The 57,671-nt window shown below is 59.7% G+C and carries 47 protein-coding genes and 4 pseudogenes (1 of these 51 running past the window's edge); 32 read left to right on the forward strand and 19 right to left on the reverse strand.

Features of this window, described 5'->3' with window-relative positions:
• Both BKP54_RS29365 and BKP54_RS29370 read right to left on the reverse strand, forming a co-directional pair.
• Window positions 1-240: hypothetical protein (locus tag BKP54_RS29365; protein WP_198956884.1), on the reverse strand; the 240-nt coding region annotated here is incomplete at its 3' end.
• Between the two features lie 724 nt (window positions 241-964).
• Window positions 965-1,618 (reverse strand): hydrolase, encoded by a 654-nt coding sequence (locus BKP54_RS29370; protein ID WP_025430698.1) that lies wholly within the window; start codon window positions 1,616-1,618, stop codon window positions 965-967.
• Window positions 1,619-1,773: 155 nt separating this feature from the next.
• Here BKP54_RS29370 and BKP54_RS29375 point away from each other — a divergent pair, with 155 nt between their 5' ends.
• From BKP54_RS29375 to BKP54_RS29390, 4 genes are all read left to right on the forward strand, one after another.
• Window positions 1,774-2,667: a LysR family transcriptional regulator gene (locus tag BKP54_RS29375; protein WP_025430697.1), complete on the forward strand. Its 894-nt coding sequence runs from the start codon at window positions 1,774-1,776 to the stop codon at window positions 2,665-2,667.
• Between the two features lie 398 nt (window positions 2,668-3,065).
• Complete coding sequence (locus BKP54_RS29380) at window positions 3,066-4,151, forward strand: substrate-binding domain-containing protein (protein ID WP_084815297.1); 1,086 nt, start codon at window positions 3,066-3,068, stop codon at window positions 4,149-4,151.
• 87 nt (window positions 4,152-4,238) lie between these two features.
• The gene (locus BKP54_RS29385) at window positions 4,239-6,497 is read left to right on the forward strand and encodes a sugar ABC transporter permease (protein WP_084815298.1); all 2,259 of its coding nucleotides are present in this window, start codon (window positions 4,239-4,241) and stop codon (window positions 6,495-6,497) included.
• Window positions 6,487-7,275, forward strand: a complete 789-nt coding sequence (locus BKP54_RS29390) for an ATP-binding cassette domain-containing protein (protein WP_084815299.1) — start codon at window positions 6,487-6,489, stop codon at window positions 7,273-7,275. Before BKP54_RS29385 ends, BKP54_RS29390 begins: the two co-directional genes overlap by 11 nt.
• Here BKP54_RS29390 and BKP54_RS29395 read toward each other — a convergent pair.
• Both BKP54_RS29395 and BKP54_RS29400 read right to left on the reverse strand, forming a co-directional pair.
• A pseudogene (locus tag BKP54_RS29395) lies at window positions 7,263-7,927 on the reverse strand (cbb3-type cytochrome c oxidase subunit I); the annotation flags it as partial. The gene BKP54_RS29390 and the pseudogene BKP54_RS29395 sit on opposite strands and share 13 nt — an antisense overlap.
• A 665-nt stretch (window positions 7,928-8,592) precedes the next feature.
• Window positions 8,593-9,342 carry a glucose 1-dehydrogenase gene (locus BKP54_RS29400; RefSeq protein ID WP_084815300.1) on the reverse strand — a complete coding sequence of 250 codons (750 nt, stop codon included), beginning with the start codon at window positions 9,340-9,342 and terminating at the stop codon, window positions 8,593-8,595.
• A gap of 58 nt (window positions 9,343-9,400) precedes the next feature.
• On the opposite strand from BKP54_RS29400, the gene BKP54_RS29405 reads away from it, so the two are divergent.
• Window positions 9,401-10,333, forward strand: coding sequence for a LysR family transcriptional regulator (locus BKP54_RS29405; protein WP_198956885.1), 933 nt, complete (start codon window positions 9,401-9,403; stop codon window positions 10,331-10,333).
• Window positions 10,334-10,353: 20 nt separating this feature from the next.
• Here BKP54_RS29405 and BKP54_RS29410 read toward each other — a convergent pair whose 3' ends face one another.
• The 4 genes and pseudogenes from BKP54_RS29410 to BKP54_RS29425 all read right to left on the reverse strand — a co-directional run bounded on the left by BKP54_RS29410 (window position 10,354) and on the right by BKP54_RS29425 (window position 15,762).
• A complete protein-coding gene (locus BKP54_RS29410; RefSeq protein WP_084815302.1) occupies window positions 10,354-11,055 on the reverse strand; it encodes a response regulator transcription factor in 702 nt (233 codons plus the stop codon).
• A gap of 1 nt (window position 11,056) precedes the next feature.
• Window positions 11,057-11,434, reverse strand: a complete 378-nt coding sequence (locus BKP54_RS29415; RefSeq protein ID WP_084815303.1) for a response regulator — start codon at window positions 11,432-11,434, stop codon at window positions 11,057-11,059.
• A 2-nt stretch (window positions 11,435-11,436) separates the two neighbouring features.
• The gene (locus BKP54_RS29420; RefSeq protein ID WP_084815304.1) at window positions 11,437-12,078 is read right to left on the reverse strand and encodes a response regulator; all 642 of its coding nucleotides are present in this window, start codon (window positions 12,076-12,078) and stop codon (window positions 11,437-11,439) included.
• Window positions 12,075-15,762: pseudogene (locus BKP54_RS29425) on the reverse strand (MASE1 domain-containing protein). The gene BKP54_RS29420 and the pseudogene BKP54_RS29425 overlap by 4 nt, the downstream one beginning before the upstream one ends.
• A 418-nt stretch (window positions 15,763-16,180) precedes the next feature.
• Between BKP54_RS29425 and BKP54_RS29430 the strand changes: the two are divergent.
• From BKP54_RS29430 to BKP54_RS29445, 4 genes are all read left to right on the forward strand, one after another.
• Entirely contained in the window at window positions 16,181-17,134 is a 954-nt protein-coding gene (locus tag BKP54_RS29430; RefSeq protein ID WP_084815305.1) for an MBL fold metallo-hydrolase, read from the forward strand.
• A gap of 148 nt (window positions 17,135-17,282) precedes the next feature.
• Window positions 17,283-18,035, forward strand: coding sequence for an SDR family oxidoreductase (locus BKP54_RS29435; RefSeq protein ID WP_084815306.1), 753 nt, complete (start codon window positions 17,283-17,285; stop codon window positions 18,033-18,035).
• Between the two features lie 62 nt (window positions 18,036-18,097).
• Window positions 18,098-18,523 (forward strand): cupin domain-containing protein, encoded by a 426-nt coding sequence (locus tag BKP54_RS29440; protein ID WP_084815307.1) that lies wholly within the window; start codon window positions 18,098-18,100, stop codon window positions 18,521-18,523.
• A gap of 70 nt (window positions 18,524-18,593) precedes the next feature.
• Window positions 18,594-19,622: a mechanosensitive ion channel family protein gene (locus BKP54_RS29445; protein WP_084815308.1), complete on the forward strand. Its 1,029-nt coding sequence runs from the start codon at window positions 18,594-18,596 to the stop codon at window positions 19,620-19,622.
• A gap of 729 nt (window positions 19,623-20,351) precedes the next feature.
• Here the strand turns inward: BKP54_RS29445 and BKP54_RS29455 are convergent.
• From BKP54_RS29455 to BKP54_RS29465, 3 genes are all read right to left on the reverse strand, one after another.
• Window positions 20,352-21,557, reverse strand: a complete 1,206-nt coding sequence (locus tag BKP54_RS29455) for an NAD(P)/FAD-dependent oxidoreductase (protein ID WP_084815310.1) — start codon at window positions 21,555-21,557, stop codon at window positions 20,352-20,354.
• Window positions 21,558-21,671: 114 nt separating this feature from the next.
• Window positions 21,672-22,502 (reverse strand): alpha/beta hydrolase, encoded by an 831-nt coding sequence (locus BKP54_RS29460; RefSeq protein ID WP_084815311.1) that lies wholly within the window; start codon window positions 22,500-22,502, stop codon window positions 21,672-21,674.
• A 436-nt stretch (window positions 22,503-22,938) separates the two neighbouring features.
• Window positions 22,939-23,889 (reverse strand): AraC family transcriptional regulator, encoded by a 951-nt coding sequence (locus BKP54_RS29465; RefSeq protein ID WP_084815312.1) that lies wholly within the window; start codon window positions 23,887-23,889, stop codon window positions 22,939-22,941.
• Window positions 23,890-24,352: 463 nt separating this feature from the next.
• Between BKP54_RS29465 and BKP54_RS29470 the strand changes: the two genes are divergently transcribed.
• Both BKP54_RS29470 and BKP54_RS29475 read left to right on the forward strand, forming a co-directional pair.
• On the forward strand, window positions 24,353-24,607 hold the full coding sequence (locus BKP54_RS29470) for a type II toxin-antitoxin system Phd/YefM family antitoxin (protein WP_084815313.1): 255 nt from the start codon (window positions 24,353-24,355) through the stop codon (window positions 24,605-24,607).
• Entirely contained in the window at window positions 24,604-25,026 is a 423-nt protein-coding gene (locus tag BKP54_RS29475) for a type II toxin-antitoxin system VapC family toxin (protein WP_025430669.1), read from the forward strand. Before BKP54_RS29470 ends, BKP54_RS29475 begins: the two co-directional genes overlap by 4 nt.
• 414 nt (window positions 25,027-25,440) lie before the next feature.
• Here BKP54_RS29475 and BKP54_RS29480 read toward each other — a convergent pair whose 3' ends face one another.
• On the reverse strand, window positions 25,441-26,337 hold the full coding sequence (locus BKP54_RS29480; RefSeq protein WP_084815314.1) for an SMP-30/gluconolactonase/LRE family protein: 897 nt from the start codon (window positions 26,335-26,337) through the stop codon (window positions 25,441-25,443).
• Between the two features lie 113 nt (window positions 26,338-26,450).
• Here BKP54_RS29480 and BKP54_RS29485 point away from each other — a divergent pair, with 113 nt between their 5' ends.
• The 8 genes from BKP54_RS29485 (at window position 26,451) to BKP54_RS29520 (ending at window position 34,071) form a co-directional block, all read left to right on the forward strand.
• Window positions 26,451-27,173: a FadR/GntR family transcriptional regulator gene (locus BKP54_RS29485; RefSeq protein ID WP_025430665.1), complete on the forward strand. Its 723-nt coding sequence runs from the start codon at window positions 26,451-26,453 to the stop codon at window positions 27,171-27,173.
• An 11-nt stretch (window positions 27,174-27,184) separates the two neighbouring features.
• A complete protein-coding gene (locus tag BKP54_RS29490) occupies window positions 27,185-28,387 on the forward strand; it encodes a mandelate racemase/muconate lactonizing enzyme family protein (protein WP_084815315.1) in 1,203 nt (400 codons plus the stop codon).
• A 46-nt stretch (window positions 28,388-28,433) separates the two neighbouring features.
• Entirely contained in the window at window positions 28,434-29,414 is a 981-nt protein-coding gene (locus tag BKP54_RS29495) for a sugar ABC transporter substrate-binding protein (RefSeq protein ID WP_084815316.1), read from the forward strand.
• 164 nt (window positions 29,415-29,578) lie between these two features.
• A complete protein-coding gene (locus BKP54_RS29500) occupies window positions 29,579-30,556 on the forward strand; it encodes an ABC transporter permease (protein WP_084815317.1) in 978 nt (325 codons plus the stop codon).
• Between the two features lie 3 nt (window positions 30,557-30,559).
• Entirely contained in the window at window positions 30,560-31,291 is a 732-nt protein-coding gene (locus tag BKP54_RS29505) for an ATP-binding cassette domain-containing protein (RefSeq protein WP_025430661.1), read from the forward strand.
• An 11-nt stretch (window positions 31,292-31,302) separates the two neighbouring features.
• Window positions 31,303-32,046 (forward strand): SDR family oxidoreductase, encoded by a 744-nt coding sequence (locus BKP54_RS29510; RefSeq protein WP_025430660.1) that lies wholly within the window; start codon window positions 31,303-31,305, stop codon window positions 32,044-32,046.
• A gap of 2 nt (window positions 32,047-32,048) precedes the next feature.
• Entirely contained in the window at window positions 32,049-32,948 is a 900-nt protein-coding gene (locus tag BKP54_RS29515; protein ID WP_084815318.1) for an aldose 1-epimerase, read from the forward strand.
• On the forward strand, window positions 32,935-34,071 hold the full coding sequence (locus tag BKP54_RS29520; protein WP_128090527.1) for a fumarylacetoacetate hydrolase family protein: 1,137 nt from the start codon (window positions 32,935-32,937) through the stop codon (window positions 34,069-34,071). The genes BKP54_RS29515 and BKP54_RS29520 overlap by 14 nt, the downstream gene beginning before the upstream one ends.
• Before the next feature lie 391 nt (window positions 34,072-34,462).
• Here BKP54_RS29520 and BKP54_RS29530 read toward each other — a convergent pair whose 3' ends face one another.
• Entirely contained in the window at window positions 34,463-36,364 is a 1,902-nt protein-coding gene (locus BKP54_RS29530) for a potassium transporter Kup (protein WP_084815320.1), read from the reverse strand.
• Between the two features lie 284 nt (window positions 36,365-36,648).
• Window positions 36,649-37,380, reverse strand: a complete 732-nt coding sequence (locus tag BKP54_RS29535; protein ID WP_084815321.1) for a GntR family transcriptional regulator — start codon at window positions 37,378-37,380, stop codon at window positions 36,649-36,651.
• Window positions 37,381-37,597: 217 nt separating this feature from the next.
• Between BKP54_RS29535 and BKP54_RS29540 the strand changes: the two genes are divergently transcribed.
• Both BKP54_RS29540 and BKP54_RS29545 read left to right on the forward strand, forming a co-directional pair.
• Entirely contained in the window at window positions 37,598-38,611 is a 1,014-nt protein-coding gene (locus tag BKP54_RS29540) for an SIS domain-containing protein (protein WP_025430654.1), read from the forward strand.
• Between the two features lie 83 nt (window positions 38,612-38,694).
• Window positions 38,695-39,506: pseudogene (locus BKP54_RS29545) on the forward strand (PfkB family carbohydrate kinase).
• A 129-nt stretch (window positions 39,507-39,635) separates the two neighbouring features.
• On the opposite strand, the gene BKP54_RS29550 reads toward BKP54_RS29545, so the two are convergent.
• The 3 genes and pseudogenes from BKP54_RS29550 to BKP54_RS29560 form a co-directional block, all read right to left on the reverse strand.
• The gene (locus BKP54_RS29550; protein WP_025430652.1) at window positions 39,636-40,607 is read right to left on the reverse strand and encodes an amino acid ABC transporter permease; all 972 of its coding nucleotides are present in this window, start codon (window positions 40,605-40,607) and stop codon (window positions 39,636-39,638) included.
• 21 nt (window positions 40,608-40,628) lie between these two features.
• Entirely contained in the window at window positions 40,629-41,909 is a 1,281-nt protein-coding gene (locus tag BKP54_RS29555) for an FAD-binding oxidoreductase (RefSeq protein ID WP_084815322.1), read from the reverse strand.
• Window positions 41,910-41,973: 64 nt separating this feature from the next.
• Window positions 41,974-42,800: pseudogene (locus BKP54_RS29560) on the reverse strand (transporter substrate-binding domain-containing protein).
• A 622-nt stretch (window positions 42,801-43,422) separates the two neighbouring features.
• Here BKP54_RS29560 and BKP54_RS29565 point away from each other — a divergent pair.
• The 3 genes from BKP54_RS29565 (at window position 43,423) to BKP54_RS29575 (ending at window position 45,523) form a co-directional block, all read left to right on the forward strand.
• The gene (locus BKP54_RS29565) at window positions 43,423-43,941 is read left to right on the forward strand and encodes a VOC family protein (RefSeq protein ID WP_084815323.1); all 519 of its coding nucleotides are present in this window, start codon (window positions 43,423-43,425) and stop codon (window positions 43,939-43,941) included.
• A 119-nt stretch (window positions 43,942-44,060) separates the two neighbouring features.
• Window positions 44,061-45,068, forward strand: coding sequence for a zinc-binding dehydrogenase (locus BKP54_RS29570; protein ID WP_025430648.1), 1,008 nt, complete (start codon window positions 44,061-44,063; stop codon window positions 45,066-45,068).
• On the forward strand, window positions 45,068-45,523 hold the full coding sequence (locus BKP54_RS29575; RefSeq protein ID WP_025430647.1) for a heme-binding protein: 456 nt from the start codon (window positions 45,068-45,070) through the stop codon (window positions 45,521-45,523). Before BKP54_RS29570 ends, BKP54_RS29575 begins: the two co-directional genes overlap by 1 nt.
• A gap of 5 nt (window positions 45,524-45,528) precedes the next feature.
• Here BKP54_RS29575 and BKP54_RS29580 read toward each other — a convergent pair whose 3' ends face one another.
• Window positions 45,529-46,182 carry a TetR family transcriptional regulator gene (locus BKP54_RS29580; protein ID WP_025430646.1) on the reverse strand — a complete coding sequence of 218 codons (654 nt, stop codon included), beginning with the start codon at window positions 46,180-46,182 and terminating at the stop codon, window positions 45,529-45,531.
• 279 nt (window positions 46,183-46,461) lie between these two features.
• Between BKP54_RS29580 and BKP54_RS29585 the strand changes: the two genes are divergently transcribed.
• From BKP54_RS29585 to BKP54_RS29615, 7 genes are all read left to right on the forward strand, one after another.
• Complete coding sequence (locus BKP54_RS29585; RefSeq protein ID WP_084815324.1) at window positions 46,462-47,571, forward strand: sugar ABC transporter substrate-binding protein; 1,110 nt, start codon at window positions 46,462-46,464, stop codon at window positions 47,569-47,571.
• A gap of 74 nt (window positions 47,572-47,645) precedes the next feature.
• The gene (locus tag BKP54_RS29590) at window positions 47,646-48,620 is read left to right on the forward strand and encodes an ABC transporter permease (protein WP_084815325.1); all 975 of its coding nucleotides are present in this window, start codon (window positions 47,646-47,648) and stop codon (window positions 48,618-48,620) included.
• 9 nt (window positions 48,621-48,629) lie between these two features.
• On the forward strand, window positions 48,630-50,135 hold the full coding sequence (locus BKP54_RS29595) for a sugar ABC transporter ATP-binding protein (protein ID WP_025430643.1): 1,506 nt from the start codon (window positions 48,630-48,632) through the stop codon (window positions 50,133-50,135).
• A 7-nt stretch (window positions 50,136-50,142) separates the two neighbouring features.
• Window positions 50,143-51,084: an ABC transporter permease gene (locus BKP54_RS29600; protein ID WP_025430642.1), complete on the forward strand. Its 942-nt coding sequence runs from the start codon at window positions 50,143-50,145 to the stop codon at window positions 51,082-51,084.
• Window positions 51,085-51,093: 9 nt separating this feature from the next.
• Window positions 51,094-52,125, forward strand: coding sequence for an alcohol dehydrogenase catalytic domain-containing protein (locus tag BKP54_RS29605; protein WP_084815326.1), 1,032 nt, complete (start codon window positions 51,094-51,096; stop codon window positions 52,123-52,125).
• A gap of 87 nt (window positions 52,126-52,212) precedes the next feature.
• A complete protein-coding gene (locus BKP54_RS29610) occupies window positions 52,213-53,709 on the forward strand; it encodes an aldehyde dehydrogenase family protein (RefSeq protein ID WP_084815327.1) in 1,497 nt (498 codons plus the stop codon).
• Window positions 53,709-55,304 carry a GMC family oxidoreductase N-terminal domain-containing protein gene (locus BKP54_RS29615; protein WP_084815338.1) on the forward strand — a complete coding sequence of 532 codons (1,596 nt, stop codon included), beginning with the start codon at window positions 53,709-53,711 and terminating at the stop codon, window positions 55,302-55,304. Before BKP54_RS29610 ends, BKP54_RS29615 begins: the two co-directional genes overlap by 1 nt.
• Before the next feature lie 49 nt (window positions 55,305-55,353).
• Here BKP54_RS29615 and BKP54_RS29620 read toward each other — a convergent pair whose 3' ends face one another.
• Entirely contained in the window at window positions 55,354-56,172 is an 819-nt protein-coding gene (locus tag BKP54_RS29620; protein ID WP_084815328.1) for an aldo/keto reductase, read from the reverse strand.
• A 133-nt stretch (window positions 56,173-56,305) separates the two neighbouring features.
• On the opposite strand from BKP54_RS29620, the gene BKP54_RS29625 reads away from it, so the two are divergent.
• A protein-coding gene (locus BKP54_RS29625) for an acyl CoA:acetate/3-ketoacid CoA transferase (RefSeq protein WP_084815329.1) crosses the window boundary here: on the forward strand, window positions 56,306-57,671 show its 5' portion. Its footprint extends 206 nt past the window's final position; only the first 1,366 of its 1,572 coding nucleotides appear in the window; the start codon lies at window positions 56,306-56,308; its stop codon lies off the right edge, out of view.

Below are 57,671 nucleotides of genomic sequence, written 5' to 3' on the forward strand. Positions count from 1 at the left end.
ACCTTCACTGCCGCCGCTGCCGCCGTCTCCGCCGCCGCTGCTGCCGCTGTCTCCACCGCCGCCGCTACCGCTGTCTCCACCACCGCCGCTGCCGCTATCAGCGCCCGTCCCGTTCGCACCGTCGCTCTTGCCGCCAATTTCGCCGGCGCCGCCGATTTTACCGCCGTCAGCGAATGCTGGCGCCGTGTAACCCGCCGCAACGATTGCGCAGATAGCAACGGTTTGAAGATACTTTTTCATGTTGGTCTCCCAATGTTGATTCAAGTATTTGCCCAGCCGCCGAGCAATAACTCACTCCTCAACAACAAGGCTAGGCATGTCCTTCCGTGACCTCTACTAAGCAGAGGTTGCGTGCGCCGCATCCAGAGCCGGAGTTTTGCTGAGGCCGTAGCAGAACAAATACCCTGGGGACGAAGATAACCCCCTTCGGTGCCACGTTTTTTTCGGGGTTGTCGGAGCCGTCAATTTATCGCTTCGGAAAGCCAATGTTTTTTTCACATTTACTAATAAAAGTGCAGGCGACTATGACCGTAGCTGCACATTTGAAGCCGATTTCGAACCATAGCGTGTGCAAACAACGCGACCGACGCGGCTGATCCCTGCCAGGCGGATGCCGGCGACCAAAGTCCGAAAATGCATGGGCCTCGCGTCGCAAGGACTGCCCATTCTAACGACCAACAGCAGGCCCGGAACCGAGCCGTCGAACGTCATCGCTTGCCAGCGTCCATGGCATGGCGCCGTTCTAGGCAGCGCGCCAGCGCTTACAGAAATTGTATTCCGTAGGTGACCGACGCATCCCTTCGGCCGGGGCGACAGTACGAATCCGTTCAAGAGCAAAGATTTGGTGGTCGGCTTCGGGCCCAAACGAGACATCCTTCGCCTCCAAGCAATTGGGATGACGAGCCAGCAAAAGCGATGACTTTTTCGCATCGCCTCGTTCAAGGTTTCGTCATCCCCGCTCCAATCAGCCTGCGTTGCTCGGTATCGGCGTGTTGAGCAGTTGTTGCTCCCACAGGAACGCGATGCCGCTACCAGCGGCATGATGCTTGAGCACGTCCGTCAGCTCGGCGGCATGCTGGGTGCGGGCCCAATCGCGCTGCCATTCGGACGCCAGCGCCAGCCAGGTCATCATGTTCGCGCCGGCCGCGATCATCCGTTGGATAGCGACCTCGTGGGCCTCGACCGAAGTACCTCCCGAAGCGTCGGTGATGACCGTCACATCCCAGCCTTCGCCGAGGGCCTGGATCACCGGCATCGCGACGCAGATCTCGGTCCACAGACCGGCGATGATCAACTGCTTGCGGCCCGTCGCCTTGACCGCGTCCACCACCTTCCGGTCCTCCCAGGTGTTGATGAAAGTCCGGTCGATCACCTCCTGGCCCGGGAACACATCGGTGATTTGCGGGAAGATGAGACCGCCACGCTCAGCGATCACGCTGGTCAGGATGGTCGGTACGCCGAAAGCCTTGGCGGCCTTCGCCAGAGCCGTCGAATTGTTGACCACCATCTGCGGATCGTGGCTGTTCAGGTTTGCGAGCTGGTAGGGCTGGTGGTCAATCAGAACGAGTACGGAATCTTCCGGGCGGAGAAGCGAAGCAAGGCCGTTACGAAAGGTCATGAATACATCCTCTGCTGTCGTTTTGTGTGAGGTCGGTTTACCGGCAAACATGCGCTGACAGCGGCGCTGCCTACGAAACGGACACTGTCATTCCCATTTATGATACGGTAGCCTTCCTTTGCGCCAAGCTGTGTCGCGAAATGGGGAACGCCAAGGTGGATATCGAAGATCTGCGGACATTCGTGGAAGTGGCTGATGCAGGGGGCGTTTCGCCCGCCGCGCGGCGGCTCGGCGTCTCCAAGTCAATGGTCAGTCGGCGGCTTGTCCGACTTGAAGCGGAACTTGGCGTGCAGCTTCTTGCACGAACAACCCGCGGCGCGGCTCTCACAGAAGCGGGGATCACGTTTCGGGAGCATGCAGCCAGGGTCTGTACCGAGATCGACGTGGCCAGGGAAACGATCCTACCTTCCGGCGACCTTTGCGGCCGCTTGCGAGTTGCCGTGCCGTTTTCTTTCGGTCCGACCCACTTCGCTCCTGTGCTCGCGCAAATGGCACAACGCCACCCGCAGCTCCACATCCATACGTCCTACAGCGATCGCTTTGTTGATCTCATCGCAGAGGGCTTTGATTGCGCGATCCGGGTTGGCTATCTGCAGGACTCCAACCTGATCGCAAGACGCGTCGGTCCGCTCTACGGGAAGCTGGTCGCAAGCCCGGACTATATTAGAACGCATGGTTCCCCCGAGACACCGGCGGAGCTCGTCGCCCATCAGGCCCTCATGCAAGGAACGGAGGCCTGGCAATTCATGGATGGCGAAGAGATCATTACGGTCCATCCGCGGGGACGCTTCAAGGCCGACAACGCCCTGGCTCTCGCCGCCGCCGCATTGGCAGGGGTTGGCATAGCTTGGATCCCCGATGGCGTAACCCATGAATATGTAGCTTCCGGCGCGCTGGTTCCCGTCATGACACGCTATCCGCCACCTCCGGCAGGCATATATATCATCCGCCCGTCGGGGCAGCATCCCGCAAGAAAGGTACGTGTCCTCACAGAAATGCTGATCGAGTGTTTCGAGGAGGCTCCGGCCCCTGTGAGCGGCGGTCTCTAAGGCACTAACGTCGCGATGTCAGGGCGTGGGGCTACCGTTTCTGGCGCAATGCGGATTTCTACTGCGCGTAATGTATCGTGAGGAACGGTCAGCTTCGATTGTTCGACGGTCCATCGCTGGGTCGTCCACTTGCGCCCGTGCTGGCGGAACGGCTCAATCGGCGCAAGCGCGCCGTTACCGAATGCGCGCCGAGTCTGCCTTTTGCACCTTCGCATTCCAGGTTCATCTTCGGTGGACAACAACTTAACGCCGCCGCCAAACAAATTCGCCAGCACCACGCGTTCACCATTTACTTACGATGGAATTACGCGGAAAATTAGCGTCGTGGGAGGAAGGCATTCGGCCCTCACGACTAGCGCGCCCGAACGGCTTCTGCCCCTTTCAAGGGAGGACCAGTTATGAGGCGTATTTTGTTGCACGCGGCAGCATCGGTCGCGGCGCTCTCGCTTGGCGTCTCGTATGCATCCGCGCAATCAGGCAGTGTCGAGAAGGCGGTCGGCGGCTACAGTTTCGAGGACGCCGCAAAAGAAGCGCCCGGTACCAAGGACTTCCATTCGGCCGACGGCCACCTCACCTTTGGTATCGTGACGCACACCGCCGGGAACGGCTTTTTCGATCCCGTCTATGTTGGCGCCACGGTGGCCGGCAACATGATCGGCGCCAAGATCCTGCTGCTTGGCTCGGAGTCGCCGGTGGATGATCCGGCCCGCGAGATCGAAATCCTTAATCAGATCGTTCAGGATCCGACGATCGACGGCATCATCATGACGACGCCGCAGGTCGGCGCCTACAACGACATCGTAAAGGCCGCCGAGGCAAAGGGCATTCCCGTCGCCACGACGAACTCATTTGACGGAACGCTGCTCAACCGCAGCAGCATCAGTCATACCGGACAGGACGCATCCGCGGCCGCGATCGGCGGCGAAGCACTTGCCAAATGCGTACTCGACGGTGGCAAGACCAGCGGCTCGATCCTGCTGCCGTCCTCGACCGCTATGGGCAACATCGAAGTGAACAATCGGGTGACCTCTGCCTTTAATGCGATCGTCAAGACACTGAAAGACGCCGGAAAGCTTGAAAACTTCAAGGTGGACGCCGGGCCGGAGAATGTCGGCATCGACACGAACCCGAACGATCCCGTGAACGCGCTCGTGTCGCTCTTCGAGTCGCGTGGTGACGTCGTCGGGGCCTTCACCGCAAACAACGTCTTCACACCGCCCCTCGTCAAGGCAGTCGCGCAAATGGGATGGACCGGTAAGTTCTGTGCCTTCGGCTTCGATCTGGGGCCGGCGCAGCAAGAGGGCATCGCCGCGGGCAACCTTACGGGCTCGCTGGGACAACAGCCGTTCCTGCAAGGCTTCTGGCCGGTCATGCAGCTCTACCTGCAGATCGACCGCGGCATCTCGGCCGCCAATCTCGACACGCGGGCCCAACTGGTGACGAAGCCGACCGTCGCCAATGTCGGCAAGCGCTTCGAGAACTGATTTCGCTCGAGCCGCCTGACATATACGGGCGGGAGGGCTGAACGTTCCTGCCGCCCGCGCAAGTGCAAAGATCGACCGGACAAATCCATGGCGCCTATGGAGACGACATCGCTCGGCCGCGCGCCTCCGCAGCTCGCCGGCGGCTGGGAGGCCGGTCTCCTACTGTTCCTTGTCCTGCTCTATGTCGGCGGCGTGTTCGCCAATCCGACCTTCTTCGCCTCGACGGGCGCGCTTCACGCCCTGCTTCGTGACACCTCCCGCGTGGGGATCATCGCCGTGGGGATGACCTTCGTTATCGTCAACAAGGACCTCGATCTGTCGGTAGGTTCCACCTACGGTCTCGTCGCCGTGGTGTTCGCCCGGCTTTTTTCACCGAGCTTTCTCGATCTCGACATCACGGCCTCGGCCATTCTTTGCCTGCTGCTGGGGACGGCGATCGGGTTGCTCAACGGCGTGCTCGTGACCATCTTGAGGGCGCCGGCATTCATCGCGACGCTGACGATCCTCTTCATCGGCCGCGGTTTCGTGCTGGCGCTGACACACGGCCAGGCGATCTATTATTCTGGCAAGGCGGATGAATTTCCGCTCTTCTTCCATCTGGGCGAAACCAATGTCCTCGGCTTCAACAACCAGATCCTCGTCTTTGCCTCCGTTGTCGTGCTCGGAGCCTTTGTGCTTGCCAAGACCCGCTGGGGCTACGAGACACTCGCCACTGGTGGCAACGAACAGGCGGCAGTCTATGCCGGTATTCCCGCGCGCTGGGTGCGCATCCGCGCCTACCTGATTTCGTCACTCTGCGCGACCCTTGCAGCTCTCCTGTCGGCCGCACAGGATAAGGGTGTAACCCCCCTTTATGGCGTCAGCTGGGAACTCACCGTCATCGCATCCGTGGTCATCGGCGGCGCGTCGATCCTCGGCGGTCGCGGTCGCGTGTTAGGCTCTTGCCTGGGGGCCGCGGTCGTCGTGCTCGTCGACAAGGTCTTGCGCGAAGGGTGGCCGATCACGCGCATCGTCGTCATCGACGGCGAGAACATTGCGGTCAACGCCAGGTTCACCTTGCCCGCGGGCGCGGTGCTGGTTTTCCTCGGCCTCCTTCTCGTCACTGCGGTGCTGATAGAGCCCCACCTCATCCGCCGCCAGGTCGCGGGCCGCTTCTGGGCGTGGCTGCGCGGCCGCCCGCCGCCACCCGCCTATGAGATGGGCGGCGTGGCTCTCGAGGGCGTCCAGACCAAGGGAGCGATGGCGAGCGACCTGGCGCTGACGGCTACCGGGTTTGGCAAGTTTCTCGCCCGCCGCGACGCGCTTGCCATCATCCTGACCGTCCTGTTGTGGCTGACGGGGCTCACCCTCAGGCCCGACTACTGGTGGAATCTCTCCAATACGTTCGCGATCCTGCTCAACTACACAGAACTTGCCCTCATCGCGGTCGGGCTCACCTATGTCATCGCTGCCGGCGATATCGATCTCTCCGTCGGGGCGGTGCTTGCGCTTTCCGGCAGCACCGCGGCCTATTTCCTGAAGGTGCTGGGCGCTGACCCGATGACCGCCGTAGCGATGGGTCTGGTTGTCGGAATGGTAGCCGGCCTCGTCAACGCCACCGTCACGGTCGGTTTCAAGCTGCCGGCCTTCATCGCTACGCTGGGCATGTTCTACATCGCCCGCGGTCTTGCCGCCTGGTTCGTCGCCGGCCAGCAACTGACGGGCTGGCCCGAAAGCTACAACCTGCTCGGCCGCAAGGCGAACGACGTCCTCCTGCATTTCGACTTTTCGCTGCCGTCTGGCTTTCTTCGGACCGTTGCAGAAGTGGTCAGCGTGCAGACGATCTGGATGTTCTTTGTCGCCCTGGTGGCTGGCCTCGTGCTCGCTTACTCGCCGTTCGGACTGAAGGTCCTGTCCACCGGCGGCAACCTCCGCGCCGCGGCTTACGCGGGAATCAACACGAACCGCGTGCGTTTCCTCGCGCTCTTGTTGTCGGCGCTCTGCGCCTCCATGGCCGGGATCATCAACGTCGCCTACTTCCGCAGTTTCAACCCCGTCGCCGGCCAGTTCCGCGAACTGGACGCCATCGCCTCGGTTATCATCGGCGGCGGATCGATCTTCGGCGGTTACGGCACCATCATCGGCTCGCTTGCCGGCGCCGCGGCGATCACGCTCGTGCGGGCGCTGCTGCAATTGAACGTCCAGGGGTTCACCATGCCGCAGCACTGGATCAATGTCTTCATCGGCGTCATCCTTATCCTGGCCGTGCTCGTCGACATTTGGGTGCGCCAGGCCAATATCTTCGGACGCATGCGCTCCTATTTGGCGCGACGCGGACAAGCTTCGGAGACCACTCATGGCCGCTGATACCCAAGGCACACCGATCGTGGAAATGCGGGGCATCGAAAAGGTATTCGGTGCCGTCCAGGCGCTACGCTCGGTCGACCTGGTGCTCCATCCCGGCGAGATCCTCGGCCTCGTTGGCGACAATTCTGCCGGCAAATCGACACTAATGAAAATCCTGACCGGCGCCTACCAGCGCGATGCTGGCGAGATTTTCGTCGCGGGACACCCGGTGCGTTTCAGGAGCCCGCATGAGAGCCGCGACGTCGGTATCGAGATGATCTATCAGGATTTCGCGCTGTGCGGGAACATGGACGTCGGGCAGAACATATTTCTGGGCCGCTGGCCGCTCAAAGGCCCGTTCGTCAATCGGCGGAAGATGTATGCGGAAGCCGACAAGGTACTGAAACGGCTCAAGGTCGACGTCAACTCCGTCTACCAGAAGGTCGAAAGCCTGTCGGGCGGCCGCCAGCAATCCGTGGCGATTGCCCGCGCCATCTCGTTCGAGCCGCAGGTCGTAATCCTCGATGAGCCGACCGCCAATCTTTCGGTGATGGCGACCGAACGCCTGCTTGAAACGATGCTGGAATTGAAGAGGCAGGGTGTAGCCCAGATTATCATCTCTCATCGGCTGGTCGATATCTTTGCCGTCGGCGATCGCGTGATGGTGCTAAAGCGCGGCGAGTATGTCGGCGACCGCTATATCAAGCACACTGACGAACACGAGATTCTGGAGATCATTGTTTCCGGCACCCGCGAACGGGCACTCACGGCGGAGCAGGCAGTGCAGTTGGCGACATAGATGTGCGGTTCACGGCGGCGCGCTAAAGTCCTGATGTACAGGATGAAGTAGGTCACCCAGACAATTACCAGCCAGAGATCAGCATACCATTCGGCCTCGGCATATTCTTTCGATTGAGTGATCCCCATGAAATACCCGGTGACTGCCAATATGCAGAAAAGATTATAGCCCATCAGCACGAACCACGGACTGAGCTGGTCTGCCAACCTTGCACGGGACGTCCTCTGGACGACGTGGAATGAGGTTGCGATCAAGGCATTGCCACCAAAACCAAAGATGACGCCGGTCGTATGCGCTGGACGGATACGGCCGAAACTTGTCCATGCCGTATCGAAGTTAAGGTTAGGCCAAGCTAGCTGTGCGGCCGCCCAAACTCCAATGAACATCCCAAAGATCGCCCAGGCCAGGGTGAATGCGACACCGGCCTTGATCGGATCATCATAGTATCTCTCGATCCGGGTTGGATCGGGCACACCCTCAAATGCACGCGAAATAATGATGAATATGAGCGCGACACTGTAGAAGAAGATTATTGCGCCATGAACGCCCAAGGGGTCCGTTCGACCAGCCGCTCCCATCGCGATCCCGATGAGCGCGAGCAAAATTAATATGGCGGACGCCAACCCCGTTCCTTGGTCGTCAACTGTCCCATGGTGGACCCCTCCTGCAGTGCCTCGTGTTCGACCATCTATCTGCCGCTAAGTGCTTTTCAAGTGCGAAAACAACGAATTGATATTTGTCAGCGGGACACGAGATGTGACAACAATCTACCCAACTGCGCTCACTGCCCTGGTCAGTCAGCCGCGCCGTATCAAGGTAGCAGAACTTTGCAGCATCGGCGAATTGATGAGGGGTCGCTTAATTGGGTTATCGACTCGCAACCTTCTAGTCCGCAACGATCGGTCTGCGGCCGACGTTGCTCGCCCACATTGGCCGCAAGCATCTCTATAGCGAGCTGCATATCTTCAGCTCGACCAATGACATCATCCAAGGCCTGGAGTACGCAACTTCGAGCTGAGGAAAGTGCGAGGTGTCGAGTTCCGGATCGGCTCGGTGGCGTTGCGTTCGCGATTGACGCGCGAACGCCTAGGTCGCCTTCAGGCAGATCAACATCCTCGAATAGCGCTCGCCAGGAATTTCCCAGAGATAGCGATCGAGTTTCCATCCGCGCGACCTTCGTGTCCCGCACCTTCAGTTTGTTGCCTTAGCTGAAGGAGCTACCGGTCACTAGCTTTCGAGCTCCAATAGGCTGGCATCAGCGGCTTTCGGAGGTCGCGAGCCGTAAATCGAAGGGGATTTCTACGATCTCCCATCCTTTTAGGCCAGGGTCATGCCGCCGTCGACATGAAGCTCGATCCCGTTGACAAAGCTTCCCGCATCGGAGGCGAGGAAGAGTGCGGCGCGCGCCAACTCTTCCGGTCGGCCGAGACGGCCTGCGGGGATCAGGGAAGCCATGTAATCTTCGAATGCCGGCCGCTCGGCCTCCGATACGCCCAGCTTGGCGAGGATTTCGGTCTCGACCGGTCCCGGGCTCAGGATGTTGACGCGGATCCGCCGCGACTTGAATTCGATCGCCCAGTTTTTCGCAAAAGCGGCGGTTGCTGCCTTTGAACCGGCATAGACAGTATGATCAGGGAGGATCTTCGTGGCCGCGAGCGAGCTCGTAACGATGATGCTTCCGCCGTCGCGGATCAGAGGGGCGATCGTCTGCACGCCGAAGAACACGCCGCGCGTATTGATGGCGAACTGCCGGTCATAGTCATCCGGAGTAACCTCAGCGGAGGTGGTGAGATTGATGACCCCAGCATTGGCCATGTAAATGTCGAGCCCGCCGAAGCGGCTCTTCACGGTGTTCGCCAGCCTGCGATGATCCTCCAAGTCGGCAGCATCTCCAACGAAGCCGATGGCCGACAGACCGATTTCTTGAACGGCGCGGTCGACAGCTTCCTGCCGCCGCCCGGTAATGATGACGTGCGCTCCTTCTTCCGTGAACAGCCGAGCAGTCGCCTTGCCTATACCGCTATTGCCGCCGGTGATGACGGCGACCTTGTCTTTGAGGTGTTGCATTGTTTATCTCCTTTCAACGAGAAATTAGATAAACGCTGCCACCCTGCGTCATTAGATCATGGGCGGGCACATGATCTGTGCCGCGGAGGTGCAAATGCCGAACCTGCTCAACGAGACGCCCGGATTGATGGCTTTTGTACGGACAGTTGAGGCTGGATCGTTCAGCGCCGCGGCCCGCGATCTGGCGACGACACCGTCAGCGGTGTCGAAGAGCGTGGCGCGGCTGGAGAAGAAGATCGGCGCCCGGTTGTTCCTGCGCTCCACGCGCGCCCTGATGCTTACCCAGGATGGGCAGGTTTTCTTCGACCGCGTTGCGCCGCTGTTACGGGAGCTGGATTCAAGTGAAGAGGCGATCAGGTCCGACCTTGCGCCCTCGGGTCGGTTGCGCATCAGCATGCCTAACGAGATGGCTCCTCTACTGCTGCCGCGCCTCTTCGGTAGCTTTGCAGCTGACTATCCGAACCTGCATCTTGAAGTCGGACTTACGGATCGGTTCGTCGATCTGATCAGGGAGGACTACGACGTTGCGCTGCGCGTTGGAAATCCCGCGCCGGGAGACCTAATGGTTCGTCACCTGGCCGACCTGCCAATGACGATCGTCGGGTCTTCGACCTTTCTGAAGACCTGGGGCGATCCTGCAACTGCCGAAGCGCTGGCGGCTCTACCCTTCGCCCGCTATGCACTGGGAGGCGTCACGCAACCTCTGCGTCTTCCGGACGGGACGAGCTTCATTCCCTTCGGGCGCGTCGATTGCGACTCAGGGGCCGCACTCATTCAGGCTGCGCTTAGTGGGCTGGGGGCGGCCTATCTTCTGCGATGTCTGGTCGCGAAAGACCTGGAAGGCGGCACGCTTGTCACACTCGCGGCGGGGTTTGCGTTTCCCAGCGCTCCTTTTAACGCACTGCACGCCTTTGGCCGCACGGTGCCGTTGCGCGTAAAACTGTTCTGCGATTTCATCGCCCGCGAGGCAAAAGCCCTCGAAGCCATCTGAGCAACTGATGTTGGGGTTGATCAGAACCCAGGTCCACCGGTCTCACGTATCGTCGGGGGTAGGGCCTGCCATGCCCTGATCAGATCGCCGATGGAACGGACCTCCATCTTGCGCATGACATTGGCACGGTGCAGCTTCACCGTGACTTCGCTGATGCCGAGGTCGAAGGCGATCTGTTTGTTGAGGCGTCCGCGCGTCACCACCTCACGCAGGATCTCGCGTTCTCGATGCGTCAGCGTCCCTAAACGTTCAAGATTGCGCTTGACGACGGTCGCCTCTGCGCGCCGGGCCCCATCCAATGCGATAGCGGCTATCACTGCATCGAGCAGCGTCCGGTCCGACACAGGCTTGGTCAGAAAATCCACAGCGCCCGCCTTCATCGCTTGAACAGTCATCGGGATGTCGCCATGACCGGTCAGGAAAATGATGGGTTTGGCAATGCCACTCTCCGCCAGATGGTGCTGCAGGTGGAGCCCGCTTGCTCCTGGCATGTGCACGTCCAGGATCAGGCAACCCGGGCTATTCAATATGTCGACGGCGTTGAGCACGTCCTGGGTCGAGGCGAAACTGACGGGATGGAAGCCAGCCGAGAAGATCAGCTCCGACAAAGCTTCGCGCACAGCTGCATCGTCATCGACGATAGTGACAATGGGTTCGGCCGAATTATTCTTGTCCTGCGGAAACAAGGGGGCTGATTTTCCGGCTGACTGACTAACGCTCATGTCACCCTCCATCTCTCGATTTTTTTAGGGCCTCGCCTATGGCGACGAGCAGGGCAGGGGCATCGAAGGGCTTGCGGAAGAAACCGCTGATACCCTGGGCGCGACCCTGGTCGGCGATTTCGTGCCGGCCGGTGATCAGGAATACCGGCAATTCCGGACGCACCTTTTTCACCTGATCACGAAGCTCAAAGCCGTTCATGCTAGCCATGCCGATGTCGCTAATGAGCAGGTCCAAATGCGAAAGTCCATGGTCGAGCAAACTCCTCGCCGACATGAAGCAACAGGCCGCATACCCGGCGGATTCCAGAAGCTCTTCCAGTGATTCCAGCAGCCTCGGATCGTCATCGACAACCGCGACCATTGGTCTTGTCTTCCCCATGTTTAGTTTCCTCCGGCCCGGCGAGAGTGGGTGATGGGTATCCCCAATCGCTCCGCTTTACGCACGAGATCGGCGAGTGATGCCGCCGCCATTTTTTGCATCACATTCCTCCGGTGGATTTGCAGTGTAACTTCGCTGATCGCCAGTTCCGCCGCCGCCTGCTTGTTCAGGAGACCGCTGACCACGAGTGGCATCACCTCGCGCTCTCGTGGCGTGAGGGCGAGGTATCGCTGTTTCAGCTCCTTCAGTTCGGCCCGTTCCAATCGTTTTTTCCGGTTCTCGGCGATCGCCGTATGGACTGCGGCCAGGAGGTCCACGTCGCTGAATGGCTTGGTGAGGAAATCCACTGCACCATCCTTCATCGCACGCACCGAAGAGGGAATGTCGCCATGTCCGGTGATGAAGACGATCGACGGATGATCTCCCTCGGCGATCTGCCGCTGTAGTTCGAGTCCATTGATATCGGGCAATTCGACATCGAGGATCAGACAAGCGGGAACATCCGGCTTCGCGGCACTCACATACTCGCCCGCCGACCCGAAGGCGACGGCGCGCAGGCCATAGGCCTCCAGGAGTTCGCCGAGCGCCTCCGTGATGCGTCCGTCGTCGTCCACAATGAAAACAACATGGTCATCCGTCGTCATGGCGCCGCTTCCTTTACAACTGGTAAGGTGAAAATGAATCGAGCGCGCCCGGTTCATTTTTTTCGGCCCATAAACGTCCGCCATGTGCCTCGACGATCGAGCGGCAGATGGCGAGACCCATGCCCATTCCATTTTCCTTCGTGGTGAAGAACGGCTCGAAAATCCGGTCGGAAAAATCGCTGTCGGTTCCCTGGTCGCCTATTTCGGTCTGCACCTCGCTACCCACTTGATGCGTGAGCACATGCAGAACTCTTTCTCCTTCGATGGAATCCATTGCCTCCATGCCATTGCGGATGAGATTGACCAGAACCTGCTGGATCTGGATGCGGTCGACGGTAACCGGCGAAAGTTTGCTTTCCACGTCGATGTCGAGCCGGACACGACGGCGCAATGCCTCCCCGGCAACCAGGTTGCACGCTTCCGCGATAATGCCTGAGAGCGCTAGGCTGGCCCTGTTCTCCGCTGATTGCTTGAAGAGAGCCCGGATACGGCCAACGACATCAGCCGCAGAATTGGCGTCGCGGATGACCCGTTCGGTCGTGATCTTGGCGCGCGCGACATTGACCGGCTCGGCGGACAGCCACCGGTAGCACGCGTGCGAATTTGCGACGATAGCCGCCAGCGGCTGGTTCACTTCGTGAGCGATGGAGGCGGAAAGCTCCGCAAGGCTTGCCGCCTGGCTGGCGCGGGCGAGCCGCTCCTGAGCCAGGCGCAGTTCATCCTGCATCCGAACCTCGCCATCGATATCCAGGCAGATGACGTTCCATTGCACGATGGTGCCTTCGACGTTGCGCATCGGCGCTGCGCGCGTCTCGATCCAGCGATATTCACCATCGAAGCGCCGCAGACGATGTTTCCTGAGATAAGGCTCGCCGCTTGCCAACGAAAGCGCATATTGCTCCTTGACGCCGGCAAGGTCATCAGGATGGACGCCGGCGTCGAGCGTTGCATCCAGCCGTGATTTCTCCCCGCCGTCTAATTCTTCAAGCTCATAACCGAGGAAATCGCGGAGTTGCTGGCTTCGATAGACCGGCTCGCCATTTGGCGCAGCGCAATCGATCATGGCCGGCAGTGTTTCCACCAGTTGCCAGAGAAAGCGTTCCCGCTCGCGCAAAGCCTCCTGCGCGCGCATCTCGTCTTCGATGTCTATTGAAGCAAAGTACCACTGTACGATCGCGCCATCTGCACCGCGCAGCGCTGAGCGCGCGCCTCGATCCAGCGATAGCCGCCGTTTTTCAGGCGCCGGCGAAACCGGTTGACGAAGGGCTGGCCGGTCGCAAAGCCTTTTTTTGCCCGCGCAAACATTGTCGGAAAGTCGTCGGGGTGAGCCACTTCCTGGGCCAGCGCATCGAAGTCCTTGATCTGCGCCGTCGGCGCACCGGCCTGGTCCTGATATCGCTTGCTGACATAGGTCATCTCGCCCGATGGCGCGAAGCTTAGGATGCTGAAGGGCACGGCCTCGATCATCTGCTCCAACTGCTGCTTGCTATTCCGCAGCGCTTCTTCAGCCTGCACGAGGTCATCGATGTCGTGCGAGAGGCCGTACCACTGAAGGATGCGTGCGTCGTCATCGCGCATCGGCTCAGCGCTGCCTTCCACCCAGCGATAGACGCCATCCGCGCGTCGCAGGCGATATTTCATGGAGAAGCGTTCGCCGGTCGCAATGCTGCGATACAGCGCCTCCTTCATCCGTGTCGCATCATCCGGATGCACGACAGCCTGAATAATAGCCGCGAGAGGATGGACGCCCTCGACATCGACATCGCCCGCGTCCACACCCAGAAACTCGATCAACCGCCTGTTGAAAAAGTTGGGCACGCCGTCGGGCGTCAACCGCCAGAGGTAGCTGGGAACCATGTTTACAAGCTGCGAGAATTCCCGTTCTCGTTTGTGCAGCGCCTCCTCGGCTTTCTTGCGCTCTGTGATATCGATGAAGCCGACCAGGCTCTTGTCGGCAACGGCGCCGGGGCGGGCGGTGGCGAAAACAACGTCCATTACGCTGTCGTCCATGCGCGCCACCCTGGTCTCTTCCTGGAAGACCTCTTCGCCGCGATAGCGCGCTTCGATGGAACGGCGGATGGTGGCAAGGCCCGGCTGCCAGTAGCGGGTGATCGGCCCGCCCATTTCCTCCGCGCTATTTGCGCCAAACATATCAACGACATGCTGGTTGACTTCTTCGACCTCAAGGGCTTCCAGCGCGCGGCCAAGGAATTCGGGATGCTCGTCAATATAGGTTTCGAGATTGGCAACGCCCTGTGCGCGCAGTTCCTTGAACATCGGAATAAGCTTGCCTGCATCTACCTGGACAAGGCCGATAGGCATGTAGTGGAAGAGGTCGCGATAGCGGCGCTCGCTTTGCCGAAGCGCTTCCTGCGCTCGCACCTCGTCATCGATGTCTAGGGAAATTGCGAACCATTGCACGATTGCGCCGTTTTCATCTTGCAACGGTTCCGCCCGGCCATCGACCCAGCGGTAGACGCCGTCAGCACGACGCATGCGGTATTTCATGGAATAGGGTTCGCCCGTGGCCAAGGAGTGGCGGACCGCTTGCAGCAAGCTGTCGGCATCGTCGGGATGGACGAGGCTTTGTACGGCCGTCACAAGTCGGCTTTCATTCGGCTTGCTCAACTGTTGCAAGTCAAGTCCGAAGAAATCGGTAAGGCGCTTGTTGAAGAAGGTCGGCTCGCCCTCGGGGGTCAGCCGCCTGATGTGAACCGGGACCATGTTCACGATCTGAGAGAGCTCCCGCTCTCTGTCCCGTAAAGTCGCCACGCTTTGGCGCAGGTTAAGCAATGCCAGTTGATGCTGCCGGGATATCGCGGCGACGATAAGGGCCGAAAATGCCGAGATCGCTAGAAAAAGCTGCAGCATGATCTGTCTGTGGCGCTGGGTCTCGGGATCGCCGGCAAACGGGCTGGCGCCGGATATCGTGAATATCGCCGTGATCAGCGTGAGGAGCGCCAGGATGACGACGGCCCCCTTGAGCTCGAAGCGCACTGCGGCCCAAAGCAGTGGCGGCATGATGATATAGGCGAAGGGTAGGTAGCCGCTGAGAGAAAGGGCGGCGACGCCGAGGAAGATCAGCCCAAGGACGCTGGCTTCTGCCCATCGGGCCGCCGAGATTTCAGATTTGTCACGCCAGTTCTGAATCACGATCAACGCCAGTGGTGCAACGATCAAGGCGCCGGTGGCATCTCCGATCCACCACAGCGGCCAGGCGCCGGTGAAGGTTTGAGACAATATGCCGAACCAAGCCAGCGTGGCACTTCCAACCGTCGCGCTCACCATCGGCGCAATTCCTGCACATAGAACAACGAAGGCGAGGACTTCCTGCAAGGTTTCCAATCGGAACGATCGCTTCAAGATCAAGTTGACCAGCAAGGCGCCGACCACAGCCTCGAGGGCGTTACCGACATATATCAGGAAGGCGGCAGGCAACGGGGTGTGGAACCACAGGACATTGCTGAACAGTTCGGCGAAACATCCCGCCAGCACCCACCACGGCCAGCTCTGCCTCGGAGCAAGAACGAGCGTGGCAATGAAAAGCCCGCTCGGAGCCCAAATGGAAATACCCGTTCCAGGAACGATTGCGAGCGCCTGAGCGAAACCACAGCCCAGAACGTAGGCTACGATAAAAAGACCCAGATGCCGTAGGTGGGGACGATACGGCCAGACGGGCATCATCGGCTGCTCCTGCAGGGCAAATACAGTTTGGGATCACCAGCGTTTAGATTGTTTTAGTCTCGATATTGGCGCTGGCGGCATCGGTCGCACCCTAGTCTGGCCACCGCACCGCCGCAACTTATGGGATTCCATGTATTGGCGGCGGTGCGACTGTTCGGCGATCATTGCCGGCGGCTTCTCTCGCGAACGCATTCAACTGACCGGCAAAACCCCGGGCGATTGCCACATGCACACGCGTCGGCAGCAATTGCTCTACAGCGGCAGCAATCGTTCTGGCGCAGCCGCAGATCGGTTTCGATAGATCATCAGAGGACACGCCAGCAGTGAGTGTGTCGCCGATCTCTAAATGCCGCACTGACTGCGCTGTCCGTACAGGGAGCGTACGCCACACCAACATAGAGAAAAGGAGTTTTCAAAGATGAACCAGATGATCAATGACACTCAGGAGGCAAGCATGAAACTGGACAACACTTCACATCCCGGTAGAGCGGCACCCGAAGAGCTGGTTCCGTCGCGCTACGCGGTGCAGATCGGCGAGATTGACGTGCTGGTAATCAGCGATGGGGTGCTACCGCTCCCAACCGCGATGTTGGGACACAACGCGGAGCCGGAGGCGCGGGCCGCCTGGCTGGGCGATATGTTCCTGCCGCAGGACGCTTTCGACTGGGCACTGAACGTGGTCGTGGTGCGTAGCGGCGCGCAGACCATCCTCATCGACGCAGGGCTGGGACTCGATCCGGATTTAAACTTGCCGCGGGCTGGGCAGTTGATGAAGCGGCTGGCGGCCGCCGGCATCGACCTTGCATCCGTGACCGACGTGGTGCTGACCCACATGCACATGGACCATGTTGGCGGGCTGCTCGTCGACGGGGTGAAGGAACAGCTGAATCCGGACCTGCGGATCCACGTGGCCGCTGCCGAGGTCAAATTCTGGGAGTCGCCCGATTTCTCCCATGTCTCGATGCCGGCAGGCTTCCCTGACGCCCTTCGGGCGGCCGCCAAGCGGTTCAGCCAAGACTATCAGAGCCAGCTGCGGCTGTTCGAGGATGAGCACCAGGTGGCGCCGGGCGTGGTCGTCTCTCGTACCGGCGGCCACACCCCCGGGCACAGCGTGGTCCGCGTAGCCTCGGGCACCGACCGGCTGATGTTTGCCGGTGACGCCGTGTTCGCGGTCGGGTTCGACCACCCCGACTGGCACAACGGTTTCGAACATGATCCTGAGGAGGCTGCCCGCGTTCGGGTCCGGCTTTTGCAGGAGCTGGCAGCGACCGGCGAACTGCTGGTGGCAACGCATATGCCGTTTCCTTCCGTTGGCCATGTCGCGGTCGACGGCGACGCCTTTCGGTGGGTACCGGTCTTCTGGGACTACTGACCGCTTGCTGAATTGAGCCTGAACCAGAGCGTGTATCATTGAAGGCCGTGTCCAGCCCGGCCTTCAAGCCCGAGCTTCAACCAGGCGATCACCTATCCAGCTATTGAACCACGCGCACCGCATGGGCGCGCAGCAAATGGAGCATCTTATGAAAATCGTGATTATCGGCGGAACCGGCCTGATCGGTTCCAAGACCGCAGAGCGCCTGCGCACGAAAGGGCATGAGGTCATTGCCGCTGCCCCGAAAACCGGCGTTAATACCCTTACCGGGGAGGGCTTGGCGGAAGCACTAAGGAATACCGAGGTGGTGATCGACCTCGCGAACTCGCCATCCTTCGAGGATAAGGCCGTGCTCGAATTCTTTCAGACGGCGGGCAATAACCTGATGGCAGCGGAAATCGTGGCCGGCGTGAAACACCACGTCGCGCTTTCCATCGTCGGCACCGATCGGTTGCCGGATAGCGGTTATCTTCGAGCCAAGGTCGCCCAGGAAAAGATCATCCGCGCAGCTGGCATTCCCTACACGATCGTGCGTTCCACACAGTTCATGGAATTTCTCGGCGGCATCGCCCAGGAGGGCACAGTTGGCGACACGGCCCGCTTGTCGACGGGTTCTCTGCAGCCGATTGCGTCCGACGACGTCGCCGATTTCGTGACGGACGCGGCGCTTGCTGCGCCGGCTAACGGCATCGTCGAAATCTGCGGCCCCGAGCGGGCGCGCCTCTGTGATTTCGCCGCGCGCTACCTCAAGGCGATCGGAGATTCCCGCACCGTTGTCGCAGATCCGGATGCCCACTATTTCGGGACCAAACTGGAGGACGGGTCACTCGTCTCCGACAATCATCCTCGCATCGGGCGCATCGGTTTCGATGATTGGTTTGCGACAACGCCCAGAAAATAACGACTTTCATACGGGTCGTCTGAGAGGCGGCCCGGTGCCTCAGTCACGAAAGGACGATAGACATGATCAAGTCATTGCATTTTGCCGTTGCGTTGACGGCTCTCCTATCAGGTTCGGCTCTTGCACATGATACGCCGGGCGGCGACGAGGGCGCGAAGGTTACGCTGGTCTATGACCATGAACTGCCGAACGTTCCCGGCAAGAGCATGAAGGGCGTTCTCGTCGAATATGCTCCGGGCGGTTTCTCGGAGGGCCACACACATCCAGCGTCCTCCTTCATTTACGCGACCGTTCTCGAAGGTGCGATCCGCAGTCAGGTCAATGACGGTCCCGTCACGGTCTATAGCGCCGGTGAAAGCTTTTCGGAATTGCCGGGCGATCGCCACGGTGTCAGCGAAAACGCCAGCAAGACTAAGCCGGCAAAGCTGCTCGCTGTCTTCGTGGTCGATACCGCTGAGCAGGAACTGACCATCCCGATCAAGAAATAGGCTATCAGGCCGGGCCTGCAGTGCTGGTGCCCGGTCGCTCTTTGACGCAACCGTAATCGGTGATTCTGCCATGTTTGGTGATGACAATTTCGTGCCGCTTGTTCTGGTCAACCTTCTGGGAATTGCCGGCATCGTTGTGTGGCACATCCAGGGCGGCACCCGTCCGACGGGCCGTCTGATCGTCCAGATTCTGTTCTTCACCAGCATGAGCCTCGTGCTCTACCTAGGGGGTATCGCTCCGCATCGGCCCGACAGTGCCTATACGCAGGGTTTTGGCGCGCTGCTTTCCAAATCGGCCAGAATCCTGTGGTGGACCCATCTCGCCTGGACGGTCATCGGCTTCATCCAGATCTACGTCAGATTGAACCGCAAGCCACGGGAAGCGCATCTCATCCAGGATATGGCCATTGCCGTCATCTATCTCGGCGTGGCGCTTTCCGTCATCGGTTTTGTCTTTGGCATGCCAGTCGGCACCTTGGTCACAACCTCGGGCGTCATAGCTGTTATCTTCGGCCTTGCGCTACAGAATACGCTCGGCGATGTCTTTTCCGGCATCGCGCTGACACTCGGCAGGGCCTATGCATTAGGCGACTGGGTCCAGTTGACCGACGGAACCGAGGGGCGCGTCATCGAAACCAACTGGCGCTCCACCAACCTTCTGACCGTTGCGCACAATGTCGTCGTGCTACCGAACAGCATCCTGGCAAAGCAGGGCGTGACAAATCTCAGCCGCCCTGACGAGACCCACCAGATCGCAGTGCGGGTGCGCATCGCTGCAACGCAAAGACCACGCCTCGTCGAGGACGTCATGCGGTCTGTGCTGCAAGCCAGCGTCCTAATCCTCAAGAATCCGCCGCCGGTCGTCGCTGTGAAAGCCATCGACGCGATCGCCATCGAAGTCGAGCTGCAGTTCCGCGTCGACAACGTCGCCATTCGAACGCCGGCCAAGAACGAGATCGTAGACCTGCTTCATGATCAATGCAGAGTAAGCGGGCTTTCGCTGGCCATGCCTGCCGAAAGCCTCGCTTTCGTGCCGGCACCGATGGACAACCAATATGCTGCCGCGAGTAAAGATACGCACTCATCCCGGCCGATCTAGGTCACCGCCACAAAAGATCGTTGCCGGACACGAATTGGGACGAACTGGGCGAGGAAATTGTCGTCTCGTTTGCCAAATCGGTTGCGATGGCAATTAAGTATCAGATTCTTTTTGACATTCGCTCAACAGCGCTGCGCTTTTCATAAAGCCGCGAGCTGAAGATGAGTATTGACCCCGAATGGGTGTGAATCGGATACACGGCAGATCTTGAGGAGAGATCGGTCATGTCTGCGCGATTCCTGGCAAGTTGACGGAGCCTCAATGGAACTGGCTTGCGCCTTTGATGCCCGGCGGCTACCGCGGCAAGCGGGGACCGCGAACCGAGAACAGACGCTTTATGGATGCGATCTTCTGGATGCCCCGTTCCGGTCGGCGCTGGCGCGACCTTACCGTAGCGATTTGGAACGGAGCATTGTCAAGTCGCACCACTATTGAGTGGATGGGTGGGACGTGCCGCAGGGTCTCTTCGACACTCAGCGACGATGGCGATTTCGAATGGTTGTGCGTGCATGCCACAGTCATTCGCGCTCAATAGCATTCCAGTGCTTCACGCAGGCAAAAGGGAGCTCTGATGCCGGAGGTCTCGGCGTTCCAAGGCAGGCCTTTGGCCAAGCTCCGTATCTTGACCGGCAGGAGAAAGCGATCGATGAATTGGCGGGACGCCTCACGAGGAGCCGCAATATAACGGGCTGCGCTCTTGTGTAGAGCGCAGCTCGTGTCGTGATGCGATCAGAGATCCGTCACACACTCCGGATCGGCGGAAGCCAGCGCAGCGGCGCGCTCGGGCTGGGGCGGATAGATCCAGACGGTGTTGATTTCCTGCTTGGTCGCCTTCGCTTTCTCGCCGACCATCTCCACCTTACGGTCCCAGCCTCGGGTGAAGAGGGCCCCGGCATCGCCGAGGTCAAGGCAGGTGACATAGGCTTCCTGATGATATTGCCGGGCCGGCACACCCAACAGTTCAGCGGCGGCGTTGTTGCCCGCGAAGGCGCCCATTCGTGTGGCGTGCTGGCACGACATCAGTGCGTAGTTGCCGCAGCCGTCGCACGCGGCGCGGGCCGCATCCCCGGCGGCGAACACGCCGGGCACGGACGACACCCGCAGGCAGCCGTCGACCAGCAAACGGTCGAACTTGTCACGCTCTCCGGAAATTTTGGTGGTCAGCGGATTGGCCCGCATGCCTGCCGCCCAGATTACGGTCATGGTTTCGATATACTCGCCGGTACTCAGCGCAACACCGGATTTATCCAGCGATGAAACCCCGGCGTTGAGCCGCGTTTCCACGCCGAGCTTGCGCAGTGCTTCCTCGATGATCGGGCGAGGACCTTCGCCCATGTCGGGGGCAACCGCGCTGCTGCGATCGATGATAATGACCCGGGGGGTGACGGTTTTGTCGAACAGGGCCCGCAGCCGCGAAGGCATTTCGGTCGCCGCCTCGATCCCTGTGAAACCGGCGCCGGCAACAACGATGGTGTCGCGGGCGGCCGAAGCCGGCATCGTCGCAAGCGCGTGGAGGTGGCGATCGAGGGCAATAGCGTCATTGATGTTATCGATGCTAAAGGCGTATTCGGCAAGGCCGGGAATATTCGGGCGGAACAGCCGGCTGCCGGTGGCGAGCACAAGGCGATGATACTGAAGGGACTTTCGCTCGCCCTTGGCATTGACGACGTCTATGGTGCGGGCCTTCGGGTCGATCGCTTCGACGCTGCCCTGCACATAGGCGACATCGATGGCGTCAAATACATCCTGCAGAGGTGCGGTCAGGGTCTCGGGGTTCGGCTCGTAAAGCCGGGGGCGGATGACGAGCGTCGGTTCCGGAGACACCAGCGCGATTTCGAGCTCTTCGGGCGAAACGCCTTCGATGTCGCGCAGGCGGGCTGCGGAAAGTGCGGCGTACATGCCGGCGAAGCCGGCGCCCACGATCACAAGTCTCATGTTATTCACTCCATAATTTGTAGTTTCAAAGGGCCGCGCGTCATCGTTGCCGGTCCTGATGGGCGGCGAGATGATCGGTAATCGATGGCGCGCGAATTGCTGAAGTGACGTCGCTTAGGCGGTGATGAAGGCCAGCACGTCGGCATTGACGACATCTGCATGGGTCGTGCACAGCCCATGCGGCAGTTTCTCGTAGATCTTCAGCGTGCCGGCCTGCAGGAGCTTCGCCGACAACGGAGCTGAGGCGCCGATCGGGACGATTTGGTCGTCATCGCCATGCAGCACCAGCGTCGGCACTGTGATGCTCCTCAGGTCTTCGGTGAAATCCGTCTCCGAGAATGCTTTGATGCCTTCGTAATGCGCTTTCGCGCCGCCCATCATGCCCTGACGCCACCAGTTTGAGATGACTGCCTGCGAAGGCTCGGCACCCGGGCGGTTGTAACCGTAGAAGGGGCCGCTCGGAAAATCGCGATAGAACTGCGAACGGTTGGCGGCCAGCTGGCTGCGCAATCCGTCGAATGCCTCGATCGGCAAACCGTCGGGATTGGCGGCGGTCTTCAGCATCAACGGCGGCACGGCCGCAATCAGGATCAGTTTGGCCACACGGCCCTTCCCGTAGCGCGCGACATACCGCGCGGCTTCACCGCCGCCGGTAGAGTGGCCGACATGGATCGCGTTGCGAAGATCGAGGTAGTCGATCATTGCGGCAACGTCGGAAGCGTAGTGATCCATGTCGTGACCGTCACTCACCTGGCTCGACCGGCCATGACCGCGGCGATCATGAGCGATCACGCGAAAGCCCTTGCTGAGGAAGAAGAGCATTTGATTATCCCAATCGTCGGAGCTGAGCGGCCAGCCGTGGTGAAAGACGATCGGTTGAGCGGACTTCGGTCCCCAGTCCTTGTAGAAAAGTTGAACACCGTCACTCGTTGTAATGGAGGTCATTGTGCTGATCCTTTGTAGAATATTTGCTTCGTCGCCAGTCATCGGTTCGAACGGGCAGGCCGCTACGGATCGCTTCGTTGCGATTGACCCCTAGTCGGTCCCATTGAGGTGTCCCAGACCATCCTTTGTCTCCGCAGGATCCATTGGTGTGGGCGCAATGGTTGTTTAGCGAAACAAGTCTACGGCTGCGCCAGAGGGATTGGCGCCGTTGCAGAGCAATTGCGGTTTAGCGGATGCGCCGCGGTTCATCGCCCGGCGTTTACCGGTCGGCTTTTGAAATGCGGCGGCCAATGATATTCGCGAGGCGCGGTCAAGTGCGGCTGCGACCAGCGCCATGCCAGGGGGATCGCGTGGCATGGGTCATCGTTTGTTCGAGCCCATGGCGTCGCAGCAAAAAACGCGACAGTCCGGAATTTCAGGCGAAAGGAGATTGCGATCAGCCGTGGCGGCGCCGCCAATCAGTCGGTGTTTCACCGGTCAATTTTCGGAATGCAGCCGCAAATGCTGTTTGCGAGGTGTAACCGAGGGAGGCTGCGACCAACGCGATCGAATTTTGAGGATCGCGCAGCATGTTTATGGCCTGCTCGAGCCGATATTGACGCAGCCAGTTGTGAGGGGAAAGCCCCGTGCTTTCCTTGAAAGCGCGACAGAAATGAAAACGTGACAGCCCGGAATCGGCTGCGAGGGCCGCGAGGGAGACGTCCGCATCGACGTCCGACCGCAATCGCTCGATGGCTCGGCGCAGCACGCTCGGCGCGAGGCCGCCGAGCGCCGGCTGATAGTTCGGTGCCTTGCCGGTATGTGCAGCCAGCAGACGCGTGGCCAGAAGATCAGTCAACTGCTGCCTGAACAGTGTATCCAGTACCCTATTGCCTTCCAGGACGTCGGCTGCGCTCAGGAGCAGTCGGGATGTAATGAGGTCCGGATGTGCCGTTCGCTCCAGGAGATCGGTTGGTGTGAAGGTATCGGTTTCGTCGGCAATGCGTGTCAGGGTCGTGCGAGGAAGATAGAGCTGAACGACATCAACCGGTTTCGGAATATCCCATCGGGAGCTTGATCCAGCCGGTATGATGATCACAACCCCGCGACGAAACGTTCCGCTCGCAATCGATCTTCCTGACCGCCGTTCCATGCGCTGTATCGCGCCGTTGTAAGCCATTATGACATGATCGGTCATGGGCTCAACGACGTCATGCAAGGGGCCGTGATTCCAGTGGGCGATTGCGCCGCCGGACGAGTCAGCCGCGAGATGAATGGGCGCGGTCCTGAGAACGCGCGACATTTCGCTTGCAGGATTCTGGTCAGCGGCCGGCATTTCACCCCGGCGCGACTCGAATTTCTCAGCCGGCGAGCTATCGAGAGGATCACAGGAGCAAGCCAAGCTCATGATTGGGTGCTCGTTGACTGGTGCAGCGTATGTGGGATCCCGACAACAATCGCGGGATCATTGAGCATCCGCCCATGGTGGCCGACGTTGGCAGTCGTACGACGCATGACATCCTCCAATGTCGCGAGCGATTTCGCCGCGCTTTTGGTTGTTCGCGCATTATGTGACGCAGGAGAGATATCAAAAACTTCGAGGGGAAAAACCTATTCTCCGGGATAGGTAGTGCTCGCCGTTGGATCTCGTTCTCAATCAGGCGGGCTCTAGCGTCGCGCGATTTATAGCCGCCAGCCTGAGGGGCCGATAATGCACCTCCCGGGGAAAAAGTTCACATAATGTATCGACTGGAATGCTGACCTTGGACGATGGTATCGAGGCCCAGCGTAAACCGCTCGGGCGTATGCTCGGCTTGTTATTTCTTTCTCTCATGCTATATGTAGGTAATTACCTACATGGAGGTCCAGCCGTGAGCATCACGACCCTTTCCAGCCGAGAGTTGAACCACGACGTCAGTAGCGCAAAGAACGCGGCAAGGAGCGGTCCGGTGATCATCACAGATCGTGGCAAGCCTTCCCATGTCCTCATGACCTATGATGAATTCGAGCGCCTGAGCGGCAAGCATCGCAGTCTTGTCGACGCTCTTGCGATGTCCGGCCTTTCGGCGATCGATTTCGAGCCGCGCCGCGTCGAAGTCAGGCCGCGCGAAGCGGATTTGTTTTGAAGTATCTGTTGGACACCAACGTGATTTCCGAACTGCGCAAGGTTGGCGACGGCAAAGCCGATGCCAATGTGGTAGCGTGGGTCGGATCGGAAGATGCGGCGCGCTTCTTCATTTCCGCCATCACGATTCTTGAATTGGAGCGAGGAGTGCTCGGCGTGCAGCGCCGGGACGCCACACAGGGCGCTCGGCTGCGCTCATGGCTCGACAGTCATGTGCGCCCTGAGTTCGCCGGTCGTATTCTTCCAGTTGATGATGTGGTTGCGACGCGTTGCGCGCACCTGCATATCCCCGATCGGCGAAACGAGGCCGACGCTTTGATTGCCGCGACTGCTCTGGTCCATGACATGATTGTGGTCACCCGCAATGTACGGGACTTTGAAGGCACCGGCGTTGTTGTGGTTGATCCCTGGCAAAGCTGACCGCTACAGCGCAAACAGGCTTGTCCCAGTGCCGAACCGGCTCCGGCGAGATACCGCACAACCCGGGCGTTGCTCAGCAAGCGACTGAGTTCCCGTGGTCAAACGAGATCGAGTGATCTGCACATAGTCCTGCTCGATCGTCTTAAACTCGCGGTCAAGATATTGTTCCACGTCATCCACCACTGCTGCGCGACATCGCAGATGATATGGTGAGCGACATCAAGGATCCGAAATTCACCGCTTCGAGAAGGCCGCTGCCTACCGGCGCTGGCGAGCCATATCGCGCGCCGATCAATAGCGCTCTCATCCTTGAGCACTGGGACGATCTCTTCCGCCTGGGCCTGAGCTAGCTTAGGGCAGCCGTACGTGTACGAGTCATGGTACGCGAATACGTCTGGCAACCTGAAATCGAGGTCATTGACCGAACCGATTGGCCGGCAGCCCGCAAACACCTGCCCGAATCCCGAACACAGATCCCTCGTACGGATTGTCGGCAAGGTACGCGTCGCTCATCGTGAAGCGTGCTGAAGTAACGAACAGAGTTTCAAGTCCAGGCCCGCCAAAAGCACAGCTGGTTGGCCACGAACAGGGCAGATCGACAATGCGATCTATTATACCGCTCGGCGTGAAACGAACCACGCAACCGCCACCGGCGACGCGACAATTCCAGATGAAACCCTCCGCATCGACGCAAGATCCGTCTGGAAGACCACGATTGAAGCCAGAAAGGATCGTCCGCCGGTCGTGAAGAGACCAGGATTTGTCATCCAAGGCGTAACTGTAGATCGTGTTGTCTTCGGTGTCGGCCGTAATGAGCCGACCGTCTTCAGTCCATATTAGTGTGTTGGTGATGCCAAAGCGGTCATCCGAAACCGAGCATAGCTCTCCGACCGCATAACGATAGAGCCTTCCCGTCTTTGCCGATATCGCCTGCGGCGTGCCATCGAGACCGATATTGTCCTGCATGGTGCCAACCCAGAATGCGCCATCTGGCCCGACAACGCCTTCGTTCAGGCGGTTTCGCGGAAGCTCCGATTCAACCTCTGCTATGGCGCGGAGTTGGCCGCCGAAGTCCCATAACGCAATTGACTTCCTCAATCCGACAATGGCGCCTCCGTCCTTACGAAGGCCAATTGAAGTCACGAGATCATGGAAGTTCCACTTTTCGTGTTTGCCCGAGTCCGGGCGTAAGCGATGGATCGATTTCCCGACGATGTCGACCCAGCATAGCGCATGTTCTCGTTCGTCCCATACGGCACTTTCTCCGACGACGTTTTTCGCGGCGAGAACAACGTCAACCTCAACTCCCATGGAATTCCCCCGTTTGGTCTTCGAATTCAATCTTGACATACAGCTTATGCGTAAACTATGAATCGGATCAAGTAAACCTGTCCGACAGGTTTTGGCATTTTGGGAGGCAACGTATGAACCTGCGGCCAGTTGAAGACGAGCAACATATAGCCGGCAGCCTGGTCGGCACCGCGATCGGCGCGATCACCCAGCACATCCGGACAAATGAACTCGGCCCCGGCGACCGGCTGCCTAGTGAGGCAACCTTATCGAAGGAACTCAGCGTATCTCGATCGGTGGTCCGCGAGGCGTTCAGGTCGCTCGCCACGATGCGCTTGATTGATCTCAGTGCGGGTAAGCGCGCCACCGTGGCGCAGCTCGATCACGGAGCAATGTCCTTGATGATCGAGCACGGCGTACACACTGCCCAGATCAACATCAATCAGGTCTACGACGTGCGCCGAACCATAGAGACCCGTACGGCGACGCTCGCCGCACTGAGGCGGACGGACGCGGAAGCGCGCACCATTCTCGGACTTGCGAAGGCAATGGAGGACAATTTTGTAGACGCAGAGAAAGTAATGGAGAGCGACCTCGCGTTTCATCTCGAGATCGCCCGCGCTTCAAAGAATCCGATCTTCTCGATGATTGTCGGCGCCTTCCAGGGCGTGTCGCGGCAGACTTGGCCGATCGGTTGGCGCAGCCGCGCCTCGGACGCAGAGCGGCACGCAATGAACGCAATCCATATCGAGTTGGCGCAAGCGATTGCTGCGGGCGATCCGCAAGCAGCCAGTCAGCTCATGGCCCGGCATTTCGACGAGAGCGTCAAGGCGCTTCTTGCGGCCGGCATCGCATAGGAAGCAGCCTTATGAAAATAACGAAACTGGAAACGGTCCGCGTCGCGGAGCGCCCTAACCTTCTCTGGCTCCTGGTCCATACGGATGAGGGGCTGACCGGGCTCGGGGAAACTTTCTTCGGCGCCGAGACCGTCGAAACCTATATTCATGAATATGTCGCGCCTCGGGTCATCGGCCGCGACCCCTTGCAGATCGACCTCCTCGCCACCGATCTCGTGGGATACCTCGGGTTTCGCTCCTCCGGGGCTGAAGTGCGAGGCAACTCGGCCTTTGACATCGCGCTGTGGGACATCTTCGGCAAGGCAACGAACCAGCCGATCGCCCAGTTGCTCGGCGGTTTCAGTCGCAAGGAAATCCGTACCTACAACACATGCGCGGGCACTGAGTACATCAAGAAGGCGACCGGCCAGACGACAGCGAACTATGATCTGTCCTCGTCGTCCGCGCGCAATTACGACGACCTCAATGGCTTCCTGAACAGCGCCGACGAACTTGCCCATTCCCTGCTTGAAGAGGGCATCACGGCGATGAAGATCTGGCCGTTCGATATCTCTGCGGAAAAGACGCGCGGCCAATATATCTCACTGCCCGATCTTAAGTCGGCGCTTAAGCCCTTCGAGAAGATCCGTTCGGCGGTCGGCGACCGGATGGATATCATGGTCGAGTTCCATTCGATGTGGCAGCTGTTGCCAGCAATGCAGATCGCCAAAGCACTCGCGCCATACCAAACATTCTGGCACGAGGATCCCATCAAAATGGACAGCCTCTCGAGCCTCAAGCGCTACGCAGCAGTCTCGCCGGCACCGATCTCAGCCTCGGAAACGTTGGGCTCGCGCTGGGCCTTTCGCGACCTTCTGGAAACCGACGCTGCCGGCGTGGTCATGCTCGACATCAGCTGGTGCGGCGGATTGTCGGAAGCACGCAAGATCGCCGCTATGGCGGAGGCATGGCACTTGCCCGTCGCGCCGCATGACTGCACCGGCCCGGTCGTCCTTTGCGCATCGACGCATCTATCGCTAAACGCGCCCAATGCGCTGGTACAGGAGAGCGTCCGCGCCTTCTACAAGACCTGGTACCGCGACCTCGTCACGGCGTTGCCCGAAGTCAAGAATGGCATGATCACAGTACCGCCAGGCGCCGGACTGGGCATGGAACTCAATCCGGACCTCGATAAGGCATTCACCGTATTCCGCCGCAGCTCGGATACGAACTGACACGGACCTTCAGCTGCAATCAAAATGAACCAAGGGAGGAGTAAATATGAGAGGGATTTTGACTGGGTGCGCTTTGAGCATAGCGCTTTTGGGCTCGACAGCGCTCGGGGCATCCGCGGAACCGCTAAACATCGTCTTCACGCACCATTCGTCGGCGTCGAATACGTTTTGGCAGGCGGTGAAGAAGGGCTTTGACGACGCCTGCGAGAAGATCGCAGCCAACTGCCAGATGGTCTTTACGCAGAACGAAGGCTCCGTCGAGCAGCAGCTTTCGAACATGGAAGCGGCCCTGGCGCGTAAGCCTGATGCACTTCTAACTTCGATTGTCGACGACAAGGCGTTCGACGACGTCATCGCCCGCGCCACGAAGGACAACGTCGTCGTAATCGGGGTCAATGTGGATGACAGTCAGGGCGCACAAGGAAACATGCGCGCTGCTTTTGTCGGCCAGGGATTCCGGCCAGCCGGCCACTCGCTCGGTCAGGCCATGGCGGAGAATTTCCCGAAGGAGGGGCCGATCAAGGTGCTGGTTGGAGTTTCGGCTCCAGGCCAGAACTGGTCTGAGGCGCGCGGGCAGGGCGTCATGGATTTCCTGGAGGAATACAAGGCCGCCAATCCCAACCGAGAGGTTTCCTGGGAGCGAATCGATAGCGGCACTGATCTTGCGATTACGGCCGATCGTGTTGGCGCCTATCTTAATGCCCACCCCGACACCACGGCCTATTTCGACACTGGCTTTTGGCATGCGGCGGTCGCACGGGTGCTGAAGGATCGCGGCGTCGAGCCGGGCAAGGTGCTGCTAGGGGGCTTCGACCTCGTGCCGGAAGTCGTTCAGCAGATGCAGACCGGCTACGTCCAGGTTCAGGTCGATCAGCAGCCCTACATGCAGGGCTTCATGCCAGTCATGCAGGTCTATCTCGCCAAGACTTTCGGGCTCGCCCCGTCCGACATTGACACGGGGCAGGGCATTGTTCGCCCCGCCGATGCCGAGACGATCATGGAGTTCTCCGCCAAGGGTCTTCGCTAACGCACTTCCCCGGGGGCCGGAGCGGATTCTTCGGGAAAGACAAACTAGCCTGTTCAGGGCGTTAGAGTGTGCTTTGCCCGTCAAGTTGAACGGGCAGAGCGCCAAATTTGGCCGAGAGGGTACGGCGAGCACATCGCCGCCCTCTCGCACTGGAGCCGCATGCAATGAAACGTTTTTTGAAAATCTACATGGATAAGCCCGAACTGGCCGCGCTTATCCTTCTCCTGCTTCTCATGGGTATCTTCCAGAGCCAGTCCGAAGGCGTGTTCTTGAGTCTTGACAATTTGCGCGGCGTTTTGGGGATCCTGCCCGAGATGGCACTGGTCGCGATCGGTGTGACGGTTCTCATGATCTGCGGTGAATTCGACCTTTCAGTGGGAGCCGTATTCGCCCTGATGCCGATGTCGATGGCGGTGCTGATGGTTACAGGGATTTCGTTCCCACTGGCACTGATCGCCGGCCTTCTTGTGTGCGTCTCTATCGGCCTTCTGAACGGTTTTCTGACCATTCGCTTCGCGATACCAAGTTTCATCACCACGCTTGGCATGATGTTTGTCGCCAGATCCCTGACTGTCGTGATCTCGGGCGGATTTCCACCGCTTCTACCGGCCGATCTCCCCACGTGGCTCTTCACTAGCTTCGTCGGGCCGGGCGAACTGGTGAGAATGTCATTCATCTGGTTTGTGGCCATCGCTGGTCTCGTGTCGTTGCTCCTCAGCCGTACGAACTTTGGCAACTGGATCCGAGCAACCGGCGGATTCCTGCCGGCGGCGGCGGCACTCGGCATCCCGACAGCGCGCGTCAAGATCGCCTGTTTCATTCTCTGCTCGGTACTAAGCGGATTTGCCGGATTGATCCAGGTGCTTCGCCTCGGTTCGCCCCTGCCGTCAATCGGCGAGGGAATGGAGCTTCAGGCCGTGGCGGCGGCGGTTATCGGTGGCACTGCACTGACTGGCGGGGTCGGCGCCGTTTTGGGCGGCATCGTGGGCGTGGCGCTGATCCGCGTGATCGACAATGGTCTCGTTCTCAGCCAGGTCGACGCCAACTGGTTCAAGTTCGCCATCGGCTCGCTGACCATCTTTGCGGTGGTCGCCAATTCTTGGCTGCGCAAGCGCGCAAAGTCCATCAAAGTGGAGGTCTGAACCATGAAGGATACAATCGTTTCCGTCAAAAACCTGCACAAGTGGTATTCGGGCGTGCATGCGCTGAAAGGCGTCTCGGTCGATTTCGCCCGCAACGAAGCAGTGGGCCTCATCGGTGATAACGGTGCCGGCAAATCCACACTGATCAATATCCTCTCCGGTGTGCAGAAGCAGGATGAGGGTGACATCTATATCGAATCCGAGAAAGTCGCGATCTGCAGCCCGCGCGATTCCATGCGTCTCGGCATCGAGACGATCTACCAGTACAACTCCATGGTTCCAACCATGTCGATTGCGCGGAATCTGTTCATCGGTCGAGAGCCGCTGAAATACTCGGTGTTCGGCGTCGGCGTTATGGATCTACGCAAGATGCGCGAGGAAAGTGTCCGGGCGATCGCAGATGTCGATCTGCATCTCCGCTCGCCCGATGCGCTGGTTGGTGAGCTTTCCGGGGGGCAACGGCAGGGCGTGGCCATCGCCCGAGCCATGCACTTTAAATCCAAGGTGATGATCCTCGATGAGCCGACTAACCATCTCTCGGTCAAGGAGACCAACAAGGTCATCGGTTTCGTTCGTTCGCTGAAAGAACAGAACGTCACGGGAATCTTCATTAGCCACAATATGCATCATGTCTTTGACTGCTGTGATCGTGTGGTCGCGATGGCGCGTGGACAGATCGTGCTCGACAAGCGTGTCGCCGACACGTCGATCGACGAAGTGCAGTCGGTGCTTTGAAGGGAACGCAAATGGAAACGCTTCAGGGAAAAGTGGCACTCGTCACCGGAGGCCTCGGCACGCTCGGTCGAGCACAGGCAAGGAAGCTCAACAAGGAAGGCGCGACCGTCGTCGTACTTGACCGTCCTGGGCTGGACGATGCGCAGACGCTGGCACGAAGCCTCGGCGAAAACGTGCGCTTTCTTGGTTGTGATCTTAATAATCTCGCCACATCGGAAAGGGTCATACGGGACGAGGCAGAGGCTTTGGGTGGCATCGACATCCTGATCAACAACGCCGCGCTCATCATCAACAAGCCGTTTCAAGATTTCAGCTTGGAGGAGTACGAAGATCAGATCCGTGTCAACTCGTCAGCTGCCTTTGCTGCTGTCAGAGGCTGTGCGGATTTGATGAAGCGCAAGGGGGCAGGCAAGATTATCAACTTTGCTTCCATCACGCTCAATGGCCAATGGGAAGGCTACGTACCATATGTGGCGTCAAAAGGCGCGATGGTCGGTCTCACGAAGTCGCTGGCCCGTGAGCTTGGTCCACATGGCATCAACGTCAATGCGGTTTCGCCAGGTGCGATTGTTTCCGAAGCGGAAGACCGGGTCTTTGCAGATAGGCTTCAGGAATACAACGATTGGATCCTGACGCGGCAGAGCCTCAAAAAACGCATCCAGCCCGACGATGTGGCCGAACTCGTTTTCTTCCTCGTCTCGCCGGCCTCCGACATGATCTCTGGGCAGAACTTCGCGATCGACGGCGGCTGGTAGAGATGGTGGCCGAGCGGATCGTCCTGGACAACGGCAACGCGCGCCTCGAGCTCGTGCCGGCGCTCGGAGGGGGGATTGCGCGGCTTGATGTGCAGCACCCGAACGGTGCACTATTTCCCGTGTTGAGGCCATGGAACGGGCGGATGGAGGATGGCCCTTTCGCACTCGGCTGCAATGTGCTGGTCCCATTTTCCAATCGCATTTCCGGGGGCGGCTTCGAACACGATGGTGCGTTCCATCCTGTTCCTGCCAACCTTCGTGGCGAGCCATTGCCCATTCACGGGGACGGCTTTCAGCGGTGTTGGTGCACGCTTGCCCAGCGCTCAGAGTTCGTCGAACTCGAATGCGACGGGGAGATCGGTCCATTCCGCTATCGGGCACGGCAAATCATCACGCTCGCGTTGGGCAAACTGATCGTAGAGCTCGAAGTTGAAAACATGTCGGAGCAAGCATTGCCGTTCGGCGTGGGATTTCATCCGTGGTTTCCCAGAAATGCGGACACCCGGCTGCGATTTCGTGCCGCGGAGATATGGCTGGAGGACGAGCATCATCTTCCCGCCGGGCGGCAAGAGATCGGTGACGCTTCAGACTGGAACTTCGATAAAGGGCGGATCTTGCCCGACGGCTGGATCAACAACGCCTTCGGCGAGTGGGGTGGAGAAGCCGTGATCACGCAAGGCGACGGGGCCATCTCCGTCAGGCTCTCCGCCTCGGATAACCTCGCATATGCATTGGTCTTCTCGCCGGGGTCGAAGGCCGACTTCTTTTGTTTTGAGCCGGTCTCCCACCCTGTCGACGCTCATAATCTTGAGGGTCACCCCGGCCTTCAGGTGCTCGAACACCACCAAAAACTGACTGCTTCAATGACGTTGAAATGGGATGAACGATATGGAACTCAGTAAGAGCGGCACCTTCGTAGGTCGCGTTTGGCTGCCGCAAGAACAGGGGCCGGCGCTGGTGGCTGTTAGGGCCGGCGTAATCTTCGACATCACCTCGAAGGATGCGCCAACGATGCGCGATCTCGCCGAGATGGACGATCCGGTCGGGTTTGTTCGTGCCCAAGAGGGAAAAGCGATCTGCAATCTCGACGATGTTTTGTCCGGCCGGGCCGCTAACCCGAGCATGCCCCGGCTGCTCGCCCCATGCGATCTTCACGCGATCAAGGCCTGCGGAGTGACCTTTGCACGCTCGATGATCGAGCGGGTGATCGAGGAGCGCGCGGCAGGAAATCCCGACCTCGCCTCTAAGATCCGCGAACGCGTGACGGCGGTCGTCGGAGACAGCCTGCGCAATCTCAAGGCCGGTTCGCTGGCAGCGGCCAAGGTCAAGGAGGCATTGATCGAGGAGGGTGTCTGGTCTCAATATCTCGAAGTCGGAATCGGCCCCGACGCTGAAGTCTTCACAAAGGGACAGATCATGTCAGCGGTCGGCCATGGGGACGAGGTGGGGCTCCACCCGATCTCGAGATGGAACAACCCTGAACCGGAGGTGGTGCTGGTTGTGGACAGTAGGGGCCGGGTGAAAGGAGCGACGCTTGGCAACGATGTGAACCTGCGCGATGTCGAAGGACGCTCTGCCCTGTTGCTCGGCAAGGCCAAGGACAACAACGCCTCCTGCGCACTCGGCCCGTTCATTCGACTGTTCGATGAAAGCTATTCAATTGATGACGTTCGCGATGCCGAACTCGATCTGAGGATTGAGGGCGAAGATGGCTATGTCCTGACCGGCCGCAGCTCGATGAAGGAGATCAGCCGCGATCCACTCGACCTCGTGGCACAGACCATCGGTCCCCATCACCAATATCCCGATGGCTTGATGTTGTTCATGGGCACGCTGTTCGCTCCAGTCGAAGATCGCGACGTTCCGGGTCAGGGCTTTACTCATAAGGTCGGCGATGTCGTGACGATTTCCAACGCCAAGCTCGGCGCTCTCGTCAACACGGTGAGGCTGTCCACCGAGTGCCCCCCCTGGACGTTCGGCGCGTCCCATCTCATGCGCAACCTCGCCGCACGCCAGCTGATCTAGGAACCCCATTATGACATTGCACCAGAACCTGATTGCCGGCGAGTGGGTTGGCGGTGATGGCGTTGCCAATATAAATCCGTCCGAAGCTCGGATCGTATCCGTCTTTGAAAGCGGGATGAGCCGGGCAACCGCAGGTGCCGACTTTTGGACGCCATCGCGCTTTCTGAGGCTTTCAATTTTCTCCCCAGCCGCCACCCCGTCAGCGTCCGATATCTTTTGAGCGCTGATCTTTCCGAGCGCTATTTGGTTTCTTTTTGCAGGATTGATAGCATCGGTTTGGCGCGAATGCGGTTCTGAGACCACCGCTGAAAGCCAAAATCGTGCTACGTTTAAGCCGGATCTCGGAGCGTGCGGGCGATTGAGCGGTGGCGCTTTCACTCCTTCCGCTCCCTCAGATCGACATCTGTTCCCCAATCTCCACCACCCGATTTGCTGGAAGCTTGAAGTAGGCCGAAGGATCGACACCAAGCCCGGTTAGCGCGATGTAGAGATTGTCCTGCCAGCCCGGCATCCCAGAATTCGGATCGCTGATCAGCGTGCGACGTCCAAGATAGAACGACGTCTGCATGATCTCGAACTTGAAGCCCGCCTTCTTGCAGAGCGCCAGTGTTTTTGAGACATTCGGTTCGTCCATGAAGCCGAATGTGATCTCGATCCGAGCAAACCGTTCTGAAAGCTTGGTCATCTGAACACGTTCAGCCTCAGGGACGTAAGGTCTCTGCGAGGTCTTTACCGTGAGAATGACGTTGTTCTCGTGCAGGACGTGATTGTGCTTGATATTGTGCAGCAGTACGGCCGGCGTCTTGTCGCCAACGCTTGTCAGGAACACTGCTGTTCCCTTCACCTTGACCGGAGCGTGGAGCGAATCCCTTTCGATGGATGCGATGAACGTGTCGAGCGGGATATCGTTTCTCGCCGTCTTCTCCCGAAGCAATAGAGATCCACGCGTCCACGTCCACATAACGAGCATGATAGTGGCCGCAAGCAGTACAGGCACCCACCCGCCGTCATGAATCTTGAGAAGGTTCGCTCCGAGGAAAACGCTTTCCAGGACGAAGAGCGGTATCAGCACAGCGGCCGCGGCGGCCGTGGACCATCGCCAGACCGAACGCAGGAACTGGAACGCCATCAGCGTCGTGACGACCATCGCGCCCGTGACGGAAATGCCATAGGCCGTTGCCAGCGATTCAGAGTCCCCGAATGCGAAGATCAGTACGATGACACCAACAAATAGAAGGCCGTTCACAGCCGGGACGTAGATCTGTCCAGTGTTTGTCTCCGAAGTGAAGGTAATCTGTAAGCGCGGAAGGAAACCGAGATGAACCGCTTGTCTCGCAAGCGAGAACGCGCCCGTGATCACCGCTTGGCTCGCGATGATGGTGGCGAGCGTCGCGAGTATGACGACCGGGAGTAGGGCCCACTCTGGATACATGAGATAGAACGGGTTTTCCGCAGCTTCGGGGTTTGTGAGGACGAGAGCGCCCTGACCGAGGTAGTTGATCGCGAGCGACGGGAACACGAGGACAAACCAGGCCGTCTGGATCGGCTTGCGGCCGAAATGGCCGAGGTCGGCATAGAGCGCTTCCGCGCCCGTCACTGTCAGGAACACGGCCCCTAGGACGATAAGGCCGGCAAACCCGGCGTGGGTGATGAACCAAAGCGCGTTCATCGGGTTGAGCGCTGCTAGGATCGTATAGTCGTCGCCGATGTGAATTAGGCCGCCCCAGGCCATCGCCAGAAACCAAAGCACTGTAATAGGCCCGAAAAATTTGGACACGGCGGCCGTGCCGTGCGACTGGACCGCAAAAAGCGCAGCCATGATCACGGCGGACATCGGCAATACATAGTCGGAGAGGGCAGGGGTGACGAGCTTGAGACCTTCGAGGGCAGACATCACCGACAGGGCAGGCGTGATCATGGCGTCGCCGATGAAGAGGGCCGCCCCCACGATGCCGGCAAAGAAGAGGACGGGCATGTAGCGCCCGGTCTTCTTCATGAGCAGCGCCAAGAGTGAGAGTGTTCCGCCTTCGCCGTCGTTGTCGGCACGCAGGAGGAATAGGACGTACTTGAAGGTGACGATGACCGTCAGCGTCCACACCATGAGCGAAATGAGGCCGACGACGCTTTCATGGCTGATGCCGTCGCGGGAAAATGGCCTGAGTGCCTCGCGAAACGCATAGAGGGGGCTCGTCCCGATATCGCCGTACACGACCCCGATCGAACCGAGGAGGAGGGCAAGGAATCCTTGAGGCTGGAGGGCATCATGCGGCGTGCCGTCATGTGATGTACTCATGCTGTCTCCGGCCCCGCGGGGCATTGATGACTGGGTGCCCAAGATGTTTCGCCGCCATATGCCCGGAACAACTCCGCCCGGTGCAGGGGGGCGCAGATTTAGTTGCGTTCCTCGCTTCGAGCAAGCCCAGAGGCCCCAACACCAGGATAAACCTGCAGGTTCCACACCGCATGGGCGATGATCGCGGTAGGAAATTGGTGATCGATTATGCCCACTTATACAGAAGCCGAAAAATCAAGCCGACGCTCCCACATCGCGTCCAGCACACCTTCTTCGGAAAGCGCCTACTTGCGCGTCAGGCTAAAGGAGAAATGGCTGCCGCGGTGATAGTCAATCGCGTAGTTCACCGGGACGCCGGCTGCGTTGAAGCAGGTTTCGGTGATGAGCAGAGCTGGCCCGAAATCCCTCAGGTCGTGGCGCTCGACGACGTCATCGGGAAGCATGACGGAGGAGACGCTGGCGGCGGACATGCGCGGGCGGCTGCCGCATTCCTCGAGCAGGTCCATCAGCGATCCGCTCCAGTCGAGGTCGTAGAGCTTCCCTGGGATGATGCTGCGCGGAACGTAGTCGATGCAGTAGAGGATCGGCTCGTCATCATGCAGACGGATGCGCTCGATGCGGATCACGCGACCGGTGGGCGGGAGATGCAAGCTATCGGCGACGCGTGTGTCGGGTGTTTCCTCGGAAATCGACAGCACCTTGTTGACAGTGGAATAACCGTAGTGGCGCGCCATGTCGGTGACACTCTCGAAGACCGTGATCGGGCGATCGACCTGGACGGCCGAGAGCGCCGAAACGAAGCGGCCGCGACCGTGCTCGACATAGATTACGTCGTCCTGTTCGAGCAGCTTCAGGGCTTCGCGCAGCGCCGGGCGAGATATCTTGAAGCGCTGCGTGAGCTGCGCTTCTGTGGGCAGCTTGTCCCCCGGTTTCAGCCCTTCCAACCGGATGAGATCGGCAATCCGGTCCCGAAGCTGAATGGCCAGGGTGCGCGAGTCGCGAAGGGGCTCCTGCACTTCTAATGCCTCGTGTCGTCGTTGATCGTCCAATCGTTCTTGTCTGACAAATCCTTGCCGGTCAAGTGTACGAAAGCCCGGCTTTGTAGCTGCGTCCGCTTCGCTTCACTGGCATTTCCACAAATCGCGGAAAGCCGCCTTGACAGATATTTCCCATGATGTCAGTTGTCTTACAACGAAAGAGCCATCACCTCCTGTAGACACCGAGAGCAGAACCATGCTGAATTTTGACGAGCAGAGATTCCTCCGTATCCAGTCCGGTGCAGTCGCGCTGCAGAGCCGGCTGGAAACAGTGATCGTATCATGTCTTTCGGCGGGCGCAGAGAACATCTTCTTCCTCGGGACCGGCGGCGCGGCGATCCTGATGCAGCCCGCGGCTCAGTTGCTGCAACGGCGCTCGCGCTTTCCTGCCTTCATCGACATGCCGGCAGAACTGGTGCTCACAGGCTCGTCCCAGCTGACGGACAAGTCGATCGTCGTCATGCCGTCGCTTTCCGGCACGACAAAGGAAAGTGTAGCCCTTCTCGCCAGGCTGAAGGAAATCGGCGCGACTGTTGTGACCCTGGTCGGCCACCAGGAGACGCCGCTCGGCAAGGGCGGAGACCACGTCTTCGTCAACTTTGCCGAGGACGATACATCCTGCGAATCCTTCTATCTGCAGTCGTTGTTCATCGCGCTCGCGATCCTGAACCATCGCGGTGAGATCGAAAATCACGCCGAGATCGTCAGCCAGCTCTCCCGCATGCCGGCGCTGCTGCTGGAGGTGAAGCGGGCCTATGAGCCCAAGGCCGAGGCCTTTGCGAAGATCCTCGCCGCCTCCGACTACCACATCATTACCGGTGCCGGGAACGTTTGGCCGGAAGCGTTCTACTACGGCATGTGTATCCTCGAGGAGATGCAGTGGATCCGCACCCGCCCCGTGCACGCGTCCGATTTTTTCCATGGCACGCTCGAACTCGTCGAAAAGGGCGTCAGCGTCATTCTCTTCAAGGGCGAGGATGCAGCGCGCCCGCTTGCCGAGCGCGTCCAGAACTTTGCGCCGGGCTACACCGACAAGCTTACCGTTCTCGACACTGCCGAGTTCGCATTGCCCGGCGTTTCGGCCGATGTGCGGGCGCTGGTGTCGCCGGTGCTGATGGCGACTGTGCTGGAGCGCATCAGCGCCCATCTTGAAGTCCTGCGCAACCACCCTCTCACGACAAGGCGCTACTACAAGCGCGTCGCCTACTGATATGTGCTGCTTGACGCGATAATCCGGAGCTGCGAATCCGCATCATCGCGTTCGCGGCTTTCGCGTCCTATCCCGAGATACGCATGAAAATCCTCCGCTTCGCCGCCGTCGGCGACAATTGCATTGACCGCTTCCAGCCTCCGCTTTCGCAATCGCTTGTTGGCGGCAACGCTGTCAACGTTGCGGTACAGCTCGCCCGGCTCGGCCACGGCTCGCACTATTTCGGCGCCGTCGGTTCGGATCCGGCCGGTCAGCGGACGCGGCATCTCCTGGCTGACAACGGTGTCGACGTAACGCATATGCAGGAACGTTTCGGCGTCACCGCCTATACCGAGATTGACGTGCTTCCCTCCGGCGACCGCGTCTTCGCTTTCGAGGATTTCGGTGTCTGCGCCGGCTACAAGCCGGATGCGGACGAGATTGCCGTCCTGAAGACCATGGATCACGTGCATGTCGGCTGGATTGACGATGGAGGTGTTCTGCGCCGCACGCTCGCCGACGCCGGTATCAGTGTGTCCCAGGATGTGTCCGTCAATGCCGATCCAGTCAATCTCGGAACCGAGGGCCTGACGATCGCCTTCGGTTCGCCGGCGACGACGACGCAACTGCGGAAGACTTGCTGCGCCGCCTGTTGGAATGCGGCGTGCCGCTCGCCGTTGTCACCCGAGGCAGCAAGGGGGCCATGGTCAGCGATGGAAGACAAACTGTTTCGATCGGGATCCGGCCGGTCGAGGTGGTCGACACGACCGGTGCCGGCGACAGCTTCATTGCCGGCTTTCTCGCAGCCCGTGTTGCGGGTCTGCCACTGCCTGATTGCCTTGCGGCCGGGCGCGACCGGGCTGCTTTGACCTGCATGCATGTCGGCGGTTTTCCGCAGCTGCCGCAGCCGCTCTAACGGAGCCGGCGAGGGCGGCGGCTTCACCATGGCATTGGTGCCGAGAAGATCCCGAAGGCGAGAACAACGAGAAGGCGCCGGCCGTTCGACGGCGCGTTAAACGCGCCGCCACGGGCCGTGGCGGGCACGTCAACGGGCGTCGAAGCGGCCGAATCGGTCCTCGATGCGAGACTGGGCATATTCCAGCCCGATCGAAAGGATCCAGTAGATCATCGATGCGGTGATCAGCATCTCGATGTGGCGGAACTCGGTCTGGCCCTGGGTGCGGGCGAGATACATGATTTCCCAGACGCCGACAACGGAGACGAGGGAGGAGTCCTTCAGCATGGCGATGAACTGGTTTCCGGTCGGAGGAATGATGACGCGCATCGCCTGCGGCAGGATCACGAGCGCCAGGGTCTGGTTGGGGCTGAGCCCGAGTGCGGTGGCGCCTTCCGTCTGGCCGCGTGAAATGCTCTGGATGCCGGCGCGGAAGATTTCCGTCATGTAGGCGCCGTAGCACAGCGAAAGCGCCAGGATGCCGGCAGGCACCGCGCCGATCACATAACCGACCTGCGGCAGGCCGAGATAGATGATGTAGATCTGCATCAGAAGCGGCAGGCCGCGAAACAGTGAGGTGTAGAAGGTGGCGAGGCCGTAGATCACACCGTTGCTGGACAATTTGGCGATTGCGCCGGCCAACGCGATGACCGTCGCGATCACGATGGAGATCGCGGAAATGTAGAGCGTCGTCACCACGCCCTGTGAAATGAGAAAGCCGATCTTCTTGGCGATGAAGGCGAAGGACAGATCGAACGAATAGAAGAAGAGCATCAGAAGCACGAAGAGTTCAAGCCAGACGCCGACCACCTGCTGGCGCCGTGAGAGCTGGCGCAACGCCTTCCAGTTGGCGGCAACGATGAGCGCGATCAGGAGAGACGAAACCAGCCGTCCCATGGTCGGGTTTTCGCCAAGCCAACCTGCCGTGGCGGGCAGGACATGGCCAATCCAGGCAGAGCTGACACCGAGCATGTAGAGCGCAAGGACCACCAGGGTGAGGATCAGCAGCGCTCCGGCACGGCGCGAGGCCTCGGGATAGATGAGTATCAATCGACCGATCATGGTTCAGACCTTTCCCGTGTCTCAGGCGGCGCGCTCGCGCAACCAATCCTGTGCCTGGAGCTTCCAATAAGTGAGCTGGGCGACGGCAAGCCCGGCAAGCCCGCCCGCCCAGACGAGGCCGAACGGTTCATAGAGCTTGTAGCGTTCGGTCTCACCGAGAATGCCTTCGGCGATGACCTTGCCGCCAATCGCCGTCGTGTTGAGGCCGTGCCCGCCGAAGGCCGTGCAATACCACACGCCGGGGCTCATGCGCCCAATCTGGGGCATCAAATGGCGGGCATAGGACATGAGGCCGGACCAGGCGATTTCGGTCTTCAACCCGGCGAGTTGCGGATAGGTGCCGACCATTTCGGCGCGCAGTTCGCGCACGAGCGCGTCGCTCGAGGCTGCGCGGGTGGTTATGCGACCGCCCCACAAGAGGCGCCGGCCGCTATCGATCACGCGGTAGTAGTCGCCCGCGCGGCGGTTGTCGCCGATGGCGTCCTTCGTTGCGATCGCCGATGCGATAAGATCCGGCGCATCCTCGCTGACCATGACGTAGGTCGCGATCGGCAGGAAGGAGCGCTTCAGCTTTCCATTGAGCGATCCGGTGTAACCACCTGTCGTGAAGACGACATCGCGGGCCGTCACGCCTCCACCTGCCGTTTTCACCCGCTTCTGTGCGCCTGCCAGGTCCACGGATTCTACCGCGGACATTTCGCAGATGCGGCTGCCAAGACGTTCGATCTCGCGGGCGATGGCGCGCAGATAGTTCAGCGGATGCATGTGGAACGCATTGCGGTTGCGCAATGCCTGGAAATAGCGGTCCGACTTGAGGGTCGCGCGGACCGCGTCGCGATCCATGAATTCGAGTTCGTAGCCGTAGCGCCGGCTGGTGTCCTTCGCATATGCCTTGAGGCTTGCAGCATTGTCGTAGCGCAGCACGCTCATCAGGCCGGGTTGCGGCTGCGCGTCATCGATCGCAAGGGCGCGGATGTTTTCGCGGATGAACTCCATGCCTTCGATCGACAGCAGATGGAGGCTGCGGGCTGCTTCTTCGCCAGTGACACGTGCGATTTCGTCGCCGTCCGTTGCATAGCCCGGGCTGACGAAGCCGCCGTTTCGGCCGGATGCGCCGTAACCCACGCTTTCGGCCTCCAGAACCGTGACGCTTTTGCCGGCTCGCGCCAGTTGCAGGGCCGTCGACAGCCCGGCGAGGCCGCCGCCGACGATCACGACGTCGCAATCGTGCGAGCCTGACAGCGCAGGACGCGCTGTCAGATCTACCATGGTGCGTTTATAGTAGGTATCAGGATAGGTCATGCTGTACGGCTCCCCCAGATGCGCGTTGCGGCGCGAGCCAGATCGACCCACGCCGCCATGCTCGTCAGTCCGTGCTGTAGTCCTTGCCGTACCACTTGGTGGTCAACGTGCTGAGAGTGCGTCCTTCTTCATCTCCTCGATGATGCTGCCGACCTTTGCTGTCCAGTCCGGATCAACTTTTTCGGCAATCACGACGAGCGGCTCGCGAAAGGCATATTCACCTTCCAGGCTGCGGAGCGGATAGCCATTCTTGATGGCGTTGAGGGCCGTCTGCTCAGGCGCGATCACTGCGTCGAGGCGCACGCCGCTGCCGAGGCGAAGATCGTCGAACGGCAGCATGGAATCGGCAAAGGTTCGCACTTCGCCCGGCTCCAGTTTGTATTCGACCGGCGGCAGGCCAGGTGCGTCGATTTCCAGTCGGCGGTTGATGAAGTCTTCCGACGTCGTCGCGGTCTCGACGCCGATGACCTTGCCGTTGAGGTCGGTCACGGACTTCGCCTCGCTGTCCTTGTGCACGACATAGACATAGGGGCTGTAGTAGTAGATGCCGACGAAATCGATGACCTGCGCGCGCGCTTTGGTCGGCGTTACGGAACCGACGCCGAGATCGTAGCGTCCCTGCCAGCGGCCGCCGGTCAGCGTTGCCCAGTCCGGCGTCTCGAAGCTCACTTCGACGCCGAGGCGCTTGGCGATTTCGCGGGAGACGTCGATATCGAAGCCGACCATCTCGTTGCTGTCGTCCAGATAACTCTGAGGCGGCCAGCCGCTGTTGGTGGCGACGACCATCGCCTTTTTTTCGATGACGCGGTCGAGCGTCTGCCCCGCATGGGCAGCTGCGGCCGTGGCGACGAATGCGGCGCCTACGGCCAATCGTACAAAGAGCTTCCTCACATGATCCTCCTATTCGATCCGTCAGCCATGATCCCCTATTATGTAAGATGTCTGACAACTGAATGTGTCAGTGCTTGTATTCTGGAGTCAAGGCAATTTTCCTTCGTCGAAGCTCGCTTGTAACATTAGGCTGTCCCGTTGAAGGTCGCTTCGGTTGGAGACAGGTTCGTCAACACGGCGCTGCTTACCGGAAGAGTCTTCCGTATCCGGCCCCCTCTACGCATCGGGCTTCCGCGTAACGAGGGTCGGCTTCCTGACGCGGGTGAACCAGTATTGGTTCTGGTGCTGGCCGTTGTTTTCTTTGCGGGACGTCGCTCGCAAGTGATCCAAGCCGGGGAGATATGCCGCCATTGTATCCGAACCGGTGGCATCGGCGCCTCTATGCTTAGATCGCCATGCGTGACAAGCACGCCGACAATTTCCGCCAATGTCAGGCAGGAATGCCAGTACCGCTCGGCCACTGCGGCGGTCCGGGCTCAGGTTTGGCTGTTTTCCATTTTGCGTAAAGCACACGCCTTGACAGGTGGGAAACTGGTTGCAATGAAATAACTAAATAGTTACATACTAAATTCAATCGACTTTTAACCGGCGTGTGAATGGATCGCTCGGAGGGGGGAAATCAATGAAGGTCTTTGGGATGCAGCATATCGGCTTTACGGTGCCTGATCTTGATGAGGCCGTCGGTTTTTTTGAAGCCGTATTCGGTGCCGCTAGATGCCTACAAACAGGGCCGATCGATGTGGACGACACCTTCATGCAAAGGCGCCTTGGTGTCCCTGCGGGCAGGCGGATTGAAAACATCATAGTGCTACGGGTCGGCAACGGGACCAATCTTGAACTGTTTCAGTATTCCGGCGAGGTTGACGACGATGCCCCCCTTAAACGCAACAGTCAGCCGGGCGGTTTTCACATGGCGTTCGAGGTTGATGATTGCGAGGCTGCGGCAATGCGCTTGCGTGAGGCAGGTGTCGAGGTGCTCGAAGGGCCGACATATGTCGACAGCGGCGCCATGGAAGGGCTGACCTGGCTGTATCTGAAGGCCCCGTGGGGTCAGTTCCTCGAGGTTGTCAGCATGCCGGGTCCGCTTGGCTATGAACAGGCGGGAGGTCCGGTGCAATGGTCGCCGGTAACTGGTCGCTGATACGTAGTCCCTCCGCTCCGTCCGGTTTGGCGAGCGGATCACCTTCTAAGCACTAATTCACACAGGCAATTTTCCGTTGTCTTGGATGCGGTCGTCTTCCTCGGCCGGAAAGGACCTTCATGCCCGATGAAATCATGATTGTCGCAAAGCAGGCCTTTGAGCTGGCGTCCTACGAGGACTTGCCGTTGAAGGCGGGCGAAGTTCGCGGGCGCACGCTCTACACCCTCGTCAGCCAAGGCACTGAACTGGGCTGGGCCAGTGGCGATGCTTTTCCCATTCGTCCGGGTTATGCCGCAGTCTTCAGGGTTGATGAGGTCGCCGGGGATGTCGTCGGCCTTCGGCCCGGCGAACTGAGGTTTGCGATGGGTGCTCATCGCGCCACGCAAACGCATCTCGCCAGACACACCTTGCCGCTGCCGGCTGATCTAGACCCCGGAACTGCAACGCTTGCACGTCTGATGGGCGTGTCGATGACCACGTTGATGACAACCATGGCTCGCCCCGGCGACCGCGTTGTCATCACAGGAGCCGGCCCGGTCGGCCTTCTCGCCGCACACCTTTTCAATATCAGCGGCTACCGTGTGACCGTCGTCGACCCTGACGAGCGGAGGCGAGCGCAGTTGGCACGAAGCGGTCTTTCCGATTGCAGAGAGCGGATGCCTCTTGGGGACGATGCCTTCGCCGGTCGGGTCGCGCTTGTCGTAGATTGCTCGGGACATGAAAATGCGATCCTTGAGGGATGCCGCCTTGTGCGCAGGCTTGGGGAAGTGGTCATGGTCGGTGTTCCCTGGCGCAAATGGACCGATGCATCTGCCCATGATCTCATGAACGCCGTCTTCTTCAATCTTGCCACCCTGCGCTCCGGCTGGGAGTGGGAAATCCCAATGCACGCGCACTGTTTTCAATGGGAGGAGCTTCTCGCAGGCTACAACAATGCCTCCCATTCAGTTTTCAGCGGTTTCTCGCTTGCGCTCGACTGGCTCGCTGAAGGCCGAATTCCACTCGACGGCCTGATACGGCAGGTCGTGCCAAACAATCCATCATCGCTCTATTCGGATATCGCGGCCAAGCGCATTGAAGAACCCTTCATCGTTCTCGATTGGACCCGTCTTGAGGGGGAAGAATAATGGAGCGCTCTCACCAGGAAAGTGGGCTGATCGTCACCGCCACGGCGCTTGCTGCAAATGCTGGGCTGCGCCTTGTCGGTCATGTGCTTGCGCATGCGTCCAGGAACGCATGGCGGGTGGCCGTTTGCGTGGTCGATCCGCAAGGCGCGACACTTGCGGCGGCGCGAATGGATGAGGTGGCGCCGCCAATCTTAGACTTCGCGATGGACAAAGCCTTCACCGCGGCGACGATGAGGCGTACGACGGAAGCGTTCTTTGAGAGAATGGACAACAGTCCTTCGCTGCGGCTGGGCCTAGCCAATCGGTCTCGGCTTTTGGTCTGGGGCGGAGGCCTGCCAATCATCCACGGCGACCGGGTTGTCGGCGGGATCGGTGTGTCCGGTGCGCGAGACGTCGAAGATATCGAATGCGCCCGCCATGCACTCGACCTCGAGGGGCTGTCTTTCGAACTCTAGCGAGCTTAGGCGCAAACCAGCCGCATGATCGTCTCGATATTGAAGCGGAGGCGTTCGTCGACCGCCTCCTTCGCCATCAAGTCACGCTCGAACACGATCGAGCCGGTGAACCGGTTGGTCAGGTAATAGTAGCCGATTGCCGCAATGGTAATGTTCAGTTGCACTGGATCGATGCCGTGGCGAAAGACACCTTCAGAGGCGCCTCGTTCGAGCAACACTTCCACCATGTTGACGAACTTGCGGCTGGCCGTCTTGATCACCACGGATTTTTTCAGGTGCTTGGCGCGATGCAGGTTCTCGCTGTTGACCAAAGTGATAAATTCAGGGTTTTTCAGATAGTATTCCCAGGTGAAGCGAACGAGCTTTTCCAGGGCTGCCTTTGGCTTGAGGTCATCCAGTTTGAGCTTCTGCTCCGCCGTGCGTATGTCGATATAGGCGTCTTCCAGGACGGTCTGAAAAAGGCCCTCCTTGCTTTCGAAATAGTGGTAGATCATCCGCTTATTGGCCTTGGCCTTTTCGGCGATTACATCGACTCTCGCGCCGCCTAAGCCATTCTTTGCGAATTCTTTTTTGGCGGCATCTAGAATGCGTGCCTTGGTCGCCTCCGCATCGCGGATGCGCGGTTTGCGGCCGGGCTTTTCGGTCGGTTCGTTGATCATGCTCAAAGCCATTCCTCCGGCGCGCTCGCGGCTCATGTTGAGCCAGTCATACACGCCAGCGTGCGTATCCGTCAAAGTGCTCCGTCGAAAATCATGAAGGTCGAGATCGCGAAAGGCTCTTGACTCAGGTCTCACCAAAGAAGTAACTAGATAGTGCGTTAAGTGGGTGCGGGAGAGCTGAGGAGGCTCGGGCCCGGAAAGTGCGGATCGCCTTTTGTTGCCCTCTGAAAAACCCGCCGAATGCGGGGAACGTTCAAACGTGGATTTGGGAGGAACGCCATGTCGACCTTTATCAAGGACTTTATCGAGCGCGAGACGCTCAGCCGTCGCAACTTCATCCTGGCCGCCGCCGCCGGTGTTGGGGCCATGACGGTTCCGGCCATTCTCGGGCGCAGTGGTGCACATGCGGCGCTGACCGATCCGGCCATCGCATGGAGCTATCGCGATCGCGCCTCCGCCTACTGGAATTCGGTGATCTCGGGCGCTGAAGCTTTTGTCGAAACGATCGGCAAGCCGAAAGGTGCGCTTGTCAGCCTGATCAATGAAGGCTCGTCGGAAAAGTCCCTCGCCGACATCAAGGCCTTCCTCGCCAAGAACAACGGCAACTGCGCGATTGCCTGCGATGCCAACGACAGCCCGAATGCAAGGCCAGTGGTGGAGGCGGTGTCTGCCGCCGGAGGTTACATCTCGACAATCTGGAACAAGACAGACGATCTGCATCCCTGGGACTTCGGTGATAACTACGTCTCCCACATGACCTGGTCGGACGAGAAGCCGGCGGAAGAAACCGCGCGGATCCTGTTTGAGGCCATGGGTGGCGAGGGCGGAGTTGTTCATCTCGGTGGCATTGCTGCCAACAACCCTGCGGTTGAGCGCCTCAATGGCCTCAAGAACGCACTCAAGGATTATCCGAAGATCGAACTGCTCGACGCACAGCCGGCCGACTGGGACACGCAGAAGGGCGCCGAGCTCATGGCGTCGTTCCTGACGCGCCACGGTGACAAGATCAAGGGCGTACATTGCGCCAATGACAACATCGCCTATGGAGTGATCGAGGCCCTGCGGGCCGAAGGCATCGAAGGCATGCCGATCGTCGCTTACGACGGCAATCTCGAGGCAGTGCAGATGGTGCTGGAGGGTCAACTCCTGGCGACCGTCTTTACCAATCCGCATTGGGGTGGCGGCGTCACCGCGGCGCTCGCCTATCACGCAGCAATCGGCAGCTTCAAACCTTCCGAAGAGCCGAAAGAGCATCGTGAATTCTACGGTCCGACGATCCTCGTTAGCGCCAAGGATGCGGAGGAATTCAAGGCAAAGTATCTCGATTCCGTTCCGGCTTACGACTGGAAGGACTTCTGGGGGCCGTCCAACGGCCAGATCCAGTACTGAACCATCCTGTCTGATGGAGGCGGCCGCGCCGTCGCATCCGCCTCCATTCCATTCATCACAGTCCGGGCGAAGGGATGCCTAAAGTGACACGTCGCATATCGCGCGAAACCTTGATCAAATGGGCGCCGTTGCTGGTGCTGATCGCGCTGGTGATCTTTTTCACCGCCCTCAATCCGACCTTCTTCTCGGTCCGCAATTTTGCCCGCATCGCCATCGCGGCGGCGCCGGCGCTGATGGTCGCCGTCGGCGTGACATTCATCATCATCATGGGATCGATCGACCTTTCCATGGAAGGAGCGATCTCGCTTACGGCGGTCGTGTTCGCGTTCGCCTTTGCGAAGTTCGGCGGCACGCTAATGAGCGCCGGTTGGCTGGCCATTCCGCTTATCCTTATGGTCGGCGGGCTGATCGGGCTCGTCAACGGGCTCGTTCACGTCAAGCTGCGAATACCCTCCTTCATGGCTAGCCTTGCGATGGGTTTCGTTGGGACCGGGGCTGCAATCCTCCTGACGGGCGGCGATATCGTCAAGGTGAGCGACGCAACGTTTCGGGGACTTTTGACCGTGCGTTGGTTCGGTTTCCCGATCATGGTCTACATCGCCGGCTTCTTCCTGTTCGTTGCCTGGTTCATACAAGCCCACACCACGCTCGGTCGCAATTTTTATGCCGTCGGTGGTGGCGAGGAACTGGCGCACGCATCCGGTCTCAACGTCAACCGCGTGCGTGTCACCGGGTTCGCGCTTGCCGGCGTCTTTTACGCACTGGCAGCGATCCTGGTCGTGGCGCGCATCGGTCAGGCCGAATCCGTGACCGGCTCGAACTTCATGTTCATCTCGATCACCTCGGTCGTAGTGGGTGGCGTTGCGCTCTGGGGCGGGATCGGGGGTGTGTGGAACGCGCTCGTCGGCGTCCTGATCGTCGGTGTCATCAACAATGGAATGGTCGTCGTCGGTCTGCCCGATTTTCTCCAGGACGGGGTTCTCGGACTGCTCGTCATTCTTGCTGTCGTGCTGTCGACCGACCGCAAGATGGTTTCCTTCGTGAAGTGAGGCAGGGCCATGTACGAACTGAAAGCCGTCGATAAGAAATTTCCCGGTGTTCACGCACTCAAGGCCATCGATTTTCACATCAAGCGTGGCGAGATCGTCGGGCTGGTCGGCGAGAACGGTGCGGGCAAATCCACATTGATGAAGGTGATCTACGGGGCCTACCAACCCGATGGCGGGCACATTCTGATCAATGGTCAGACTGTGCGCTTTGCCAATCCGCGCCAGGCCATGGAGAAGGGTATTGGCATGGTCTTTCAGGAGCAGTCGCTGATAGCCAACCTGACGGTGATGGAGAACATCTTCCTTGGTTACGAGCAGCAGTTTGTAAGGTTCGGCGTCATCAACTGGAAGGCAATGGCCACGGCCGCCAAGGCGCAACTCGCCAAGGTCAAGCTCGATATCGATCCCGCGACCATTACCTCGAAGCTTTCCTTCGCGCAGCGCCAGCTTGTGGAACTTGCCAAGGTTCTCACCCTCGAAGAACGCGTTGACGGCGATCTGGTCATCCTTCTCGATGAACCGACTTCGGTTCTGTCCAAGGAAGAAGTGCAACTGCTCTTCAAGCTGGTCCGCGAGCTGGTCACGCGCGCATCCTTCATTTTCGTCTCCCATCGCATGGACGAGGTGATGGAGCTATCGGACCGTATCTACGTGATGAAGGACGGTCATGTCGTCGATGTCGTGGAGCGCGGTGCCGCCCAGACCGAGGCGATCCAGCACAAGATGGTCGGCCGCAACGTCGACAAGGAATACTATCGCGAACAACTGCAGAAACCCTTCGATCGCTCCAAGGTTCTGGTCGAGATGGATGGGGTCGGACTGCCCGGACGCACGAAGGACATCTCGCTAAAACTGCATGCCGGGGAAGTCTTGTGCCTGGTGGGAACGGAAGGGTCGGGGCGCGAGGCGATCTTGCGCATGATCTACGGCATGCTCACCCCAACCCAGGGAAATCTCCAGATCAAGGGCGGCAAGGTGAAGATTTTCTCGCCCCGCCACGCAGTGAGCCAAGGCGTCGGCTACGTCCCTCGCGAGCGCAAGATCGAGGGCATCGTCGCCGGCATGAACGTTTACGAGAACATGACACTCTCGCAAATGAACAAGCATTCTCGCGCCGGCGTGCTGCGGATATCCGAAGAGCGCGCGCTTGCGCGCGACTGGATAAAGAAGCTCTCGATCAAGGCACATTCCGAATTCGCGGATTGCGGAAACCTGTCCGGCGGCAATCAGCAGAAGGTCGTTCTAGCCAAGTGGCGATCGGCGGGATCGGACATCATGCTGCTCGATCACCCGACCCGCGGCTTGGATATCGGAGCCAAGGAAGATGTCTACGACATGATCCGCGAAATGAGCGGTGCCGGTGTCGGCATCGTCCTGGTCGCCGACACCCTGGAGGAGGCCATCGGGCTGTCTCACACCATCGTCGTCGTGAAGGATGGCCGCATTCAGAAGAACTTCGATTGCGTGCCGGGGGCAAAGCCCTCGCTGTTCGATCTCCTGCATTACATGATCTGAGGGAAACATGGACATTCAGCGTCTCAAACCGCATCTTCCCTGGATAACGCTGCTGGTGCTCGTCGCCCTCGTCGGCGTTACCCACCCGGGCTTCCTGAAGCCGGCCAATCTCATGAGCCTGGCGGGCGATATCGTGCCGCTGTTCATCATGGCACTCGGACTGACCTTTGCCATCTATATCGGCGGAATAGACCTTTCCGCCCAGTCGATGGCGAACATGGTGACCGTCATTGCATCGGTCTACCTTGCCTCCATGGGCGCCTGGGTCGCCGTTGCCTGCGTTGCCGCCGGCTTCCTGCTGGGCACATTGTCGGGGTATGTGACGACGCGGCTCTATGTTCCGTCGTTCATCTCCACTCTGGCGGTCGGCGGTGTGGCGTTCTCGGTCGCGCAATGGCTTTCCGGGCAGCGCGCGCTCAACATGGATGCGACCCAGCGAAACGAGACCTTCGGATGGATGATCGGTCGCACCTGGGGGGTCCCGAACGAGCTGTTGATCTCGGCCGTGCTGCTTGGCATCTGCCTGTTCATCGAACGCCGCACGACGCTCGGCCGGGCGCTGAAAGCAGTCGGCGCCGGTGAACTCGCGGCGGCGGCCTCCGGGCTCAACGTGGCACGCTACAAGATCCTTGCCTTTGCAATATCAGGGGCGCTGGCGGCGATTGCCGGACTGCTCTTTGCCGTCAAGCTTTCAGGCGGCGCCCCGACGATTGCGAACGGGTTCCTGCTGCCGGCAATCGTTGCGGTTTTGGTCGGTGGTACGCCCCTGACCGGGGGTGTCGGAGGCGTTCTCAACACGGTCATCGGAACGCTCATTGTCGCCGTCATCCGCGCCTCCATGCTCTATTTCGAGATAGACGCAACACAGCAGCAGATGGTTTTCGGCATCGTTCTCATTGTCGCGATCGCACTCACGATCGATCGCGCCAAGTTGCGCACGGTGAAATAGGAGGCGGCGATGGACAAGATGCAAGCCGCAGTTCTGGTCGAACCGCGCCGTTTCGAGATCATGGCGGTTGATGTTCCGTCGATCGGCCCCGATGATGCACTTATCCGTGTGACGCGGACAGGCATATGCGGGACCGACGTCCATATCTTCAACGGCCATTATGCCACCGACCGGCTACCACTTGTTCCAGGCCACGAGTTCTGCGGCACGGTCGCCGACTTCGGCGGGAGCGTTCGCCATCTGCAGCATGACATGCGCGTGGTCGTGGACATCAATATCGGCTGCGGCACCTGCTATTGGTGCCGCCGCAATGAGGTCCTCAACTGCGCCGAGGTTGTCCAGATCGGCATTAGTCGCGATGGCGCCTTTGCCGAGTACGTGGCTGTCCCGGCGCGCCTCGTCATCCCGGTTCCCGACACCGTGCCTGATGCCGTACTCGCCTTGACCGAGCCGGTCGCATGCGTTGTGCGCGCAGCGCGCAAGGCGAATGTGACATTTGGGCAATCGGTCGTCGTTTTTGGAGCCGGCCCGATCGGAAATCTGCATATTCAAATGATGCGCCTGGTGGGTGCTGCTCCGATCATTGTTACAGACCTGTCGGCGGACCGTTGCCGAATGGCACTGGAGGCGGGAGCGGATGCGGCCGTGTCGGACCCCACCACCCTCAAGGCGACGGTGATGGCCATGACCGACGGACGGGGCGCCGATATCGTCATTGAAAGCGTTGGCAGCAAGGCGCTTTACCGTCAGGCGTTTGATCTGTCTCGTCGTGGTGGTCATGTCGCCTTTTTCGGGATTACAGCGCCTGGCGAGACGGTGCCGGTCGATATCCTGAAGACCGTACTCGAAGAGGGAGGCTTGAAGGGATCGGTAGCCGGCATGGGCGAAGATATGCATGACGCGTTGACGCTGCTTGCTCACGGTCGGTTCGAAACGAAGGACTTCACCGGCGCCGACTATCCGTTGGAGCGGATCCAGGAGGCGTTCGATACGCTCGCTAATCGGCCGCATCACCTTAAGACCCAGATTGTAATGGGGTGATCGCGCATGCGTTGCTAGATCGCGCATAACTGTTCAGTTACTAATCCATCGCCTGATGGATACGGAATCTCAGAGTGGAGGCATCCCATGGACCAAGTCAAAAACTACCTTCTCCCGCCAAAGGCCCCGCGTGAATATGGCTTCTTCGTGGATGGACGGTGGCATGAGGGCCGCGACCAGTTCGAGCGCCTGTCGCCTGGCCATGGCGTGCCAGTCACGCGCACCGCGAAATGCACTCCGGAAGATTTGAACGCAGCTGTTGTCTCCGCTCGCCGGGCTTTTGAGGATCGCCGTTGGTCCGGCCTTTCGGGTGCCGCCCGCGGGGCAGTCCTTTTGCGTGTTGCCGAGATCCTGCGGCAACGCCGGGATGAAATCGCCTACTTTGAAACGTTGGAGAATGGCAAACCGATCGCCCAGGCGCGCGGAGAGATTGATCATTGCATCGCCTGCTTTGAAGTCGGCGCTGGTGCCGCACGGCTCTTGCACGGCGACAGCTACAATTCGCTGGGCGACGGACTATTCGGCATGGTTCTTCGCGAACCGATCGGTGTCGTGGGTCTCATTACCCCGTGGAACTTTCCGTTCCTCATTCTTTGCGAACGCGTGCCCTTCATCCTTGCCTCAGGGTGCACGATGGTGGTCAAGCCTTCGGAGGTGACGTCCGCGACCACGCTCATCCTTGCCGAGGTGCTCGCCGAGGCGGGACTGCCTGATGGTGTCTACAACGTCATCACCGGTTCGGGCCGCACCATCGGCCAGGCTCTGACGGAACACCCTGATGTGGACATGCTGTCCTTCACCGGCTCCACCGCGGTCGGGCGCTCGTGCGTTCACGCGGCCGCCGACAGCAACTTCAAGAAGCTTGGACTGGAACTGGGAGGCAAGAACCCGATCATCGTTTTTGCGGATTCTGATCTCGAAGATGCGGCGGACGGCGCGGCATTCGGCATCAGCTTCAACACTGGGCAGTGCTGCGTCTCGTCTTCGCGGCTCATCGTCGAACGCTCCGTGGCCGCGGAATTCGAAAAGCTTCTCGCCGAAAAGATGGCGCGGATACGCGTCGGCGACCCTCTCGATGAGGCGACCCAGGTCGGAGCGATTACCACCGACCAGCAGAACACGACCATTCTGGATTATATCGCCAAGGGCAAGGCGGAAGGCGCACAGCTCGTTGCAGGCGGCCAGGCCATCGATCTCGGCAAGGGCCAATACATCGCGCCGACGCTGTTCACCGGGGTTTCCCCTGACATGGCGATCGCCCGGGACGAGATCTTCGGGCCTGTCCTCTGCTCGATGTCGTTCGACACAATCGAACAGGCGATCGAACTGGCCAACGACACCGTCTATGGCCTCGCTGCCAGCGTGTGGACCAAGAACATAGACAAGGCATTGACGGTCACCCGCCGTGTTCGCGCCGGTCGGTTCTGGGTCAACACGATCATGGCAGGCGGGCCGGAGATGCCGCTGGGCGGCTTCAAGCAGTCCGGATGGGGACGCGAGGCAGGCACCTATGGCGTGGAGGAGTACACCCAGGTCAAATCCGTTCACGTCGAGATCGGCAAACGCTCACACTGGATCGCATGATGGTGCAAGGATTTGACTATGTGATCGTCGGAGGCGGCTCATCAGGCTGCGTGCTCGCAGCGCGCCTTTCGGAAAACCCAGCGACAAGGGTCTGCCTCATTGAGGCCGGTGGGCGCGACAGCCATCCGCTGATCCACATGCCGGTCGGTTTTGCAAAGATGACTGCAGGCCCGATGACCTGGGGTCTGACCACGGCGCCGCAGAAACATGCTAACAACCGTGAAATCCCCTATGCCCAGGCAAAGGTACTCGGCGGCGGATCCTCCATCAACGCCGAGGTATTCACCCGCGGTCACCCGAGCGACTACGACCGCTGGGTGGAAGAGGGGGCGGAGGGCTGGGGTTTCAAGGACATCCAGAAGTATTTCTTGCGGTCGGAGGGCAACACTATCCTCTCGGGACAATGGCATGGAACCGACGGGCCGCTCGGCGTCTCGAACATAGCCAATCCGCAAGTTCTGACGCGTGCGTTCGTTCAAAGCTGCCAGGAGTTCGGAATTCCGTACAATCCGGATTTCAACGGCCCCGTTCAGGAGGGTACGGGCGTTTACCAGACGACGACCCGCAACAGTCGGCGCTGCTCGGCGGCTGTGGGATATCTGCGCCCGGCACTCAAGCGCCGGAACCTGACGCTGGTTACAGGCGCGTTGGTGCTTCGGGTGGTTTTTGAAGGGCGGCGCGCCGTGGGTGTCGAATACGCGACGGGTGGCGCCTCCAGGATCGTTCGCGCCGACAGTGAGGTCATCGTGACCTCCGGCGCCATCGGCACACCCAAATTGATGATGCTTTCCGGCGTCGGTCCGGCAGCGGCCTTGCGCGGCCATGGTATCGACGTGGTCCAGGATATGCCTGGTGTCGGCGAGAACCTGCACGATCACTTTGGCGTCGATATTGTTGCCGAACTCAAGGGACATGACAGTCTGGACAAGTACAACAGGCCGCATTGGATGCTTTGGGCCGGCCTGGAATATGCATTGTTCAAGTCCGGCCCGGTTGCGTCGAATGTCGTTGAGGGCGGCGCGTTCTGGTATGCCGACAAGGCCAGTCCCTGTCCCGATCTTCAGTTCCATTTTCTGGCTGGGGCGGGGGCGGAGGCCGGCGTGCCGAGTGTTCGAAAGGGCGCCTCCGGCATTACGTTGAACTCTTACACGGTGCGTCCGAAATCGCGTGGTTCAGTCGCCTTGCGTTCGGCCGACCCGCGCGCGCTTCCGATCGTAGACCCCAATTTCCTGGGTGATCCCGATGACCTGCGGATCTCCGTCGAAGGCATCAGGATCAGTCGGGAAATCTTCGCACAGCCCTCGCTGCAGAAATATATCAGGACCGTGCGTTTTCCAGACCAGAACGTGCGCACCACCGCCGACTTCGAGGCCTATGCGCGTCAGTACGGGCGCACCTCCTACCATCCGACCTGTACCTGCAAGATGGGACGAGACGAGATGTCGGTGGTAGATGCCAAGCTGCGCGTTCACGGCCTCGATGGTCTGCGCATTTGCGACAGTTCGGTCATGCCGAGCTTGGTCGGCTCCAACACCAACGCGGCCTCGATCATGATCGGCGAAAAGGCCTCCGACCTGATCCGCGGTAACGCTTGAGGCAACGTTCATGCGGGCTGAAAGGGCGGCCTTGCGGCCGCCCTTCCCGTTAGTCCCATTCGGGAACCCAGGGCAACATGCCCGGGGTGATGATGCGATACCCGGTATGCGTCATGGCATCGATCCGATCCATATCGATCGAGGACAAGGTAAAGTCCATGATCTCGAAGTTCGCCCGGATATTCTCCGGCTTGGTGGACATCGTGTTGAGCGGTACGCCCTTCTGCAGGATCCAACGTAGCGCGATCTGCGCGGCGGATTTTCCATAGGTCGCGCCGATCTCCCCAAAGATCGCGTGCTTGAACACCTCGCCACGGGCAACCGAAGCGTAGGACGAAAGCGGGATCCCCGTCTCGGTCGCTGCAGCCAGAAGCGCCCGCTGATCAAGCAGCGGGTGAAACTCCACCTGGTTGGTCACGAGCGGGACCTCCGAAATCGCTTTGGCTTCATGCATCATCCGGGCGGTATAGTTGGAGACGCCAATATTGCGCGCCATCCCGGCGGCATGAGCCTTTTGCAGGAGGCGCAACGACGGAGCGACGTCGCCCCCGATCGGTGGCCAGTGCAAGAGCAGGACGTCCAGCTGGTCTATCTTGAGCGCCTTCAGGCTCGCTTCGACCGAGGGGAGGAACTGCGCCTCGGCGTAGTTGTCGGGATGGACCTTGGATGTGATGCACAGCTCGTCGCGCGCAACGCCTCCCTCGAGGAGCGCCTGCCCCGTATCGGCCTCGTTTTCGTACATCTGGGCGGTGTCGAATGCCCTGTAGCCGACATCAAGCGCGGTCTCGATTGCGGCTTTCAATTCGCCTGCCTTCAGCGGATAGGTGCCAAAGCCCCGTTGATGGCATTTTTCGAAATAGATGTTCATTGCTCCTCCTTCGCGTTTTGCGGCTTTCCGCCGTTGTGGCCACGGCGCAAATTGCCCTTGCCTGCCCTTCATTGTCGTGTTTAATGTATAACTGGTTAGTTACTTAGTGCAATGGCAAAAGGAGTGCGCAGCAATGTCGAAGGTGAAAACCGCAGCGGAAGCCGCCGGGTTGGTTAGGGACGGTGCCGTGCTTGCGGTTAACTCCTCTTCGGGGCTTTGCTGCCCCGATGCGGTCCTCAAGGCGCTGGGAGAGCGCTTTGATCAGGAAGGGCATCCTCGCGGATTGACCTCTGTGCATCCGATCGCAGCCGGCGACTTCTTTGGCACAAAAGGTGTCGATCACATCGCAAAACCCGGCATGCTCTCCAGGATCATCGGAGGATCCTACCCGTCCGGACCGAGCAACGCCGAGCCACCCCTGATCTGGCAGATGATCCTGAAGGAGGAAGTTGCAGCCTGGAACGTGCCGTCGGGCATTGTGTTTGACATGTTGCGCGAGGGCGCTGCTAAGCGTCCGGGCGTGTTGACCAAGGTCGGAATGGATACGTTTGTCGATCCGGAGCAGGAAGGTTGCGCGATGAACGCGACGGCCCGTGGCGCTCCGATGGTTAGCCGGGTGGAATTTGCGGGCGAGGACTGGCTGCACTTTCCGGCGATCCATCCCGATGTCGCCATCATCCGCGCGACGACGGCCGATGAGAATGGAAATCTGACATTCGAGCAGGAGGGCGCGACGCTCGGTGCAATGGAGATGGCGCTGGCGGCTCGAAATTCCGGCGGACTGGTGATTGCTCAAGTGCGCAGGGTCGCCGCGACAGGGACATTGCGTCCACACGACGTTCGCGTTCCCGGCATCCTCGTCGACGTCATCGTCGAAGCGCCCGACCAATTGCAAACGACTGCGACCCCCTACGATCCGGCCATTTCAGGTGAACTGTTTCGGCCCCTGCACACATTCCGTATCCCGGCTCTGGACGTGGGCAAGGTAATCGCACGGCGCGTCGCGCAGGAACTGCAAGCGGGTTGGGCCGTCAATATCGGGTTCGGTATCTCGGCCAACGTGCCGCGTGTTCTCATCGAGGAAGGACATCACGGCAAGATCACATGGGTCATCGAACAAGGCGCCGTCGGCGGCATTCCTCTGCTCGATTTCAAGTTTGGCTGTGCCGCCAATGCCGAGGCGTTCGTCGCATCACCGCATCAGTTCTGCTATTTCCAGGCCGGAGGTTTTGACTGCTCGCTGCTTTCCTTCCTCGAAATCGACGCCGAGGGTTCCGTGAATGTCAGCCGTCTGGCTGCGACACCGCACCGGACTGCCGGCGCAGGCGGCTTTGTCGACATCACGGCACGAGCGAAAAAGATTGTCTTCTCCGGCAATTTCAACGCCGGCGCCAAGATGCGGCTTGAAGACGGGCGCCTGGTCATCGACAAGGAAGGACGGGTCGCCAAGATTGTTCCGAAGGTCGACCAGGTCAGCTTTTCGGGCAGGCGTGCCCGTG

Source organism: Ensifer sp. 1H6 (assembly GCF_001976035.1).
Classification (GTDB): domain Bacteria; phylum Pseudomonadota; class Alphaproteobacteria; order Rhizobiales; family Rhizobiaceae; genus Ensifer; species Ensifer canadensis.

Bases quoted from the DNA above. Each gene is read 5' to 3' on its own strand.
- BKP54_RS29595 (WP_025430643.1), top strand. From the start codon at position 48,630: ATGTACGAACTGAAAGCCGTCGATAAGAAATTTCCCGGTGTTCACGCA.
- BKP54_RS29510 (WP_025430660.1), top strand. From the start codon at position 31,303: ATGGAAACGCTTCAGGGAAAAGTGGCACTCGTCACCGGAGGCCTCGGC.
- BKP54_RS29480 (WP_084815314.1), bottom strand. From the start codon at position 26,337: ATGGGAGTTGAGGTTGACGTTGTTCTCGCCGCGAAAAACGTCGTCGGA.
- BKP54_RS29400 (WP_084815300.1), bottom strand. From the start codon at position 9,342: ATGCAACACCTCAAAGACAAGGTCGCCGTCATCACCGGCGGCAATAGC.
- BKP54_RS29465 (WP_084815312.1), bottom strand. From the start codon at position 23,889: ATGAGCTTGGCTTGCTCCTGTGATCCTCTCGATAGCTCGCCGGCTGAG.
- BKP54_RS29490 (WP_084815315.1), top strand. From the start codon at position 27,185: ATGAAAATAACGAAACTGGAAACGGTCCGCGTCGCGGAGCGCCCTAAC.
- BKP54_RS29440 (WP_084815307.1), top strand. From the start codon at position 18,098: ATGATCAAGTCATTGCATTTTGCCGTTGCGTTGACGGCTCTCCTATCA.
- BKP54_RS29540 (WP_025430654.1), top strand. From the start codon at position 37,598: ATGCTGAATTTTGACGAGCAGAGATTCCTCCGTATCCAGTCCGGTGCA.
- BKP54_RS29565 (WP_084815323.1), top strand. From the start codon at position 43,423: ATGAAGGTCTTTGGGATGCAGCATATCGGCTTTACGGTGCCTGATCTT.
- BKP54_RS29390 (WP_084815299.1), top strand. From the start codon at position 6,487: ATGGCCGCTGATACCCAAGGCACACCGATCGTGGAAATGCGGGGCATC.
- BKP54_RS29590 (WP_084815325.1), top strand. From the start codon at position 47,646: ATGCCTAAAGTGACACGTCGCATATCGCGCGAAACCTTGATCAAATGG.
- BKP54_RS29370 (WP_025430698.1), bottom strand. From the start codon at position 1,618: ATGACCTTTCGTAACGGCCTTGCTTCGCTTCTCCGCCCGGAAGATTCC.
- BKP54_RS29460 (WP_084815311.1), bottom strand. From the start codon at position 22,502: ATGACCTCCATTACAACGAGTGACGGTGTTCAACTTTTCTACAAGGAC.
- BKP54_RS29530 (WP_084815320.1), bottom strand. From the start codon at position 36,364: ATGAGTACATCACATGACGGCACGCCGCATGATGCCCTCCAGCCTCAA.
- BKP54_RS29405 (WP_198956885.1), top strand. From the start codon at position 9,401: ATGGGCGGGCACATGATCTGTGCCGCGGAGGTGCAAATGCCGAACCTG.
- BKP54_RS29585 (WP_084815324.1), top strand. From the start codon at position 46,462: ATGTCGACCTTTATCAAGGACTTTATCGAGCGCGAGACGCTCAGCCGT.
- BKP54_RS29430 (WP_084815305.1), top strand. From the start codon at position 16,181: ATGAACCAGATGATCAATGACACTCAGGAGGCAAGCATGAAACTGGAC.
- BKP54_RS29615 (WP_084815338.1), top strand. From the start codon at position 53,709: ATGGTGCAAGGATTTGACTATGTGATCGTCGGAGGCGGCTCATCAGGC.
- BKP54_RS29410 (WP_084815302.1), bottom strand. From the start codon at position 11,055: ATGAGCGTTAGTCAGTCAGCCGGAAAATCAGCCCCCTTGTTTCCGCAG.
- BKP54_RS29555 (WP_084815322.1), bottom strand. From the start codon at position 41,909: ATGACCTATCCTGATACCTACTATAAACGCACCATGGTAGATCTGACA.
- BKP54_RS29570 (WP_025430648.1), top strand. From the start codon at position 44,061: ATGCCCGATGAAATCATGATTGTCGCAAAGCAGGCCTTTGAGCTGGCG.
- BKP54_RS29580 (WP_025430646.1), bottom strand. From the start codon at position 46,182: ATGATCAACGAACCGACCGAAAAGCCCGGCCGCAAACCGCGCATCCGC.
- BKP54_RS29550 (WP_025430652.1), bottom strand. From the start codon at position 40,607: ATGATCGGTCGATTGATACTCATCTATCCCGAGGCCTCGCGCCGTGCC.
- BKP54_RS29515 (WP_084815318.1), top strand. From the start codon at position 32,049: ATGGTGGCCGAGCGGATCGTCCTGGACAACGGCAACGCGCGCCTCGAG.
- BKP54_RS29575 (WP_025430647.1), top strand. From the start codon at position 45,068: ATGGAGCGCTCTCACCAGGAAAGTGGGCTGATCGTCACCGCCACGGCG.
- BKP54_RS29500 (WP_084815317.1), top strand. From the start codon at position 29,579: ATGAAACGTTTTTTGAAAATCTACATGGATAAGCCCGAACTGGCCGCG.
- BKP54_RS29600 (WP_025430642.1), top strand. From the start codon at position 50,143: ATGGACATTCAGCGTCTCAAACCGCATCTTCCCTGGATAACGCTGCTG.
- BKP54_RS29605 (WP_084815326.1), top strand. From the start codon at position 51,094: ATGGACAAGATGCAAGCCGCAGTTCTGGTCGAACCGCGCCGTTTCGAG.
- BKP54_RS29420 (WP_084815304.1), bottom strand. From the start codon at position 12,078: ATGACGACGGATGACCATGTTGTTTTCATTGTGGACGACGACGGACGC.
- BKP54_RS29385 (WP_084815298.1), top strand. From the start codon at position 4,239: ATGGCGCCTATGGAGACGACATCGCTCGGCCGCGCGCCTCCGCAGCTC.
- BKP54_RS29445 (WP_084815308.1), top strand. From the start codon at position 18,594: ATGTTTGGTGATGACAATTTCGTGCCGCTTGTTCTGGTCAACCTTCTG.
- BKP54_RS29485 (WP_025430665.1), top strand. From the start codon at position 26,451: ATGAACCTGCGGCCAGTTGAAGACGAGCAACATATAGCCGGCAGCCTG.
- BKP54_RS29435 (WP_084815306.1), top strand. From the start codon at position 17,283: ATGAAAATCGTGATTATCGGCGGAACCGGCCTGATCGGTTCCAAGACC.
- BKP54_RS29610 (WP_084815327.1), top strand. From the start codon at position 52,213: ATGGACCAAGTCAAAAACTACCTTCTCCCGCCAAAGGCCCCGCGTGAA.
- BKP54_RS29505 (WP_025430661.1), top strand. From the start codon at position 30,560: ATGAAGGATACAATCGTTTCCGTCAAAAACCTGCACAAGTGGTATTCG.
- BKP54_RS29415 (WP_084815303.1), bottom strand. From the start codon at position 11,434: ATGGGGAAGACAAGACCAATGGTCGCGGTTGTCGATGACGATCCGAGG.
- BKP54_RS29520 (WP_128090527.1), top strand. From the start codon at position 32,935: ATGGAACTCAGTAAGAGCGGCACCTTCGTAGGTCGCGTTTGGCTGCCG.
- BKP54_RS29455 (WP_084815310.1), bottom strand. From the start codon at position 21,557: ATGAGACTTGTGATCGTGGGCGCCGGCTTCGCCGGCATGTACGCCGCA.
- BKP54_RS29495 (WP_084815316.1), top strand. From the start codon at position 28,434: ATGAGAGGGATTTTGACTGGGTGCGCTTTGAGCATAGCGCTTTTGGGC.
- BKP54_RS29620 (WP_084815328.1), bottom strand. From the start codon at position 56,172: ATGAACATCTATTTCGAAAAATGCCATCAACGGGGCTTTGGCACCTAT.
- BKP54_RS29380 (WP_084815297.1), top strand. From the start codon at position 3,066: ATGAGGCGTATTTTGTTGCACGCGGCAGCATCGGTCGCGGCGCTCTCG.